This window comes from Psychrobacter sp. T6-6 (assembly GCF_052258185.1).
Classification (GTDB): Bacteria; Pseudomonadota; Gammaproteobacteria; order Pseudomonadales; family Moraxellaceae; genus Psychrobacter.
Map to the genome: position 1 here is coordinate 57,672 of NZ_JBQQEX010000007.1, position 55,397 is coordinate 113,068.

68 protein-coding genes and 1 tRNA gene (2 of these 69 cut by a window edge) are annotated in these 55,397 nt (G+C 42.8%); 50 read left to right on the forward strand and 19 right to left on the reverse strand.

All coding sequences use genetic code 11. The features are described from left to right. From ACTXGL_RS11050 to gatC, 13 genes are all read right to left on the reverse strand, one after another. A protein-coding gene (locus ACTXGL_RS11050; RefSeq protein WP_443526851.1) for a hypothetical protein crosses the window boundary here: on the reverse strand, positions 1-535 show its 5' portion. It extends 275 nt beyond the left edge of the window; only the first 535 of its 810 coding nucleotides appear in the window; it begins with the start codon at positions 533-535; the stop codon falls past the left edge of the window. Next, positions 528-1,226: a helix-turn-helix transcriptional regulator gene (locus tag ACTXGL_RS11055; RefSeq protein ID WP_443526852.1), complete on the reverse strand. Its 699-nt coding sequence runs from the start codon at positions 1,224-1,226 to the stop codon at positions 528-530. The genes ACTXGL_RS11050 and ACTXGL_RS11055 overlap by 8 nt, the downstream gene beginning before the upstream one ends. A gap of 76 nt (positions 1,227-1,302) precedes the next feature. Then, positions 1,303-2,679 carry a replicative DNA helicase gene (locus tag ACTXGL_RS11060; protein WP_443526853.1) on the reverse strand — a complete coding sequence of 459 codons (1,377 nt, stop codon included), beginning with the start codon at positions 2,677-2,679 and terminating at the stop codon, positions 1,303-1,305. Further along, the gene (locus tag ACTXGL_RS11065; protein ID WP_443526854.1) at positions 2,676-3,284 is read right to left on the reverse strand and encodes an ATP-binding protein; all 609 of its coding nucleotides are present in this window, start codon (positions 3,282-3,284) and stop codon (positions 2,676-2,678) included. Before ACTXGL_RS11065 ends, ACTXGL_RS11060 begins: the two co-directional genes overlap by 4 nt. A 239-nt stretch (positions 3,285-3,523) precedes the next feature. Further along, positions 3,524-4,777, reverse strand: a complete 1,254-nt coding sequence (locus ACTXGL_RS11070) for a YdaU family protein (protein WP_443526855.1) — start codon at positions 4,775-4,777, stop codon at positions 3,524-3,526. 2 nt (positions 4,778-4,779) lie between these two features. Continuing rightward, on the reverse strand, positions 4,780-5,238 hold the full coding sequence (locus tag ACTXGL_RS11075; protein WP_443526856.1) for a hypothetical protein: 459 nt from the start codon (positions 5,236-5,238) through the stop codon (positions 4,780-4,782). A 2-nt stretch (positions 5,239-5,240) separates the two neighbouring features. Beyond that, positions 5,241-5,534 carry a helix-turn-helix transcriptional regulator gene (locus ACTXGL_RS11080; protein ID WP_443526857.1) on the reverse strand — a complete coding sequence of 98 codons (294 nt, stop codon included), beginning with the start codon at positions 5,532-5,534 and terminating at the stop codon, positions 5,241-5,243. A 133-nt stretch (positions 5,535-5,667) separates the two neighbouring features. Continuing rightward, positions 5,668-6,738 carry a hypothetical protein gene (locus ACTXGL_RS11085; RefSeq protein ID WP_443526858.1) on the reverse strand — a complete coding sequence of 357 codons (1,071 nt, stop codon included), beginning with the start codon at positions 6,736-6,738 and terminating at the stop codon, positions 5,668-5,670. A gap of 115 nt (positions 6,739-6,853) precedes the next feature. Continuing rightward, positions 6,854-8,092: a tyrosine-type recombinase/integrase gene (locus ACTXGL_RS11090; protein ID WP_443526859.1), complete on the reverse strand. Its 1,239-nt coding sequence runs from the start codon at positions 8,090-8,092 to the stop codon at positions 6,854-6,856. A gap of 161 nt (positions 8,093-8,253) precedes the next feature. After that, positions 8,254-8,330: transfer RNA gene (locus ACTXGL_RS11095), tRNA-Pro, on the reverse strand. A gap of 114 nt (positions 8,331-8,444) precedes the next feature. Further along, positions 8,445-9,971 (reverse strand): Asp-tRNA(Asn)/Glu-tRNA(Gln) amidotransferase subunit GatB, encoded by a 1,527-nt coding sequence (gatB, locus tag ACTXGL_RS11100; RefSeq protein ID WP_443526860.1) that lies wholly within the window; start codon positions 9,969-9,971, stop codon positions 8,445-8,447. Then, positions 9,971-11,467 (reverse strand): Asp-tRNA(Asn)/Glu-tRNA(Gln) amidotransferase subunit GatA, encoded by a 1,497-nt coding sequence (gatA, locus tag ACTXGL_RS11105; protein WP_443526861.1) that lies wholly within the window; start codon positions 11,465-11,467, stop codon positions 9,971-9,973. Before gatA ends, gatB begins: the two co-directional genes overlap by 1 nt. Positions 11,468-11,561: 94 nt before the next feature. Further along, a complete protein-coding gene (gene gatC / locus ACTXGL_RS11110) occupies positions 11,562-11,876 on the reverse strand; it encodes an Asp-tRNA(Asn)/Glu-tRNA(Gln) amidotransferase subunit GatC (protein WP_443526862.1) in 315 nt (104 codons plus the stop codon). Between the two features lie 615 nt (positions 11,877-12,491). Here gatC and ACTXGL_RS11115 point away from each other — a divergent pair. From ACTXGL_RS11115 to rplQ, 33 genes are all read left to right on the forward strand, one after another. Beyond that, a complete protein-coding gene (locus ACTXGL_RS11115; RefSeq protein WP_319052277.1) occupies positions 12,492-13,529 on the forward strand; it encodes a rod shape-determining protein in 1,038 nt (345 codons plus the stop codon). Positions 13,530-13,746: 217 nt separating this feature from the next. Next, entirely contained in the window at positions 13,747-14,604 is an 858-nt protein-coding gene (gene mreC / locus ACTXGL_RS11120) for a rod shape-determining protein MreC (protein ID WP_443526863.1), read from the forward strand. Positions 14,605-14,754: 150 nt separating this feature from the next. Beyond that, the gene (gene mreD, locus ACTXGL_RS11125) at positions 14,755-15,240 is read left to right on the forward strand and encodes a rod shape-determining protein MreD (protein WP_443526864.1); all 486 of its coding nucleotides are present in this window, start codon (positions 14,755-14,757) and stop codon (positions 15,238-15,240) included. 128 nt (positions 15,241-15,368) lie between these two features. After that, the gene (locus ACTXGL_RS11130) at positions 15,369-16,049 is read left to right on the forward strand and encodes a Maf family protein (RefSeq protein WP_443526865.1); all 681 of its coding nucleotides are present in this window, start codon (positions 15,369-15,371) and stop codon (positions 16,047-16,049) included. A 149-nt stretch (positions 16,050-16,198) separates the two neighbouring features. Further along, on the forward strand, positions 16,199-17,803 hold the full coding sequence (locus tag ACTXGL_RS11135) for an Rne/Rng family ribonuclease (RefSeq protein WP_443526866.1): 1,605 nt from the start codon (positions 16,199-16,201) through the stop codon (positions 17,801-17,803). Between the two features lie 419 nt (positions 17,804-18,222). Then, entirely contained in the window at positions 18,223-18,534 is a 312-nt protein-coding gene (gene rpsJ / locus ACTXGL_RS11140; protein WP_010196670.1) for a 30S ribosomal protein S10, read from the forward strand. 42 nt (positions 18,535-18,576) lie between these two features. Next, positions 18,577-19,215 (forward strand): 50S ribosomal protein L3, encoded by a 639-nt coding sequence (rplC, locus tag ACTXGL_RS11145; protein ID WP_319052266.1) that lies wholly within the window; start codon positions 18,577-18,579, stop codon positions 19,213-19,215. Positions 19,216-19,229: 14 nt separating this feature from the next. Further along, complete coding sequence (gene rplD / locus ACTXGL_RS11150; protein WP_319052267.1) at positions 19,230-19,832, forward strand: 50S ribosomal protein L4; 603 nt, start codon at positions 19,230-19,232, stop codon at positions 19,830-19,832. Further along, on the forward strand, positions 19,829-20,179 hold the full coding sequence (rplW, locus tag ACTXGL_RS11155; protein WP_319052268.1) for a 50S ribosomal protein L23: 351 nt from the start codon (positions 19,829-19,831) through the stop codon (positions 20,177-20,179). The genes rplD and rplW overlap by 4 nt, the downstream gene beginning before the upstream one ends. An 11-nt stretch (positions 20,180-20,190) precedes the next feature. Further along, positions 20,191-21,018 carry a 50S ribosomal protein L2 gene (gene rplB / locus ACTXGL_RS11160; protein ID WP_319052269.1) on the forward strand — a complete coding sequence of 276 codons (828 nt, stop codon included), beginning with the start codon at positions 20,191-20,193 and terminating at the stop codon, positions 21,016-21,018. Positions 21,019-21,030: 12 nt separating this feature from the next. Beyond that, on the forward strand, positions 21,031-21,306 hold the full coding sequence (gene rpsS, locus ACTXGL_RS11165; protein WP_010196682.1) for a 30S ribosomal protein S19: 276 nt from the start codon (positions 21,031-21,033) through the stop codon (positions 21,304-21,306). A 10-nt stretch (positions 21,307-21,316) separates the two neighbouring features. Further along, positions 21,317-21,646 (forward strand): 50S ribosomal protein L22, encoded by a 330-nt coding sequence (gene rplV / locus ACTXGL_RS11170; protein WP_021813373.1) that lies wholly within the window; start codon positions 21,317-21,319, stop codon positions 21,644-21,646. 3 nt (positions 21,647-21,649) lie between these two features. Beyond that, positions 21,650-22,372 carry a 30S ribosomal protein S3 gene (gene rpsC, locus ACTXGL_RS11175; RefSeq protein WP_057758704.1) on the forward strand — a complete coding sequence of 241 codons (723 nt, stop codon included), beginning with the start codon at positions 21,650-21,652 and terminating at the stop codon, positions 22,370-22,372. Between the two features lie 3 nt (positions 22,373-22,375). Further along, complete coding sequence (rplP, locus tag ACTXGL_RS11180; protein WP_025644399.1) at positions 22,376-22,789, forward strand: 50S ribosomal protein L16; 414 nt, start codon at positions 22,376-22,378, stop codon at positions 22,787-22,789. Continuing rightward, positions 22,789-22,986, forward strand: a complete 198-nt coding sequence (gene rpmC / locus ACTXGL_RS11185) for a 50S ribosomal protein L29 (RefSeq protein ID WP_102094164.1) — start codon at positions 22,789-22,791, stop codon at positions 22,984-22,986. Before rplP ends, rpmC begins: the two co-directional genes overlap by 1 nt. Continuing rightward, entirely contained in the window at positions 22,983-23,258 is a 276-nt protein-coding gene (rpsQ, locus tag ACTXGL_RS11190) for a 30S ribosomal protein S17 (RefSeq protein ID WP_319052270.1), read from the forward strand. Before rpmC ends, rpsQ begins: the two co-directional genes overlap by 4 nt. A 182-nt stretch (positions 23,259-23,440) precedes the next feature. Next, on the forward strand, positions 23,441-23,809 hold the full coding sequence (rplN, locus tag ACTXGL_RS11195; RefSeq protein ID WP_010196702.1) for a 50S ribosomal protein L14: 369 nt from the start codon (positions 23,441-23,443) through the stop codon (positions 23,807-23,809). Between the two features lie 8 nt (positions 23,810-23,817). Next, positions 23,818-24,135 (forward strand): 50S ribosomal protein L24, encoded by a 318-nt coding sequence (rplX, locus tag ACTXGL_RS11200; RefSeq protein WP_011279796.1) that lies wholly within the window; start codon positions 23,818-23,820, stop codon positions 24,133-24,135. 21 nt (positions 24,136-24,156) lie between these two features. Beyond that, complete coding sequence (gene rplE / locus ACTXGL_RS11205) at positions 24,157-24,693, forward strand: 50S ribosomal protein L5 (RefSeq protein WP_443526867.1); 537 nt, start codon at positions 24,157-24,159, stop codon at positions 24,691-24,693. A gap of 12 nt (positions 24,694-24,705) precedes the next feature. Beyond that, entirely contained in the window at positions 24,706-25,011 is a 306-nt protein-coding gene (gene rpsN / locus ACTXGL_RS11210) for a 30S ribosomal protein S14 (protein ID WP_193006033.1), read from the forward strand. Positions 25,012-25,022: 11 nt separating this feature from the next. Beyond that, entirely contained in the window at positions 25,023-25,421 is a 399-nt protein-coding gene (gene rpsH / locus ACTXGL_RS11215) for a 30S ribosomal protein S8 (RefSeq protein ID WP_319052272.1), read from the forward strand. A 176-nt stretch (positions 25,422-25,597) separates the two neighbouring features. Continuing rightward, the gene (rplF, locus tag ACTXGL_RS11220; protein ID WP_201599217.1) at positions 25,598-26,131 is read left to right on the forward strand and encodes a 50S ribosomal protein L6; all 534 of its coding nucleotides are present in this window, start codon (positions 25,598-25,600) and stop codon (positions 26,129-26,131) included. 11 nt (positions 26,132-26,142) lie between these two features. Then, entirely contained in the window at positions 26,143-26,493 is a 351-nt protein-coding gene (gene rplR / locus ACTXGL_RS11225) for a 50S ribosomal protein L18 (RefSeq protein ID WP_319052273.1), read from the forward strand. 2 nt (positions 26,494-26,495) lie between these two features. Beyond that, positions 26,496-27,011 carry a 30S ribosomal protein S5 gene (gene rpsE, locus ACTXGL_RS11230; protein ID WP_010196711.1) on the forward strand — a complete coding sequence of 172 codons (516 nt, stop codon included), beginning with the start codon at positions 26,496-26,498 and terminating at the stop codon, positions 27,009-27,011. Between the two features lie 20 nt (positions 27,012-27,031). After that, on the forward strand, positions 27,032-27,211 hold the full coding sequence (rpmD, locus tag ACTXGL_RS11235) for a 50S ribosomal protein L30 (protein WP_057758718.1): 180 nt from the start codon (positions 27,032-27,034) through the stop codon (positions 27,209-27,211). Beyond that, entirely contained in the window at positions 27,211-27,651 is a 441-nt protein-coding gene (gene rplO, locus ACTXGL_RS11240; protein WP_443526868.1) for a 50S ribosomal protein L15, read from the forward strand. Before rpmD ends, rplO begins: the two co-directional genes overlap by 1 nt. Positions 27,652-27,670: 19 nt before the next feature. Continuing rightward, the gene (secY, locus tag ACTXGL_RS11245; protein ID WP_443526908.1) at positions 27,671-29,002 is read left to right on the forward strand and encodes a preprotein translocase subunit SecY; all 1,332 of its coding nucleotides are present in this window, start codon (positions 27,671-27,673) and stop codon (positions 29,000-29,002) included. Between the two features lie 30 nt (positions 29,003-29,032). Next, positions 29,033-29,149 carry a 50S ribosomal protein L36 gene (gene rpmJ / locus ACTXGL_RS11250; protein ID WP_010196721.1) on the forward strand — a complete coding sequence of 39 codons (117 nt, stop codon included), beginning with the start codon at positions 29,033-29,035 and terminating at the stop codon, positions 29,147-29,149. Positions 29,150-29,400: 251 nt separating this feature from the next. Next, positions 29,401-29,757: a 30S ribosomal protein S13 gene (rpsM, locus tag ACTXGL_RS11255; protein ID WP_021813384.1), complete on the forward strand. Its 357-nt coding sequence runs from the start codon at positions 29,401-29,403 to the stop codon at positions 29,755-29,757. Positions 29,758-29,777: 20 nt separating this feature from the next. Beyond that, a complete protein-coding gene (gene rpsK, locus ACTXGL_RS11260) occupies positions 29,778-30,167 on the forward strand; it encodes a 30S ribosomal protein S11 (RefSeq protein WP_045454458.1) in 390 nt (129 codons plus the stop codon). A gap of 48 nt (positions 30,168-30,215) precedes the next feature. Then, on the forward strand, positions 30,216-30,857 hold the full coding sequence (gene rpsD / locus ACTXGL_RS11265) for a 30S ribosomal protein S4 (protein WP_443526869.1): 642 nt from the start codon (positions 30,216-30,218) through the stop codon (positions 30,855-30,857). Positions 30,858-30,937: 80 nt separating this feature from the next. Further along, positions 30,938-31,945 carry a DNA-directed RNA polymerase subunit alpha gene (locus tag ACTXGL_RS11270; protein WP_201599219.1) on the forward strand — a complete coding sequence of 336 codons (1,008 nt, stop codon included), beginning with the start codon at positions 30,938-30,940 and terminating at the stop codon, positions 31,943-31,945. 19 nt (positions 31,946-31,964) lie between these two features. Further along, entirely contained in the window at positions 31,965-32,324 is a 360-nt protein-coding gene (gene rplQ / locus ACTXGL_RS11275; protein WP_021813387.1) for a 50S ribosomal protein L17, read from the forward strand. Positions 32,325-32,409: 85 nt separating this feature from the next. On the opposite strand, the gene ACTXGL_RS11280 is transcribed toward rplQ, so the two are convergent. Together ACTXGL_RS11280 and ACTXGL_RS11285 are read right to left on the reverse strand one after the other, a co-directional pair. Then, entirely contained in the window at positions 32,410-33,030 is a 621-nt protein-coding gene (locus ACTXGL_RS11280) for an L-threonylcarbamoyladenylate synthase (RefSeq protein ID WP_319052276.1), read from the reverse strand. A gap of 260 nt (positions 33,031-33,290) precedes the next feature. Beyond that, a complete protein-coding gene (locus tag ACTXGL_RS11285; protein ID WP_443526870.1) occupies positions 33,291-34,019 on the reverse strand; it encodes an elongation factor P hydroxylase in 729 nt (242 codons plus the stop codon). 199 nt (positions 34,020-34,218) lie between these two features. Here ACTXGL_RS11285 and ACTXGL_RS11290 point away from each other — a divergent pair, with 199 nt between their 5' ends. From ACTXGL_RS11290 to lysM, 6 genes are all read left to right on the forward strand, one after another. Then, positions 34,219-34,812, forward strand: coding sequence for a YceD family protein (locus ACTXGL_RS11290; RefSeq protein ID WP_443526871.1), 594 nt, complete (start codon positions 34,219-34,221; stop codon positions 34,810-34,812). 318 nt (positions 34,813-35,130) lie between these two features. Beyond that, complete coding sequence (gene rpmF / locus ACTXGL_RS11295) at positions 35,131-35,313, forward strand: 50S ribosomal protein L32 (RefSeq protein ID WP_057758809.1); 183 nt, start codon at positions 35,131-35,133, stop codon at positions 35,311-35,313. Positions 35,314-35,736: 423 nt separating this feature from the next. Further along, positions 35,737-36,705: an ACP S-malonyltransferase gene (fabD, locus tag ACTXGL_RS11300; RefSeq protein WP_443526872.1), complete on the forward strand. Its 969-nt coding sequence runs from the start codon at positions 35,737-35,739 to the stop codon at positions 36,703-36,705. Beyond that, positions 36,702-37,430 (forward strand): 3-oxoacyl-ACP reductase FabG, encoded by a 729-nt coding sequence (fabG, locus tag ACTXGL_RS11305; protein ID WP_057758813.1) that lies wholly within the window; start codon positions 36,702-36,704, stop codon positions 37,428-37,430. Before fabD ends, fabG begins: the two co-directional genes overlap by 4 nt. A 260-nt stretch (positions 37,431-37,690) precedes the next feature. After that, positions 37,691-37,927 (forward strand): acyl carrier protein, encoded by a 237-nt coding sequence (gene acpP / locus ACTXGL_RS11310; protein ID WP_057758815.1) that lies wholly within the window; start codon positions 37,691-37,693, stop codon positions 37,925-37,927. Positions 37,928-38,233: 306 nt separating this feature from the next. Next, positions 38,234-38,743, forward strand: coding sequence for a peptidoglycan-binding protein LysM (lysM, locus tag ACTXGL_RS11315; RefSeq protein WP_071003170.1), 510 nt, complete (start codon positions 38,234-38,236; stop codon positions 38,741-38,743). Positions 38,744-38,865: 122 nt separating this feature from the next. Here lysM and queG read toward each other — a convergent pair whose 3' ends face one another. Then, entirely contained in the window at positions 38,866-40,038 is a 1,173-nt protein-coding gene (gene queG, locus ACTXGL_RS11320) for a tRNA epoxyqueuosine(34) reductase QueG (RefSeq protein ID WP_443526873.1), read from the reverse strand. 197 nt (positions 40,039-40,235) lie between these two features. Here queG and ACTXGL_RS11325 point away from each other — a divergent pair, with 197 nt between their 5' ends. Beyond that, positions 40,236-42,059, forward strand: coding sequence for an NAD(P)H-hydrate dehydratase (locus ACTXGL_RS11325; RefSeq protein WP_443526874.1), 1,824 nt, complete (start codon positions 40,236-40,238; stop codon positions 42,057-42,059). Positions 42,060-42,074: 15 nt separating this feature from the next. Here the strand turns inward: ACTXGL_RS11325 and ACTXGL_RS11330 are convergent, their stop codons facing one another. Further along, entirely contained in the window at positions 42,075-42,572 is a 498-nt protein-coding gene (locus ACTXGL_RS11330) for a DUF4124 domain-containing protein (protein WP_443526875.1), read from the reverse strand. A 970-nt stretch (positions 42,573-43,542) separates the two neighbouring features. Between ACTXGL_RS11330 and ACTXGL_RS11335 the strand changes: the two genes are divergently transcribed. The 8 genes from ACTXGL_RS11335 to ACTXGL_RS11370 all read left to right on the forward strand — a co-directional run bounded on the left by ACTXGL_RS11335 (position 43,543) and on the right by ACTXGL_RS11370 (position 51,281). Then, positions 43,543-45,255, forward strand: coding sequence for an acetolactate synthase 3 large subunit (locus tag ACTXGL_RS11335; RefSeq protein ID WP_443526909.1), 1,713 nt, complete (start codon positions 43,543-43,545; stop codon positions 45,253-45,255). Further along, positions 45,255-45,752, forward strand: a complete 498-nt coding sequence (gene ilvN / locus ACTXGL_RS11340) for an acetolactate synthase small subunit (RefSeq protein WP_319052058.1) — start codon at positions 45,255-45,257, stop codon at positions 45,750-45,752. The genes ACTXGL_RS11335 and ilvN overlap by 1 nt, the downstream gene beginning before the upstream one ends. Before the next feature lie 149 nt (positions 45,753-45,901). Continuing rightward, positions 45,902-46,918, forward strand: a complete 1,017-nt coding sequence (gene ilvC / locus ACTXGL_RS11345; protein ID WP_238038758.1) for a ketol-acid reductoisomerase — start codon at positions 45,902-45,904, stop codon at positions 46,916-46,918. A 255-nt stretch (positions 46,919-47,173) separates the two neighbouring features. Then, complete coding sequence (locus ACTXGL_RS11350) at positions 47,174-47,599, forward strand: hypothetical protein (RefSeq protein WP_443526876.1); 426 nt, start codon at positions 47,174-47,176, stop codon at positions 47,597-47,599. A gap of 369 nt (positions 47,600-47,968) precedes the next feature. Continuing rightward, a complete protein-coding gene (locus tag ACTXGL_RS11355; protein ID WP_057758834.1) occupies positions 47,969-48,181 on the forward strand; it encodes a cold-shock protein in 213 nt (70 codons plus the stop codon). Positions 48,182-48,433: 252 nt separating this feature from the next. Beyond that, positions 48,434-49,006, forward strand: a complete 573-nt coding sequence (locus ACTXGL_RS11360; RefSeq protein WP_443526877.1) for a DUF421 domain-containing protein — start codon at positions 48,434-48,436, stop codon at positions 49,004-49,006. 445 nt (positions 49,007-49,451) lie between these two features. Further along, on the forward strand, positions 49,452-50,201 hold the full coding sequence (locus ACTXGL_RS11365) for an electron transfer flavoprotein subunit beta/FixA family protein (protein WP_443526878.1): 750 nt from the start codon (positions 49,452-49,454) through the stop codon (positions 50,199-50,201). Positions 50,202-50,348: 147 nt separating this feature from the next. After that, on the forward strand, positions 50,349-51,281 hold the full coding sequence (locus ACTXGL_RS11370; RefSeq protein WP_443526879.1) for an electron transfer flavoprotein subunit alpha/FixB family protein: 933 nt from the start codon (positions 50,349-50,351) through the stop codon (positions 51,279-51,281). Between the two features lie 206 nt (positions 51,282-51,487). Here ACTXGL_RS11370 and ACTXGL_RS11375 read toward each other — a convergent pair whose 3' ends face one another. Together ACTXGL_RS11375 and ACTXGL_RS11380 are read right to left on the reverse strand one after the other, a co-directional pair. Continuing rightward, complete coding sequence (locus tag ACTXGL_RS11375; RefSeq protein ID WP_443526880.1) at positions 51,488-52,282, reverse strand: TrmH family RNA methyltransferase; 795 nt, start codon at positions 52,280-52,282, stop codon at positions 51,488-51,490. A 105-nt stretch (positions 52,283-52,387) separates the two neighbouring features. Then, positions 52,388-53,371, reverse strand: a complete 984-nt coding sequence (locus ACTXGL_RS11380; protein ID WP_443526881.1) for a class 1 fructose-bisphosphatase — start codon at positions 53,369-53,371, stop codon at positions 52,388-52,390. Positions 53,372-53,759: 388 nt separating this feature from the next. Here ACTXGL_RS11380 and ACTXGL_RS11385 point away from each other — a divergent pair, with 388 nt between their 5' ends. Beyond that, positions 53,760-54,833 (forward strand): aspartate carbamoyltransferase catalytic subunit, encoded by a 1,074-nt coding sequence (locus ACTXGL_RS11385; protein ID WP_443526882.1) that lies wholly within the window; start codon positions 53,760-53,762, stop codon positions 54,831-54,833. A 58-nt stretch (positions 54,834-54,891) separates the two neighbouring features. Next, positions 54,892-55,397 carry the 5' portion of a dihydroorotase gene (locus tag ACTXGL_RS11390; RefSeq protein WP_443526883.1) on the forward strand. It continues 706 nt past the right edge of the window, so only the first 506 of its 1,212 coding nucleotides appear in the window; the start codon lies at positions 54,892-54,894; its stop codon lies beyond the right edge, outside the window.

Below are 55,397 nucleotides of genomic sequence, written 5' to 3' on the forward strand. Positions count from 1 at the left end.
ATGCCTTTTGAAATTGTTCGCCAGCTTCAGGATCCTCACTAGCTGCATTCGCATATCCCTGTAAAGATAATGCCGCGGTCAATGCCTGATCAAATAACTGACCTAAGTTATCAAACCTGCTTCTGGTGTTTTTAATAATCTTAGCACGACCTTGAGCATCAATAACGACGCTCTCAACTATTCCTTCAATCTTGCTTCCTGCCGCTTCCAATTCTGTGTCTGATTCCAGGTTTTCTGCTTTATTAGTTTTCGATGGGATTAAATGAGTGTTTTGCGGTTTCTGCTTCCGTTCTGGCTTGCTTCCATCGCTATTCGCCTCTAGGTCCATGTATTTTTTAGAGGTTTGTACCAGACTGTTCTTAATCCAGTTTTCTTTTTTACGCCTTTTACTGATTGTACCGCTCGATTTTGGTGCCGCATTTCCATAACCGGTTTTTAGCTGTTCAATCAGTTCACGGTCGGTAATGTGAGGCGTATTCTCCCAGATAAATCTGGCCGATGCCCACACTCCATTTTTTGAGTAATGACTACTCATCCTCAACTCCTACTCTTTGTATATCGTCTATCGTCTCAGGCTTTGGTAGCGGCACACTATACTGGTAATTTTTGTCTCTATCTCTAAGCAAATAGTGGCGGTCTTCATTGTTAATGCGTTCTTTTATTTGCATCATTTGCATATCAACAGCATTTATCTTCCGTGCTTGGTCAACGTCTATTTTTCTGATAATAGACATGACTCGACGAGTAGCTTGTACGACCGGATCACTGATATTACCGATATATTGGTCAGATTTTATAACGTCACATAGCTCTTTAGAATATGTCAATAGGGCTTCATGGTCGTTTTTACAGATGAACTTCATATGCTCTACAACGACGCTGGCAAGTTCGGAGGTCATCATTTCAATAATGGCATGTGATTGATTGACCACGTGATTCACGGTGCCAGCTAATATATCAATCTCAGGCTCAATCGATAGGCCGCAAATATAATCAAGAGATTGGCCATATAGATCTTGAAATATAAGCAAGTCAATTAGGGTCAGATTCTTTTTACCGTTCTCAATCTCGCTAATACGATTGCGATTGTTTGATACACCCCAGATCGCTTTCATAACTTCTGTTTGTGTCATGCCAGCATTACGGCGCGCTGCTGCTAAATTTAACCCTATCGTGATGTTGATATTCTTAATGTCGTGTTTGGTATATCCCGATCGTTTGGTCACACATTTCTCCTGAGCATTGATATTGTAAAATTAGAAGCGTGACTATCACTCAATTAGTTACGGCCATACTGCTTGATTAATTATAAATGCTCCCATAATTCGGTATTATATCTAGGTCGCTTGCTACTGGCATATGATTGGTAAAGCGTGCGTATTGACCTTCAAAGCCCAGTCTAACTGTTCCGGTTGGTCCGTTTCTGTTCTTGGCCAGTATCACCTCTGCCATACCATCAAGCTTAGCACTGCCGCCTTTCTCTTTTTGCTCGTAGTAATCGTTGCGATAAATCATAACGATGAGGTCCGCATCTTGCTCAATCGTCCCTGAATCACGTAAATCTGACATGATAGGCCGCTTATTAGGACGTTTTTCAACCTCACGGCTTAACTGCGATAGCAAAAAGATAGGGCAGCTGAACTCATGCCCCAATGTTTTTAGCGTGCGTGTAATGGTACTAATATTATCAATCTTGTACTGCCCATGGAGGCCGCCCATTATCTGCAAGTAATCGATACCAACAGCTGATAGTTTGCCGCCCGTTTCACGCTTTATTCTATTTAGCTGGGTGCGTATCTCAGCAATGGTAATCTCCTTTGTTTCAACGACTGTGAGACGCATATCTTCTTCGTCTGAAATAAAACGCTGCATTCGCGCCCATTCATCAGTACTTAGTTGACCTTTCCTAATAGACGTTAGATGGATACTAGCCTTGGCACTTGCCAGCCTATCCATCACCTGATCAGATGGCATTTCTATACTAAAGAAGACCGCTTCACCTTCTTTATATTTAGCGATATGCGACAGATAACTCATAACCAATGCAGTTTTACCCATGGAAGGCCGGGCGGCAACGACAACCAGATTACCAGCATCAATCATCGCCAAGTTATCAAACTCTGGAAATCCAGTACTGGTAAAGCTATTTATGCCATCTTTAGCCGCTGCGATGCGCTCAATCATACTGCCCATCAACGTACCAACTCGCGCATGGTTATTAGTGTCATTACTTATCTCAAGATTAGCAATGGCACTCATGACCTCGTTATTCACATCAATGGTTTGACTATCGCCATCTTCAAGTTTCTGAATGCCAAACTTGAACTGAGCAATCGACTGTCTACGAATTGACCGGCGTTTTACTAATTGAGCATGGCTACGTAAACTGCTGAACGAAATGTTCGGTACTAAGCTCATTACGGCAAAGTAATTGGTTGGGCAATACTTATCGTTAAGTTGGTTACGCTCCTCAAGCAGATCAGCCACCATAACTTCATCATAAGGCTTATTGGCCATTGCCAAATCACTAATAGCTTGATACATAACCTGATGTCTTACGGCTTCGAAGTCATCAGCAACAATAATGTCGCTGACCACATCAAACGCCGTACCTCTACCTAGCAATTGATTAAGAACAGACTGTTCGACTTGGATGTACCTGCTTTGTTCATTATTCATTTGGCAGACCCCACAAGCTGAATAATAGCGTTTTTAGCTCGGTAGCTATCCCAGTCGCATACCATTACTAATAAATTTTCACGTAATCTATCCCATGCTCTATCGCCTAAAAACTCATGCAAGTCAGCGATGTCCATATTGGTTGTAATCACGGTAGGCGCTTTTTCATGTCTTGAAATAATTATCTGGGCAATTCGTTCGCGATCCTTTGCGTGCCGATCACCTGCGCCCAAATCGTCAATGATTAATAGCTCATTGGCCGCCAAGTTTTGCAAGTAATCGTCTTCACTTTTTTGAGAGTTGCCCCAACATGCGCGTGCTTCAGAGCCAATATTAAAAGACGTTATTAGCTCGCAAGTGTGGTTATAAAAATCCTGCTGGTTATAACTGTCAAATTCACTTGGTAAGGATTGCTCCTTTTCTAAGTAGAGATTGACCGCGATTGCATTGGCTAACATTGTCTTGCCTGTACCTGTGCGGCCAAGAATAATTAGATTAGGCGAATCGCTATTAATTAATTCACTGTACTGCTGTAGCTGGGCAATCTTATCGCGCTGCTCAGCGTTTTTAGTTTCATCATACTGCCAATCACTAAAACGCCTCATATTTACGTTTATGCCTTTTGATATCATTTTGGTTATCATTAGCGCTTTCATGCTTTGGTGGTCAATTTTCAGTCGTTTATCTCTAGCTATCTTTATCCTAGCGTCATTACATTTGTAGCACTCGATACTACCGTTAAGATCTAGGTGTTTTGTCCGCCCATGAATATTACAGTCAGTTAGAAGGTTACGCAGAAAACGGCCACCAATCTCTACCTTAGGTAACTCTTTAGTAGTTTCCATTAGACAGATCCTTGTACTGTAAACAGTCCACCCAAAGGATTATGGTTTGGGTCATCATATTTCGCGTTTACATTCATATCGCTATAGGTAGCCGCTTGCTGGTTAATGCGAGGCTCATTGGCAATAATGTCGTCTAGCCAGCACTCATTATTCAAGTAGGTGTACGGATCTTTGCGAAACTTTTTGACTGGTGTTGAAGTAATATAAGCTGGCAAGTGCAGCATAATCTGTTCACGAACCTTATTGCTAAGAGAGCTCCATTTAGACTCACATTTACCCTTAGCTACAGACTTAGCATAGGTTTTCCAAAAAAGATCAAAAGGGATGTTAAGTTGTTTTTGGTTAGCACTATTAGAGTTAGTTTCTAGTTCTTCGTTAATAGTTAATAGTTTATAGTTAGTATTGCGACCATCATGCGTTTTACATGCGTTCGCATTGCGTTCGCTCAATACCTCTTTCCTACTAATCTTAGATTTTTTTTCATCCCATCTTGCCCTAGCTGATGCACGTGCTTTAACCGATTTTTCCTGGTATGCTTTAATGTCTCTCTCAACTCTATCATTAATATAGCCATCATCTGTAAGCTCAAAAAAGTAATGCAATACGACCGCAATGCTATCGCTATGCGTTCGCATACTTATTAGCAAAGCAATCTCAGTAATATCTTTAGGTAGTGGCTGCTCATTAAGGTAGCAATAGTCCAACATACGGCGATACGCTAAATCCTCCATTGGCTCTAAAAAGCTAGTTTTACTCATATAGTCCTTGGGACTAAAAGGGAAGTAATGCATCAGATAGGCCCCTATGATCATGATTTGACGGAACACCTTGCCTAACACATCACTGAAACCTATGTTATGATTGCTTTTGAAGTGCAATACTTGATGTTGAAAAGGTGCTAATTGATTCAAGTTGATATAATCAAACGATTTGGATGAAGCTATATAACTTGCCAGCCCTTGCTCTGGGGCTGGAACTGCGTTGAACGTATTGATGGATTCTATAAAGTCTATGCTGCCCGCATAGACTTTTTTATTGACTGTTTTTCGCTGAAGTAAGCTTATCTGTTCTTCACTGATCAATAGCTGGTATGGTGTACGATCTAATAAACCGGGCTTTCTGTAAGGCTCGTCTTTAAGCCTAAACAGTTTTCTAATATCAGACCAGGGCCATAAATTTTCATCATTTAGTTTTAATAGGGCAAAGGTATTGGTGTTGATAGCTGGAATTAATGAAACAGTGTTATAGGACATGACTAATTAACCTCCATTTGACGATATAGTAAAAGTAAGCAGACTCTATCTAAGCATTCGTGAATATCGAGCACCTGCTTGGCTATATCGTGAAAGTGAATAATAGTCAAAGACTCATCGGCATAAAGGCTGTCATACAGCTTCCTTGCCATTTGAATTAAAGGTTTAGTTAGGACGCCAATACCGGAATCATTTTCTAGGGAGGCTAGAGACATGTGTTCAATTTTGGTATGGAGGTTCGCGGTAAACTGTCCGATTTTACCGCGGTTGAGACAGTTGTCTCTAATTGTGTGTAATAGCTCATCATGAATAACAGATAAGCTATATCTAGCCTTAGCTAGTAACTGTAGAGGCACTGATAGGTTATGTAGATTTAATAGATTAATGCTCATGTAAATATCTTGAGCTTCATTACTTATGGGGCTGTAGATTCGCTGAACTTTTTTATTTTGAATAATCATGGTTATACTCCCTCACTAATAGGAGGGTTTTGATTGCTCAGCCATTCGATAACATCAGCATTGCGCCATGCAGTCATAGTGTTTGAGAGGCGGATCGGGCATGGGAAGCGTCCATCTCGTGACCATGCCCATAAGGTACTGCTACCGAAAGGTAGGAATGGCAGAAGCTGGCTGGCACGACTCATACCTTGCGGTGGCAAATATTGGACGTGTAGTTTATCTGCTATTTGTTCAATGTCGTTTGAGGTGTTGTGAGTGAAACCGATAACGGGGGTTTGTAGGCTGGTGTTTGTCATGTAAAAAACTCCATACTATGCGCTACTACGGTTTGTAATAGCTTGTCTTGTATGGGTCTATGTTAGTGGATACGATTAACTAGGAAAACTCCATCAACCTAGGTTAATCTATATAAACTTAGGTTGATGGAGTTCATATTTTATTTTTTTTAGGAGTTTTTCCTGGTTGGCTAGCATACTCAGGTATATTATTTAACCAATTTTTTAAGGACTGCCTTCTCTCAGGAAGCATAGTCCGGTACTCAGTATTGAGTAAATAAACCCATATGTGATCACACATTTCTCCAATCCGAATTTTCTGATCATGGTCGTTTGTCCATAAACTCTGTGCGTGTACATTAGCTATTAATTTTGCTATTGATAATTTAGGACTTACCCCTTTCTTTTTGAACAATTGCTCTGTTTCTTCTGTTAATGAAACATCTTCGACAATATACTCTTCTAGCTTTTCTAAATCTTTGTGTAAAATTAAAATATCATCAATAGTAATTTCTAAAGTTAATGAAATTGTGTTTTCATTATTAAAATAATGGTTTGAGCCTTCATAAGATGCTATCTGAAAGTCTTCAAGGTGATGATGTTCTACTACCTTTAGGTTGATTTTTTTTAATGCTTCTTGAAGACCTCTATCCTCAATATCTTCTTCGGAAAAAATTGGTTTATATGTACTTTGTGCGACCTTAATTTGGTTAAAATAAAAGTCTTCGCCTTTGTAGTTACTAGGAATTTGACTTGGATTAAGAAACTCCTCAACATTGCTTGGATCAGCATTAAGTCTGCTATGGGGTAAAAGCCCTTCAATATCTGACCATTCATCACTAATATCAGTATGACCTAAAAATAATAATTGGCTAATCATTCTGTTACTTAGTTGGAGGAATAATCCGTATTCTTTACAGGCGTTAGAAGGTCTAATATCACAGTTAAATAGATAATTATCTATTTGTCCTATATAAACGTCGTAGTCTGGACCTGACTTATCTAATTCTTCTAAAAATACTAATTCATTTAGATAGTGAGTACCCATTAAAGAGAAGCCTTTTCCAAAACAATAGACATCTAAATTAAATTGATAGATTTTTTTTAGTAGTTTTTTTTGTGTTATATTTTCAATTTTATTTTTTCTATTTAAGTATTCGCTTGCTTCTTCGAGGTTATAGTACTCTGCCGTATCGAAGCTTAAAGAAATATTTTTATTGCCCATGACTTAGACTCTTACACCCTTAAATCAAAGTAGGTGCGAGGCGTTGACAGCATAAGGATGTAAATAGCTGTCGTTCGGGTAATTAGACCTAGCCTTGCATAAATGGTGCTAAGCCTTAGCTTAACTGCTGAGCTTGCTGTTTGAAGTTGCCGTGTGTAACATTATCAATCTTGCCAGCGTAAGCATCATCGATGAATTTTGCCCATTGGTGCATCATGTCTTTTCGATAAGGCAGGTGCTGCGCTCCGTTATAAGCTTTACTTATTTTGTTTTCTTTCTCATGTGCCAACTGTAGCTCTATTGCTTCGTGCATAAACTCTTGCTCATGTAGGGTTGTGCTGGCAAGCCCTCGAAATCCGTGACCAGTCATGCGTCCTTTATAGCCCATGCGCCATAGGGCAGTAATAAAAGCATTGGTACTGTAAGGTTTGCGCGTTGTCGTATTGAAAAACACATACTTATCTGAAAAGCCCATCGCTTTAATTTCTTGCAATATTTTCATTGTTTGTGGCGCGAGTGGTACTAGATGAGGTCTATCCATTTTCATCTTCTCGGCCGGTATGCGCCATATCTTGGCCTTGTAATCTACTTCCGACCATTCCATAAGACGAAGCTCTTGTGTTCGCACAAACGTGTAGCACATGAACCAAAAACCTAGCTTGACCAGGACGTCGCCGCCATACGCATCGATATCTTGAAGTAATTTAGGTAACTGTTGACTGGTTATGCGGCTATGGTGTTTAACTTTATGCGGTTGCAAAGCTTCCGTTAAGTCATTGGCTGGGTTATGAGTTATCAAGCCCTCGCGTATAGCTTGTTTGAATATCTGCCCTGTTTGGCGTATTGCGCGTCGAGCCATATCAGTAGCGCCCCTTGCTTCGACATCTTTGCCAATAGAAAGAATATCAGGCGCGGTAATCTCATCTATATTCAGATGACCAATAGTAGGCTTAATATCGCGCTGGTACTGTGAATAGTCACGACTATGAGTAGTAGGTGCAATGTGGGGTTTTCGCTCTTTGTGCCAGCGTTGCGCTAGAGCATCAAATGTTTTGGTGCCGTCAGTATCTGCTTGCAAGCGCTTTTTATCCTGCTTAGGATTAATGCCTTGTGCTATCAGGTCTTTAATTTGTTGGTTGCGCTGGCGAGCATTGGCTAAGCTCATCGCGGGATACTTTCCAATCGTCAGGCTTTGACGTTTATCAGCATATTTGTAGTCAGATACCCATACCTTACTGCCAGTGCTACGCACCCACAAGCGTAGGTTGTTACCGTCGCTATATTTGTCAGGTCGGCTTGGTGTGCAAGTGTCAGATGGCTTGAGGCGTTTGATTTGGCTATCAGTTAGGGACATGACGGTATATTTCCATGACGGTATAAAATATACCGTAAAATATACCGCAATTCTACGTGGATTACTACGTTTTATGATGGAGGGCTATAGAAGATGTTTAGCCTACAAGCGTCCAAAATAAAGGGTAGACGGTCAATGACGGTCTACCCTATATCTATGTTTGGTCGGAACGGCAGGATTTGAACCTGCGACCACTACACCCCCAGTGTAGTGCGCTACCAGACTGCGCTACGCCCCGAATGACTGACTATTTTACGCAAAATTATGTATATTGCAAGGGCTATTTATACTAGCCAAAATCTACCACATTATTCTACGCATCACAGTCAGTATCTTTATTGCGCAGGTGACTTTAACCCAATAGCTCTTTTAGAATTTGGTTCACTTGCTGCGGGTTAGCACTACCGCGGCTGGCTTTCATGACCTGACCGACCAGACCATTAAAGGCTTTTTCTTTACCGCCGCGATATTCTTCTACCATCGCTTCATTTTTTGCAATGACGTCTTCGACCATGGCTTTGATAGCCCCAGTGTCAGTTTCTTGCTTGAGGCCTTTGTCTTTGATGATCTTATCTGCTGCGTCATCGTCATTGCCACCTTCGCGCTCATATAGAGCACTAAAGACTTTCTTAGCCAGTTTGCCAGATAGCGTGTCATCTTTGATACGCTTTAGCATGCCAGCCAACTGCTTGGCGCTGATAGGGGAGTCGACGATGTCTTTGTCATCTTTGTTCAGTGCACCTAGCAAGTCGCCCATGACCCAGTTGCCAGCCATTTTGGCATCTGACTGACCGATTTCAGCCACCACATCTTCGAAGTAATCGGCAAGTTGACGGCTACCCGTCAAGATACGCGCATCATACTCTGATAGACCAAGCGCTTCTTCAAAGCGTGCACGGCGAGCCACTGGTAGCTCAGGCATGGCGGCTTTGATCGCATCAACCGTATGCTGCTCGATACGGACAGGTAGAAGGTCAGGATCAGGGAAGTAGCGATAGTCGTTGGCGTCTTCTTTGGTACGCATGGTACGCGTTTCATCACGCTCTGGATCATACAGCATCGTTGCTTGGACGACTTTGCCGCCGTCTTCAATAATATCGATTTGACGCTCGATTTCACGATTGATAGCACGCTCGATAAAGCGGAACGAGTTTAGGTTCTTCAGCTCAGTGCGCGTACCGAGATCATCGCCTGGTTTGCGCACAGAGACGTTACAATCACAGCGGAATGAGCCTTCAGCCATTACAGCGTCTGAGATACCAAGCCAAGTGACCAGCTGATGAATGGCTTTGATGTAGGCCAATGCTTCGTGAGCGGAGCGCATGTCTGGCTCAGATACGATTTCGATCAGCGGCGTACCAGCACGGTTAAGATCGACACCAGTCATACCGTCGACAGCATCATGCACTGATTTACCTGCATCTTCTTCTAGATGCGCGCGGGTGATACCCATACGTTTAGGATATTCGTTCTTATCCCCTTCATTGACCACGACATCGATATAGCCAACGCCGACGATAGGATTGGCCATCTGAGTGATTTGATAGCCTTTAGGTAAGTCAGGGTAAAAGTAGTTCTTACGATCAAACGTATTAAACAGACCCAGCTCAGCATTGACACCAATACCGAATTTTAACGCGCGATCGACCACGCCAGCATTTAGCACTGGCAATACGCCAGGTAGACCCAAATCGACGATACTGGCTTGGCTGTTTGGCTCATGACCGAAGTCAGTCGGCGCACTTGAGAATATTTTACTTTCTGTGTTTAGCTGGCAGTGAATCTCGATACCGATGACCACTTCATAACCATCAACAAATAGCTCTTTACGCACGGCGTGTTCACGGGCGGCATTGTTATCAGTAGTAGCTGTGTTCATTATACCGTCTCCTTTGCGATGGCTGAGTGTTGTAGATGATGATCAGTATGCTGCTGGAATAGATGCGCAGTCGTAAGCAGTTGACTCTCTTGCCAGTGCTTACCGATTAATTGCAAGCCAATAGGTAGACCTTCTTTAGTCAAACCAACTGGCTGACTGAGCGCAGGCAGACCTGCTAAGTTGACCGCGATGGTGTAGACGTCGCCCAAGTACATTGTTGCAGGATCGAGGTCTTCACTCAGCTTATAGGCAGCTGTCGGTGCTGTTGGACTAGCAATCACATCACAGCTAGCAAAGGCTTCATCGAAGTCTTTGACGATTAGGCGGCGAATCTTCTGTGCTTTTGTATAGTAAGCATCGAAGTAGCCAGCCGATAGCGCATAAGTGCCGGTCAAGATACGGCGCTGTACTTCAGGGCCAAAGCCTTCAGAGCGTGAGCGTGTATATAGATCGATCAGATCCGTTGGGTTCTCACAGCGATAGCCAAAGCGTACGCCATCGAAGCGTGATAGGTTTGAGGACGCTTCGGCAGGTGCTAGCATGTAGTAAGTGGCAAGCGTGATCTCAGGATCAGTGATGTTTACTTCTACAATCGTTGCGCCTAGCTCTTCGTATTTCTTTAGAGCGGCACGGGCAGCTTGCTCAACTTCACTATCAAGCCCTGCGCCAAAGTATTCTTTTGCCACACCGATACGAAGACCTTCAAATGGCTTATCACCAGCAGTAGCCTCTGCATCATTGATATCTTGTACGTAGTCAGGCATCTCATGTTTGATAGAGGTGGCATCACGCGGATCATGACCAATCATTGGCTGTAGCAGGTAGGCACAGTCTTTTGCGCTACGTCCCATGCTACCGGCTTGGTCTAGACTTGAGGCATAGGCAATCATACCAAAGCGTGACACACGGCCATAAGTAGGCTTGATACCAGTTAGTCCGCAGAATGAAGCAGGCTGACGAATAGAGCCACCTGTATCACTACCGGTAGCAACTGGCACAAAACCAGCGGCAACCGCGGCAGCACTACCACCTGATGAACCACCAGGGACGCGCTCTAGGTTCCAAGGATTCTGTACAGTACCGTAGTACGAGCTGCTGTTGTCTGAGCCCATTGCAAACTCATCCATGTTGAGCTTGCCCAAGCTAATCATGCCAGCGTTGTCGATATTAGAGACGATGGTCGCGTTATATGGTGAGACAAAGTTATGCAGCATCTTTGAGCCACAAGTCGTCAATACGCCTTGGGTACAAAAGATGTCTTTGTGCGCCATAGGCAGGCCAAGTAGCGGACGCTTATCGCCTTGTGTACGCATCTCGTCTGCTGCTTTTGCTTGTGCACGTGCAGTCTCAGAAGTATGCGTGATAAAGCTATTGATCTTGCTGTCTAGCGCGTCGATGCGCTTGATATAGTGCTCGGTTAATTCTGCGCTGCTAAATTGTTTGTCTTGCAAGCCCATAATGAGCTGATCGGTACTTAATAGATGAAGTTCAGACATAAGGTGTCGTCCGTCAAAATGTTAATAGCATAAAATAAGATGAGATAATGGCAAATACGTGATTAGGCGCGCTAATCACTGTCATGTGACATGACTATTCGATCACCTGTGGTACCAGATACAAGCCATCTTCAACGGCAGGCGCTACCGATTGATTGCGCTCGCGTTCGATATCGTGCTTGGCCACATCGACACGTAGCTCTTGGCAAGCTTCGTGGATATTGGCTAATGGCTTGATGTCTGTGGTATCTACGTTAGATAACGTGTTCATAAGTTTTAATACTTTACTGATATCGTCGGCATAGCTATCGGCCGTGCTTTCATCGACACCCAAGCGGGCAAGGTTGGCCACTTCTAGGATTTCTTCACGGCTGACAGTGTTGTCAGACGTTGCTGATTGCTGAGACATAGTTTCTCCAGTTAAGGACAGTTTTTGTTAGAGTAGGGGCAGGGCGAATATATAAGTGCTCAAATGTAATTGGCTATAAAGTTGGCTTATTATAAAGCATCTGACTCAAGTTTACAGAGTATGAGGCTTGATTGATGCACAATATCAACCAAGATGGACTGATGATATAAGGGTGTATAAACAGAGCGACACAAACATTTGCAAAACTACGCGTATAATTGCCGATTGATTCTCAATTGCTCCCCAATTAGGTTCTAAAATACGTTACAGTATGCATCTGCTGTTAAGTAAAACAATCATCTGCCTGTAGAGCCTTGTTAGTTATCAGAATAAATGATGTTTCATTGAATGGAATGATAGTCACTACTATTTCAAACTTTGTAACAACTTTTGGCGTCTAAGACAAAAATCCTTGCTTACTGATGCAAATATCTATGTTTTTTTTGAGCTAAATCGGTATAATTTAGCTCAGTTTTTCATTTCATCATTATTGCTTAGGTTTGACGGGTTGCGATGACTTAATTTCGCTGCCGTTACTGTCTAACGATGACCTGCTCAACACTGACGAGTAACCCCTCAGTCAATCTCATTCGCCTCATTCGTAAGACGCTGGATATATTAGTCATGAACCTGTTTGGATTTTTATCAAATAATATCGCTATCGACCTCGGTACTGCGAACACCCTAATTTTTATTCCTAATAAAGGCGTCGTGCTTGACGAGCCCACGGTGGTCGCGTTACGAAGCAATCGTACTCAAAACCCGACCGTCGCTGCTGTTGGTATTGATGCCAAGCAGATGTTAGGTCGTACACCTGCGAACATCACAGCGATTCGCCCGTTGAAGGACGGCGTGATTGCTGATTTTGAAGTGACGCAAAAAATGCTAAAGCACTTCATTGCTAAAGTAAAAGCCAAGCGTTTTATGGCGCAGCCTAACGTGGTGGTCTGTGTACCCTGTAAGTCTACATTGGTTGAACGTAAGGCGATTCGCGAAGCGGTATCATCAGCGGGCGCAAGCAAAGTGTTGCTACTAGAAGAGCCTATGGCTGCGGCTATCGGCGCTGGCATGCCTGTTCACGAAGCCAGTGGTTCTATGGTCGTTGATATTGGTGGTGGTACGACTGAGATTGCCGTTATCGCGCTGTCTGGTTGTGTCTATGCTGAATCTATTCGCATCGGTGGCGATATGTTTGACGAAGCGATTATCACACACGTACGCCGTACGCACGGTTGTGTGATCGGTGAGACGACCGCTGAGCGCATCAAAAAAGAAGTCGGCTCTGCATTGAATGAAGACAGCAAGCTAGAGGTAGAAGTGCGTGGTCGTAGTATGGCAGAGGGCGTACCAAAGACCTTTATCGTCAATTCAGAAGAAGTGCAAAAAGCATTAACCGACCCATTGAGCGGTATTATCAGCGCTGTAAAAGTAGCCCTTGAGCAGACACCGCCAGAGTTATCATCAGACATCGCTGAGCGTGGTATTGTATTGACGGGTGGCGGCGCATTGTTACGCGATCTTGATAAGCTTATCTCACAAGAGACAGGCTTGCCAGTGACTGTAGCAGAAGATCCATTAACCTGTGTTAGCCGCGGTGGTGGTATTGCGCTTGATTTCATCAATAACAAAAGCTTGAACATGATTTTTGTTTAAGTAGCGTTTACTCATGAGTGTGAGGTTGTCGTTATAGCGTCTATCATGCTTTATGACAGCTAAATATTCTGTGAGATCGCAGTTTACAATATTAAAGGTAGCCAGTTGTGCTGCCTTTAATTGCATTGAACCATGCTAGAACCCAATATTATCGATAAACACTCACGCTCTAACCCCGTGCTATTGCTCATTTTAGAATTCTTAAATTAGACGACTTATGACCCCAAGTATTTTTGCGCGCCAGGCATTATCACTTCGTAAGACTGCTATCGTATTGATAGTGGCCTCAATACTGATGTGGTTTGATAGCAAAAATTCGGAATGGTTCAATCCAGTGCGTAATACCAGTCATGCCGCTATGCAGCCTATTTATGAGCTGTCTTTATTGCCCAGTTATGCCAAGCATTGGGCGAGTGGTAGCCTACAATCAAAAGAAGCACTGCGCCGCGAAAACATGCAATTAAAATCGCAACTTATTCATGCACACGCAAAGCTGCAGCAGCAAGATTATATCTTGGCACAAAATGCGCGCTTGCAAGGTATTTTGTCGACGACCAAACCCGAGCAGTTTGATCTTAACTTGGCGCAAGTCATCGGTACCGATACCAACCTGCTCAGACAGATTGTTGTGCTCAATAAGGGCGAGCAAGATGGCGTGCAAGTTGGACAGACAGTCATTGATGAAGATGGTATTTTGGGGCAGATTATCAATGTCTATCCTAATACCAGTCGCTTACTACTGATTACTGATGAGCAGCAGTCAGTTGCAGTCACTGTCAAGCGTACTGGTCAGCGAGCTATCGTGACAGGTCAGGGTATCCCATCTGCGTTAAGCCTTAACTATGTCTTTAAGACCTCAGATGTACGCGTCGGTGATGAGTTGGTATCGTCGGGATTGGGTGGACGTATCCCAGCAGGCTACCGTGTTGGCCGTATTGCTCATATCAAAGACGAGCAAGCCGATAATTTCAGAAGTATCGAAATTACGCCCGCTGCCAACTTTATTGATAATGCCTATGTGTTGATACTCCAAGACAAGATGCCCAATAAAAACAATACTATTATGAGTCAGTAAACATTGATCGCATCATGTTTAGCGTAAAGCTATCGAATAGCTTGCTCGTTAGGTAACTCTGTTATCAAATGGTACTCACAGTATTTGCCCTTTTAGTATTCATCCTACAATATAACAGTTGCCACCACACAATCGCTAAGGTAAGTACTCATGTCGTATCCTGATTCTGAGAATTCAACGGCGCTATTGATTGTGGTCATTGCCCTAAGCTTTATCGTTGCCTCCTCACTCAATGTCTATCCATTAAGTCCTAGTATGGCAACCTTGCGCCCTATGGTTATGATTATGGTACTGATCTATTGGCTGCTATTTCAGCCGCGCTATGTCGGTATCTTTACCGCATTTACCATTGGGCTTATTGCAGACTTACTGATGGATACCCATTTGGGGCAGCAAGCGTTTGCAGCGGTTGTGGTTGCCCTTGTGATCAAGATTGTCAGTATTTATGTTAGGCAGTTAAACACAATTAGCGCGTGGTTGATCGCCAGCCTAGGATTGTTCGTTTTTCAGTTGAATCTATGGATACTGCAACTATTTGTCCAAAACATCTTTGTCGCAAAATCTGCACTGTCACTCATCATGAGTATTATCAGTTGGCCACTTATACTGTTGGCGCTACGCAAATTCGCACGTTAATGACAGCACTGTTATTGATGGTTGCATTGTCACAGTCACAGTCACAGTCACAGTCACAGTCGCTTTTGTATTTGCCAACCTATTCAGCAAACCCATATATTATATTTTGATAAATAAAGAGAAAAGTGATGAATATCATTTTAGCGTCTGGTTCGCCGCGTCGTCGAGAGTTACTAGCCAGAGCGCAGTTAGATTTTAGGGTTCTAAGCGTAGACATCGATGAGACCCAGCAAGTTGATGAATTGCCAAAAGACTATATCGAACGTATGGTCGCGACCAAAGCTGCTGCTGCTATAGAGCAATTAAACCAAACACTGAATATAGATGAGGATCATGAGGATAGCTTTGCCGAGTCAGTTGTTATTCTGACCTCCGACACCATTGGTGTACTATCAGATGGTAAGACAGTCCTGGTCAAACCAGTCGATCGCGAGCATGCTTATAGAATGTGGCAGCAGATGTCTGACAATGTTCATGAAGTGTGGACAGCTGTGCAAGCAACTCGAGTACAGTTGCTATCAAAAAAAGAAGGCCATACACCAGACCGTATCAAAGACTTCCAGGTTGTTGATCAGCAGCAATTCACTGAACGTACAGAGGTGACCTTTATACCGTTAACCACGCAGATGATGAGCGATTACTGGGATAGCGGAGAGCCCGCTGATAAAGCAGGCGGCTATGGTATTCAAGGTTTGGGCGCAGCTTGGGTTGACCGTATTAACGGTAGTTATACCAATGTTGTTGGTCTACCATTGGCACAAACATTGGCATTGATCAAAGATATGGCAGAGGGTAGCGAGAGCACATAGCACAGGGTAAACGCAATCAACCTATCATATCGGTTATGCACATAATGACACGGTAGGGTAATGGGCAAGAGTAAGCTGCATTTGTTACACTGTAAAAAGAATAGGCGATGAACGTCTAACAAAAAAGCTGAGAGATAAGAGAAAAAACTATGTCCGAAGAGCTGCTGATTAATATTAGTCCAATGGAATCCCGTGTTGCGGTTTTAGATAACGGCATCTTGGGTGAGATTTATATTGAGCGACATCACAAACTGGGTTTGGTCGGCAATATCTATTTAGGTACGGTTGTGCGTGTCCTTCCTGGTATGCAGGCAGCTTTTGTCGATATCGGACAGTCAAGAACCGCGTTTTTGCATGTCAACGACATGCAACGAGAGCCTCGCCCAGTCGTAGAAAATAAAAATAAAACGGCTACAGAGACTAAAAAAGAAACTAATGATAGTAGGTCCACTATAGAGACCTCTGCAGATAACTTAGAGGTAACCCCACCAGTTATCAGTGCAAAAAGCACTGAAGTCGTGCCCGCTTCAAAGACTTTGATTCAGCACCGTCTGCATGAAAGTCAGCGCATCTTGGTGCAGGTGACCAAAGATCAGTTAGGGAGCAAAGGTGCGCGCTTAACGACTAACATATCGCTACCATCACGTTATTTGGTTTATTTACCGTCAAGCGATCATATTGGTATATCACAGCGTATTGATGGTGACGAAGAACGCACGCGACTGAAAACTGAGCTCAGTAGCTTGATGCAGACAGTCAATCTAAAAGGCGGTCTCATTGCTCGTACTGCCGCTGAGCGTGTCCCTGTTGATAAGCTAGAAGAAGACATCTATTATCTACTACAGCTGTGGCGTACTATCTGCGCTCGTCGTCAAGAGATCAACCATAACCAGAGCTCAGAGCTGATTTATCAAGAGTTATCTTTACCGCTGCGTTCTATCCGCGATCTAGTGCATGCTGATACCGAAAAAGTCATCGTCGATAACACACAAATTTATGAGCAAATCAGATACTTTGCCAAAGAGTTTGTACCCTTCATCTATGACAGAATTGTGCATTATACGGCAGAGCTGTCACTGTTCGATGTACACCGTGTCGAGGATGACTTGCGTGATGCCCTAAAACGCCGTGTTGATCTAAAGTCCGGTGGGTATCTGATTATCGATCAAACAGAAGCCATGACCACTATTGACGTCAATACAGGCTCTTTTGTGGGTGGCCGGTCATTAGAAGACACTGTCTATAAGACTAATCTAGAAGCCACACATGCCATTGCGCGTCAGTTGCGTCTACGTAATCTGGGCGGTATTATTATCCTAGATTTTATCGACATGCTGGAGCAACAGCACAAAGATGATGTACTAGAGAGCCTACAGTCACAGCTTACTCAAGACTATGCCAAAACCAAGATTACACAAGTCAGTGAGCTTGGATTGGTGGAGATGACACGTAAGCGTACACGTGAGTCATTAGGTCAGCAGCTTTGTGAGCCTTGTTCTACCTGTCAGGGTCGCGGGTTCGTAAAAACCGCAGAAACGGTTTGTTTTGAGATATTCCGTGAGATCATGCGATGTGCTCGTACATATAACTCTCCCAAAAAATTCACGGTAGTGGCTCATGCGGCAGTTATTGACTTACTACTCACAACAGAGTCAGACACAGTAGCCGATTTAGAGTATCTACTAGGTAGAGTGATTACTTTTGATGTAGAAAACCTATATACCCAAGAACAGTACGATATTGTTCTGGATTAGCGATATCAATAGTTATTATTAAGCGCAGTTAATAGGTCTAAGTAATAAATAAACTTATATGTGAGAAATTTTCAGAGTTGGTATATGAAACTCTCAAATATATTGCCCTTGCAATGACCAAAATACTGTGTATAATATACACCACTGAATTATATACGCGCAGCTGAACAGAAAAGCTGGCGCTATTACAGCTGGAGCATCGTTTCTAGCACTATTTCATTATGCCTTTGCTGACATCCATTATAGGAGGGTCGGCGGGGCTTTAAACTATTTTGCTTTTGGCACGCTATAAGTTCGGATAAAGAACTCATTCTGGTTAAGAACAGAAGGCCGCTTTAAGTGAATATTTAACCAAACTGCTTTTGATCATGATCTTGCAACGCAAGAATGACGAAAGCACATATTAGGAGCTTGCTGGCATGGCTAACCAGAGAATCCGTATCCGTCTTAAGTCTTTTGATCATCGTCTGATTGATCAATCTGCACAAGAGATTGTTGATACTGCAAAGCGCACCGGTGCGCAAGTTTGTGGTCCTGTACCGTTGCCGACTCGCATTGAGCGCTTCAACGTTCTAACCTCACCACACGTTAACAAAGACGCTCGTGATCAGTACGAAATCCGTACTCATAAGCGTATGGTTGATATCGTTCAACCTACTGACAAAACTGTGGATGCGCTAATGAAATTAGATTTAGCGGCGGGTGTTGACGTTCAAATTGCTTTGGGTTAATGCACACCCAACCCATTAATATAAGATATAAAGAGGTCTAAAATGGCGATCGGTTTAGTCGGTAAAAAGTGCGGCATGACCCGTGTCTTCACTGAAGCAGGCGCATCTATCCCTGTAACAGTAGTTGAGGTCGATGCAAACCGCATTACTCAAGTAAAAAGTACTGATGTAGATGGTTATCAAGCCATCCAAATCACTACAGGTACCCGTCGTGACAGCCGCGTAACTGCAGCACAAAAAGGTCACTTCGCTAAAGCTGGTGTTAAAGCTGGCCGTGGTGTTTGGGAATTCCGTGCCAACGAAAGCGATCTTGAAGGTCGTGAGATTGGTGGCGAGATTCTAGCTGATTTGTTCGAACAAGGTCAGATGGTTGATGTGACAGGACAGAGCAAAGGTAAAGGCTTTCAGGGTCCAGTAAAGCGTCACAACTTTAGTATGCAAGATGCTACTCATGGTAACTCAGTGTCTCATCGTGCGCATGGTTCAACTGGTCAAAACCAGTCACCAGGTAAAGTATTCAAAGGCAAGAAGATGGCGGGCCAGATGGGTAACAAGCGTGTTACTGTTCAAGGCCTAGAAGTGATTTCGGTTGATGCCGAAAAAGGGTTACTTGTCATCAAGGGTGCTATCCCAGGTGCCACCGGTGGCGATGTTATCGTACGTCCGTCAGTCAAAGCCTAAGCAAGGGGATTAACGTGGATTTAAAAACAGTTACAGGTGCGGCGGTTGAGCTTTCTGATACGGCTTTTGGTCGTGAATTCAACGAAGCACTAGTGCATCAGGTCGTCACCGCTTATTTAGCTGGTGCTCGTCAAGGTACACGCGCACAAAAAACCCGTGCCGAAGTTTCTGGCGGTGGTATCAAGCCATGGCGCCAAAAAGGTACTGGTCGCGCTCGTGCGGGCTCTATTCGTAGCCCAATATGGCGTTCAGGTGGTCGTGCATTCGCTGCAAAACCACAAGATTGGTCACAGAAAGTAAACCGTAAAATGTATCGCGGTGCGATGCAGTGCATCCTAGCAGAATTGATTCGTCAAGAGCGTCTGATTTTGGTAGAAGAGTTGAGCGTTTCTGGGCCGAAAACTAAAGAACTGATTGCAAAGCTAAATGAGCTTGGTGCACCTCGTGCATTGATCGTCACTAAAGAAGTTGACGAGAACTTATACTTAGCTGCTCGCAACATTCCACACGTCAACGTACTTGGTACAGGCGAAGTGGATCCAGTGAGCTTGATCGCATTTGATAAAGTGATCATGTCAGTTGAAGCTGCGAAACAATTTGAGGAAGCACTAGCATGAACAACGCAAGACTTTATCAGGTCTTAAGAGGACCTGTATTCTCAGAAAAATCTCAAATGCTTGGCGACTCACTTGGTGTGCAGGTATTTAAAATTGATTCTAATGCTACTAAGCTTGAAGTCAAGAAAGCAGTTGAGTTGATGTTTGAAGGTGTTGAAGTTACTAAAGTAAACACTTTGAATGTTAAAGGTAAGACAAAGCGTTTTGGTAAAAGCATCGGCCGTCGTAACGACTATAAAAAAGCCTATGTTACCTTAAAAGCTGGTCAAGATGTACAAATGGCTGATGCTGGTGAAGACGTAGCGAACACTACTACTTCTACTAGTGAAACAGCGAATAACGAATAAGGATTACACTCATGCCTATCGTAAGAGCAAAGCCAACATCACCAGGCCGTCGTTTTGTTGAAAAAGTGGTGCATCCACACCTTTATAAAGGTCGTCCTTATGCAGCGCTTCTAGAATCAAAAAGTAAGTCAGGTGGTCGTAACAATAATGGTCGTATCACTACTCGTCACATTGGCGGTGGTCATAAGCAACATTATCGCATTATCGACTTCAAACGTACTAAAGACAATATCCCGGCAACGGTAGAGCGTATTGAATACGATCCTAACCGTACTGCACATATTGCACTACTTAAGTATGCTGATGGCGAACGTCGTTACATCATTGCTGCTAAGAAACAAGCAGTTGGTGATACTGTAATGTCAGGTGAGACGTCTCCAATTCGTCCAGGTAACTGCCTACCGCTAAAAAACATCCCATTGGGTACTGTGATTCACAATATCGAGCTTAAAATCGGTAAAGGTGCACAGATGGCTCGTTCTGCGGGTGCTAGCGTTCAGTTATTAGGCCGTGACGGTATCTACGCTATTATACGTCTACGCTCTGGCGAAACACGCCGTGTACACGTAAATTGCCGTGCTGTTATTGGTGAAGTTTCTAACACTGAAAACAACTTGAAATCACTTGGTAAAGCTGGTGCTTCACGTTGGCGTGGTGTTCGTCCTTCAGTTCGTGGTGTCGCTATGAACCCGGTTGATCACCCACATGGTGGTGGTGAAGGTCGTAACAAAGGTCGCCATCCAACTAGCCCTTGGGGTCAGAAGTCTAAAGGACTTAAAACGCGTCACAATAAGCGTACTGACAACATGATCATCCGCCGTCGCGCCAAGAAGAAATAAAGGAAGAATTTCATGCCTCGTTCATTGAAAAAAGGTCCATTCATAGACGCGCACTTATTTGCTAAAGTTGAGAATGCATTAGACACCAACTCACGCAAGCCAATTAAAACTTGGTCGCGCCGCTCGATGATCCTACCACAAATGGTTGGCTTAACTTTATCTGTCCACAACGGCCGTACTCATGTACCGGTTATCGTAAGTGAGCAGATGGTTGGTCATAAACTAGGTGAATTTGCCCCGACTCGTACGTATCGTGGTCATGGCATTGACAAAAAAGCTAAGAGATAAGGTGCTTACCATGGAAGTAACTGCAAAATTACGCGGTGCCGCCATATCGGCACAAAAAGTTAGACTCGTTGCTGATGAAGTTCGTGGCAAATCTATTGAGCGTGCTTTGGATATCCTAACGTATAGCAATAAAAAAGGCGCTGTGTTTGTTAAGAAATGTCTTAACTCAGCCATCGCCAATGCCGAACATAATCACGGCCTAGATATCGACGACCTTAAAGTCGCTACTATCTATGTTGATGAAGGCATTACGCTAAAACGTATCCTACCACGTGCCAAAGGTCGCGCTGATCGTATCAGTAAGCGTACTTGTCACATCACTATAAAGGTAGGAGAATAAGTTATGGGTCAAAAAGTACATCCAATCGGAATTCGTCTTGGTGTTGTAAAAAAGCATAACGCAAACTGGTATGCTAACCCTAAACAATACTCAGAATACCTAATCAACGATATTCAAGTTCGTGAATATCTACGCAAGAAGCTAGATAACGCAATGATCAGCAACATCATGATCGAGCGTCCTACTGGCGCTGCTAAGATCACCATCGCCACTGCGCGTCCTGGTATCGTTATCGGTAAGAAAGGCGAAGATATCGAAAGACTTCAAAAAGAATTGACCAAAATTATGGGCGTACCTGCTCAGGTCAACATTGAAGAAATCACGTCACCTGATCTTGATGCACGTTTGGTAGCAGACGGTATCGGTAGCCAGCTTGAGCGTCGTGTTATGTTCCGCCGTGCGATGAAGCGCGCCGTACAGAACAGCATGCGTTCTGGTGCTAAAGGTATTAAAGTTGAGCTGTCTGGTCGTCTTGGCGGTGCTGAGATTGCTCGTAGCGAATGGTATCGTGAAGGCCGTGTGCCATTGCATACACTTCGTGCTGATATTGACTACTCGTCAATTCGTGCAGAGACAACTTACGGCACCATCGGTGTTAAAGTTTGGATTTTCCGTGGCGAAATCCTTGACGGTATGAATAGCGTTTACAATCCCGTCAAAGAAGAGCAGACTCGTGCGCCAAAACGCCGTGGTCGTGGAAACCGTCGAAACTCAGACAGAGGTTAAACTATGTTACAGCCAAAACGTACCAAGTTTCGTAAAATGCACAAAGGTCGTAACACTGGGCTAGCTCATCGTGGAAGCACCGTTGCATTCGGACAAATTGGTCTAAAATCATTGACGCGTGGTCGTATGACAGCTCGTCAAATTGAAGCAGCACGTCGTACCATCACTCGTAAAATTAAGCGTGGCGGTAAGATTTGGATTCGTGTATTCCCAGACAAGCCAATTACCAACAAACCATTAGAAGTACGTATGGGTAAAGGTAAAGGTCCAGTCGAGTATTGGGTATGCGAAATCAAGCCTGGTAAAGTGCTATATGAAATTGAAGGGGTATCTGAAGAGCTTGCTCGCGATGCTTTAACGCTTGCTGCAGCAAAACTGCCCTTTAAAACTACCATTGTTAAGCGGACGATAATGTAATGAAGATCAGTGAATTACGTGATAAATCATTAGAAGAACTGACCCAGTTACTTGATGAAAAGCAACTTGATGCTTTCCGTATTCGTATGGCTAAAGCAACTGGTCAGTTGGGTAATACCCATGAAGTTAGAGACAATCGTCGTACGATTGCCCAGCTTCAGACTTTGATTAACGAGAAACAACGAGGCGACTCATGAGCGATAACAATCAAACAGCTACCAATGCTAGCGTAGTGACAGGACGAGTTGTCAGCGATAAGATGGACAAGTCCATCACAGTTTTGATTGAGCGTCTGGTTCGTCATCCTTTGTATGGCAAGCAGCTTCGTCGTTCTACTAAAATCAAAGCACATGATGAGAACAACGTTTGCCAACAAGGTGACCTTGTCCGTATCAAAGAAACGCGTCCAATCTCAAAAACTAAGTCTTGGACTTTAGTTGATGTGGTTGAAAAAGTAGAAAAAATCTAAGTAAATTGCATTAAAAGCCAGAAGCTGTTAAAATAGCCGCCTTTTTAAGGATGCTGATTGCGCCGAGCGTATATCACTCACATGAAGAGTAAGTCGCGGCTATTTCTATTAAAATGCCGTCTACTCATTCTGTGCTAGCGGCAGCAACTGGTTTTTATTGCTCATACGTGTGGAGTAACGCTATGATTCAGGTTGAGTCAATGCTGGAAGTTGCAGACAATAGCGGTGCAAGGCGAGTTCAGTGCATTAAAGTACTGGGTGGTTCTCATCGTCGTTATGCATCAGTTGGCGACATTATTAAAGTAACGGTTAAAGAAGCCATTCCTCGCGGTCGTGTTAAAAAAGGCGACGTGATGAATGCAGTAGTTGTACGTACCAAAAAAGGCGTTCGTCGTCCTGATGGTTCTGTGTTACGTTTTGATGACAATGCTGCGGTATTGTTAAACCAAAACAAAGCGCCGATTGCAACTCGTATTTTTGGACCGGTAACTCGTGAACTACGTGGTGATCAGTTTATGAAAATTGTATCACTAGCACCAGAAGTATTGTGAGGTAATCCATGTCAAAATTACGTAAAGGCGATACAGTTATCGTGATTGCTGGGAAAGACAAAGGCAAGCAAGGTACTGTACAAGCTGTAAAAAATGATCGTATTAAAGTTGAAGGCATTAATATTGTTACTAAACATCAGAAGCCAAATCAGGCAACTGGCGTTGAAGGTGGCATTCTTAAGCAAGAAGCTTTTCTGCATATTTCAAATGTCGCAATCTTAAATGCGCAAACCCAAAAAGCAGACCGTATTACTTATCAGTTTGGCGAAGACGGCAAGAAACAACGCGTCTATCGTTCAAACGGTGAAGTAGTGGCGACTGCGTAAGACACTAAGGGTGTAATGGTAATGGCAAGATTAAAATCTTTATATAACGATGAACTAAAGCAACAAATCAAAGAAGAACTTGGTTTGGGTAACGTGATGCAAGTGCCGAAAATCACTAAAATCACACTTAACATGGGTGTGGGTGGCGCGTCTCAAGACAAGAAATTGCTTGAAGGTGCTGTAGCTGATATGACCGCTATTGCTGGTCAAAAGCCTGTTGTCACTAAAGCGCGTAAATCAGTCGCTGGCTTTAAGATTCGTGAAGAATGGCCAATTGGTTGTAAAGTAACGCTACGCGGTGAGCAAATGTACGAATTTTTAGATCGTCTCGTTGCCATTGCAATTCCTCGTATTCGTGATTTCCGCGGTTTTTCACCTAAAGCCTTTGACGGACGTGGTAACTACTCATTGGGTATCAAAGAACAAATCGTATTCCCAGAAGTAGATTTTGACAAGATTGATCGTATCCGTGGTATGGATGTGACTATCACCACGTCAGCTCAATCTGATGAAGAAGGTCGTGCGTTGCTTAAAGCATTCGGCTTCCCATTTAAATAAGGTAAAGACGTTATGGCAAAGAAGAGCATGATTAACCGCGAATTAAAGCGCGAAAAAATGGTTGCTAAGTATGCTGAAAAGCGTATCAAGCTAAAAGAAACTATCAGTGATATGACTGCAAGTGACGAAGCTCGTATGGAAGCGATGTTAGAGCTACAAGCTCTTCCACGTAATTCATCACCAGTACGTCTGCGTAATCGTTGTGCTATCACCGGTCGTCCTCACGGTTACTTCCGCAAGTTTGGCTTATCACGCAATATGCTGCGTGAGCGTGTCATGCAAGGCGATGTGCCTGGTGTTCGTAAAGCAAGCTGGTAAGGAGTAACTATATGAGTATGCAAGATACCGTTGGGGATATGCTAACCCGTATCCGTAACGCACAAATGGCTAACAAAGTATCGGTAGCAATGCCGAGCTCTAAATTACGTAAATCAATTGCTGATTTGCTAGTTAGCGAAGGTTATGTGGCTAGCGCTGTTGTTGCTGAAGAAGAAAACAACAAAGCGACCCTTACTATTGAATTGAAATATTTCGAAGGCCGTGCTGTCATCGAAACTATTCAACGTTATAGCCGTCCTGGTCTACGCCAGTTCCGCGGTAAAGATGAAATCCCTACTGTTAAGCAAGGTATGGGTGTTGCTATCGTATCTACTAGCCAAGGTATCATGAGCGATCGTGCTGCACGCGCTGCTGGTATCGGTGGTGAAATCGTCGCATTTGTAGCGTAAGCTATACGACGATGAAGTCTACTTGATGAGTGTTAGGCTTCTATTGATTGAGTAATGTTAAATTATTTCAAATTGATAGGTGTCTAACATAGTCAACTATGCTAAACTAACACGCTTTTTAGCCTGTTAGTTTTTTCGCTAATATAAAGAAGTTAAATTTTTTAAGGAATATTCCTATGTCTCGTGTGGCTAAAGCCCCAGTGACGCTGCCTAACGGCGTAAGCGTTACTTTGAACGATCGGCAGGTCGAAGTTAAAGGCAAGAACGGTACTATGTCTTTACACCTGCATGAATTGGTCGAGCTGAAACAGGAAGATGATGCTATCATTTTCTCACCTACAGTCGATTCAAAAGAAGCTATGATGCACACTGGCACCATGCGCGCTCTTATTAACAACTATGTTAAAGGCGTCAACGAAGGCTTTGAAAGACGTCTTCAGTTAATTGGTGTTGGTTATCGTGCTCAAGTTGCTGGTAACAAGGTAACTCTAAACGTTGGTTACTCTCATCCAGTAGAGTACACGTTACCTGAAGGTGTGTCAGCTGAAACCCCAACGCAAACTGAAATTGTTTTGAAATCAAACAATAAACAGCAGCTTGGTCAAGCAGCGGCTAATATCCGTGGTTTCCGCCCACCTGAGCCTTATAAAGGTAAAGGTATTCGTTATAGTGACGAGCATGTGATTCGCAAAGAAGCTAAGAAAAAATAAGGTGAGTTGAAATGTTTGATAAAAAAGCAGCTCGTCTGCGTCGAGCTAAGAAAACACGCGCACATATCCGTTTCTTAGGCGTTCATCGCTTAACGGTTAACCGCACGTCAAAACATATTTATGCCCAGATTATCTCTCCAAATGGTGGTGAAGTGATTGCTCAGGCATCTACCTTAGACAACAGCTTGCGTTCAGGCGCGACTGGTAATGCTGATTCAGCAACGTCTGTAGGCCAAATGATCGCAGAACGCGCAAAAGCAGCTGGCATTACTAAAGTTGCCTTTGACCGTAGTGGTTTCAAATATCATGGTCGAGTTAAAGCTTTAGCAGAAGCTGCTCGCGAAAACGGATTGGAGTTTTAATCATGGCTAGAAATGATAAAAATGATAAAAATGAACAGACTGACGGTCTAGTAGAACGCTTAGTTACCGTTGATCGCGTTGCAAAAGTTGTTAAAGGTGGTCGTATTTTCTCTTTCACTGCATTGACTGTAGTGGGTGATGGTAATGGCCGCGTTGGTTTTGGTCGTGGTAAAGCACGTGAAGTGCCAGCTGCTATCCAAAAAGCACTAGAAGCTGCTAAACGCAATATGATAACTGTTGAATTAAATGATGCAACTTTGTATCATCCGATCAAAGCACGTCATGGTGCTAGTAAAGTCTATATGCAACCTGCATCTGAAGGTACTGGCGTAATCGCTGGTGGCGCAATGCGTGCTGTATTAGAAGTTGCTGGTGTCAAAGATGTTTTGACTAAATGTTATGGTTCTACCAATACTGCTAACGTTGTTCGTGCAACGTTTAACGGTTTACGTGATATGTCAACTCCAGAGAAGATGGCAGCTAAACGTGGTAAATCTGTAGACGAAATCTTGGGTTAACTTAGACTAGGTGAGTTACGATGAAAAAAATGAAAGTCACTCAATTTAAATCGGGTGCCCATCGCCTAAAGAGCCACAAAGCGAGCTTGAAAGGATTGGGTTTACGCCGCATTAATCACACTGTTGTAGTAGAAGATACTCCTTCAACACGTGGCATGGTTAATCGCGTTAACTACATGGTAAAAGTGGAGGAAGCGTAATGGGTCTTAGATTAAATGAATTATCACCAGGTGTTGGCGCAAAGAAAACTGCCCAACGTCGTGGTCGTGGTATCGGTTCAGGTCTTGGTAAGACTGGTGGTCGTGGTGTAAAAGGTCAGAAATCTCGTTCAGGTTCTAGCGTTCGCTCAGGATTTGAAGGTGGTCAAATGCCTTTATATCGTCGTCTACCAAAATTTGGTTTTACCAGTAAACTGGCTATGAAGACTGCTGAAGTACGTCTTTCTGAACTGAATAAAATTGATGGTGATGTGGTTAGCCTTGAGACACTTAAAGCTGCTAACCTTGTCCGTCACGACATGAAGCGTGCCCGTGTTATGCTATCAGGCGAAGTCACCAAAGCTTATACCTTTAAAGGTATCAAAGTGACTAAAGGTGCTAAGCAAGCGATCGAAGCTGCTGGTGGTAGCATCGAGGAGTAGTAACGTGTCAAAACAATCAATGTCATCGACTGGTATACCGCTTAATCCATTCGCATTTATACGTAAGTATGATGAGTTATGGTCGCGTTTATTATTCTTAATCGGCGCATTGATTGTTTATCGTTTAGGGTCACATATTCCAGTGCCGGGTATTAACCCGGTCAACTTGGCTGATCTGTTTTCGCGCAACGAAAACACCATTTTGAGCATGTTTAATATGTTCTCAGGTGGTGCGCTAGAGCGTATGTCTATCATGGCACTTGGCATTATGCCATATATCTCAGCATCGATTATTGTACAGATGATGTCTGCAGTATTGCCATCGCTTGAGGCTCTCAAAAAAGAGGGTGAAGCAGGACGACGTAAGCTAAACAAGTACACCCGTCAGGGAACGCTTGCTTTAGCACTAGTACAGTCATTAGGAATGTGTGCTGGTTTGATCAGCCAAAACCTTACTTTATCATCTGGTTTGACCTTTTATATTCCAGCTGTTACTTCATTAGTAGCGGGCGCAATGTTCTTGATGTGGCTCGGTGAGCAGATTACAGAACGTGGCGTTGGTAACGGTATTTCAATGCTCATTTTTGCGAGTATTGTGGCTGGTACACCAGGTATGATTTCGCAATCTATCGAACAGGTCAATCAAGGTCAGATGAACTTGATTGTACTATTTATTTTTGTATTACTGGGAATTGCGGTAACTGCAGGTATTGTTTATATTGAACGTGCTCAGCGCCGTGTCCCTGTTAACTATGCTCAGAAACAACAGCAAGGCCGCAAAATTTACGCTCAGCAGCAGTCACATTTACCGTTGAAGCTTAATATGGCAGGGGTTATCCCAGCTATTTTTGCAAGTTCTTTATTGTTGTTTCCTGCAAGTTTAGGGCAGTGGGTAGGTCAATCAACTGACCCTACCTTTGTACAAAAAATATTGCAAAATATGGCATTGGTGTTGTCTCCAGGACAGCCGTTGTATTTAGTATTGTTCGGTGCAATGATTATTTTCTTCTGTTATTTTTATACGGCATTAGTATTTAGCCCTCGTGAAGTAGCAGAAAACCTTAAACGTAGTGGTGCTTATATCCCAGGTATTCGCCCAGGACAACAAACTCAGCGTTACCTCGATCATGTATTAAACCGACTGACCTTTATTGGCGCGATGTATATGACGGTTATTTGTTTAATGCCAATGGTCGTCCAGTCATCGTTTGGTGTACCGTTTCAACTTGGTGGTACGTCGCTACTGATTATGGTGGTTGTGGTAATGGACTTCATCTCGCAGATTCAAGCGCATTTGATGACCCATCAATATCATGATCAGACGTTAATTCAATCGCCCACTCAACCTTAATGAGCGGTACGATATTTCAAGGAGCATGCTATGAAAGTTCAAGCATCAGTTAAGAAGATTTGTGGTAGCTGTAAAGTTGTGCGCCGTAAAGGCCGTGTACATATCATTTGTACGGCAGAACCGCGCCACAAGCAACGTCAAGGTTAATATCTAGTATCATAAAGTTTTAAACTTTTATTACTATATAAATTAATACTTGAAAAATAACGGCGGATGGGATATCATCCGCCACTTGCCGTGTTTATACAGAATGTTTTATAATGGTTTTTAAGTACAGGATTTTACTAAATCCTAGTATCAAAAGTTATTATAGAGTGTGTAGTATCAACAGCAACAATTCTGAAAAATAATGCCTTATTGATAAATAACGCTTATTTTTCTTTAATGGAGAGAAATCAATGGCTCGTATTGCCGGCGTAAACATTCCGGATAATAAGCATGCTGTTATTTCACTAACTTACATCTTTGGTGTAGGTCGTACCACTGCTCAGAAAATCTTAGAAGCAGTTGGCATTGCCCCTACTACTAAAGTTAGCCAGTTAGATGATACACAGTTAGATGCTATCCGTGCACAAGTTGCAAACTACATGACTGAAGGTGACCTTCGTCGTGAAGTTTCAATGAATATCAAGCGTTTAGTTGATCTTGGTTGTTACCGTGGCATCCGCCATCGTCGTAACCTACCAGTTAGAGGTCAGAATACCAAGAACAACGCTCGTACTCGTAAGGGTCCGACACGCCCTCTCAAAAGATAATTAACTTAGGAAGCTAAAAGATGGCAAAAGACACTCGCAGTCGCAAAAAGGTGACTCGTCGTTCAGTATCGGAGGGCATTGCCCATATCCATGCGTCTTTTAATAACACCATTGTTACGATTACCGATCGTCAAGGTAATGCATTGGCTTGGGCCACTTCAGGTGGACAAGGCTTCCGTGGTTCACGTAAATCTACACCATTTGCAGCTCAGGTTGCAGCTGAAGTCGCTGGTAAAGCGGCTCAAGAATACGGTGTTAAGAATATCGACGTTTTGGTCAAAGGACCAGGACCGGGTCGTGAGTCTGCGGTAAGAGCACTAGGTGCATTGGGTTATAAAGTTAACAGCATCTCTGATGTAACCCCAATCCCACACAATGGTTGCCGTGCGCCGAAAAAGCGCCGCGTCTAATATTAAAGACGAAGCTTTTTATTCCAAAAGCTTATAGGAGACATAACAATGGCCCGCTATATTGGACCAAAACTGAAATTATCACGTCGTGAAGGTACAGACTTAGGTCTTAAGTCTGGCGTTAAACCATATGACGTAAAAACGAAAAAAGCTGGTCGTCCACCAGGTCAGCACGGTGTAAGCCGTAACAAGACCTCAGAATACGCTCTACAGCTGCGCGAAAAGCAGAAAGTTAAGCGTATTTATGGTGTATTAGAGCGTCAGTTCGCTAACTACTACAAAGAAGCTGCTCGTAAGCGCGGTGCTACTGGTGAAAACCTTTTAGCTATGCTTGAGAGCCGTCTAGATAACGTTGTATATCGCATGGGCTTTGGCTCAACTCGCGCTGAAGCACGTCAACTAGTTAGCCATCGTACCGTAATGGTAAAGAAAGCTGGCCGTGATGAGTTTGTTCGTGTGAACATTCCATCAATTCAGCTTCAAGATGGTGATGTCATCGCTATCCAAGAGAAGTCTCGCGAACAGCTACGTATTAAAAACGCTATTGAACTAGCGTTACAACGTGGCATTCCAGAATGGCTTGATGTTGATCACAGCAAATTACAGGGCACGTTCAAAAAAGCGCCTGATCGTATTGATCTACCTGCTGAAATCAACGAAAGCTTGATCGTTGAGCTATACTCTAAGTAATAACGTAATGCTCAATGTTATGAAAATAACATTGAGCACTCAACGTTAATTAAACCAGTTTAATAAATCGAGGTGACATCATGATGCTAAATGCAACTGAGTTTCTAACGCCGAATGCCATTAATGTGGATACGGTTAATGAAACGATTGCGAAAGTCACGCTCGAACCGTTAGAACGCGGCTTTGGGCATACCCTAGGTAATGCTCTGCGTCGCATCTTGTTATCTTCATTACCTGGTGCTGCAGTCATTGAAGCTGAGATTGATGGTGTTGACCATGAATACTCTACGCTTGAAGGGCTACAAGAAGATGTACTTGACTTGCTTTTGAACTTAAAAGGTTTGGCAATTACGCTTCATGACCAAAATGAAGTATTTTTGACCTTGGATAAACAAGGTCCAGGCACTATTACTGCTGCAGACATCGCGTTACCGCACAATGTTGATATTATCAATCCAGAATTGGTTTTGGGTACATTGAGCGACCGTGGTCATCTTAAGATGCGTTTGCGCGTAGTGATGGGTCGTGGATATGAGCCAGCAAACCAGCGCCGTGAAGATGGTGATACTAGAGCAATTGGACGCTTAAAGCTTGATGCAAGTTTTAGTCCTGTGCTACGTGTTGCTTATCAGGTTGAGAACGCTCGCGTTGAGCAGCGTACTGATCTTGATCGTCTTATCGTTGAGCTTGAAACTAATGGCACTATAGATCCAGAAGAAGCAATTCGTAAAGCAGCAACTATTTTACAGCAACAGATTTCTATCTTTGTTGACCTAGAAGCTGAAGAAGCGCCTGAGCCTGTGAAAGAAAAAGAAGAGGTTGATCCGGTGCTATTACGCCCTGTGGACGATCTTGAACTAACGGTTCGCTCAGCCAACTGCTTGAAAGCTGAAAACATTTACTATATCGGTGATTTGGTACAGCGTTCAGAGACTGAACTTCTAAAAACCCCAAATCTTGGTAAGAAATCATTAACAGAAATCAAGGACGTATTAGCGTCTAAAGATTTAGAGCTCGGTATGCGCCTAGATAACTGGCCACCAGCTGATTTACGTGTTGATGATCGCTTTTCTTATCGTAGCCGTTAAACTTTAAGGATTTTTGACTATGCGCCATCGTAAGAGTGGAGTCAAGCTGGGTCGTACCGGCAGTCATCGTAAGGCAATGTTTCAGAACATGACTAACTCATTATTTGAGCATGAACTGATCAAAACAACTTTACCAAAAGCTAAAGAACTACGTCGCGTTGCCGAGCCATTGATCACTATGGCTAAAGAAGACAGCGTTGCTAACCGTCGTTTGGCATTCAGCCGTATGCGTAGCAAAGCTATGGTAGGCAAATTATTTGGCACGTTAGGTCCTCGTTACCAGACGCGTCCAGGTGGTTATTTGCGTATCGTAAAGTGTGGTTACCGTGATGGTGACAATGCGCCAATGGCTTATGTAGAATTGGTTGATCGCGACTAGTTTTGCACCATAGATATATTTCATAAAAAAGCTCCAATTCAATTGGAGCTTTTTTTTATCTAGAATTTGGTTAATTGTTATCTGTTTAAAGCAACAATGAATCAACGTCAGCAGCACCCTGTCTAATCACTTCAGGCTGACTATTGGTCATGTCTACAATGGTGGTAAGTTTGGTTGTCTTTATGCCTGCATTGATAAGACCGTCTATTTGATTACCTAACAAGTCTTCAATTTCAAACGGATCATCTAAAATATCGTCTCTATCAGGAAGAATCAAAGAACTGGTCAAAATAGGTTCATCCATCGCTTCCAATAGCGCTTGGGCAATAGGATTGCTAGGCACACGAATACCAATCGTTTTCTTTTTTGCGTGGGCGAGTTTCTTAGGCACATCTTTTGTAGCATTGAGAATAAAAGTAATTGGCGCTGGCGTATGCGCTTTAAGCTGTTTAAATTGTACATTGTCGACTGTAGCGTAGTTTGCAATCTCACTAAGATCACGGCATAACAAAGTAAATTGATGCTTGTCATCAAGCTCGCGAATTTGCTTTAGCTTAGTCAAGGCGTCCTTTGCGCCCAACCGACAACCAAAAGCATAACTGGTATCTGTTGGATAAATGATCAGTTGATCCTTGCGTAGCATATTGGCAGCTTGTTCGATGAGACGTGGCTGCGGATTTTCTGGATGAATATAGAGTACTTCCATAATAATTCCTTATTTTATAGTTATTGGTTTTTTTATTAATACAAATAATTTGTCAGCTGGTTAAAGCTAATTTAATCAGAAGTAGTGTCGCTGAACACTACTTCGTATGTTGCTAATGCAATCTACTCAAAAATGCTATTTCAATTATCAGTATAGCTCAAAGCCAATAGAGCTTTAGTGGTAAGGCGTTACCAATCGTAGAAAATCGTTAACACCAAAAAAATGAGTAGCTCAAATAAAAGCCTTATTGGCGTTTGATATTATTTATCTTTGCAAGCACGGAGTAGGGTGCTGAGTAATGTCTTAGCATCACGTGGTAAAATTTTTGGATTTTCAAGATAGGTTTCTACTTGTTGATAGACGTCATTAGCAAATGCACTCTCGCTAGTGTCAAAGTCAGCAAACAAGTTATCTTGTGAGACTTGAAAATGTCGCCCACATGCTAGAGTAAATAGACACTCTAGTGCTTGCGGCTTGATTTCTACACGCTCAAATGCCTGCTGCTGAGCTGCTGTTCGACCGTCTGGGGCATACCAGTAGCCAAAATCAGGTAGTCGCCTACGAGCCTCACCAGCCACACACCAATGACTGATTTCATGCAAAGCACTTGCAAAAAAACCATGGGCGAATTCGATTCTGGCAGGTTGATTACCTTGAATAGGAAAGTATTCAGGCTCACTATTACTACGGACCAATACGACCTGCTGCTCACTGAACAATGTATTGAACAGACTTATCAGCCAATCAGTAGCTGCACGCTCGCTATCAGTCGCTTCTACTGCTTGACGACCGTACTCAAGATTGATGCTAGACAGTTTTTGCCACTGACGTTTCCATTCTTTTAAGCATTTATTACTGTCAGAACATTCTGACTTAGTAGATGTTTTTGCTAGGTCGCTGTTTTGCTGAGTAATGCGCTCGACAAGTACATTAACGTCAATAGAAGAAAGTAAGTTAGAAAAATCAGTTTTGTTGTTAGACAGATCCATAAATAAAATATTGACTCAATAAACATTAAAAAATAGGCACCAAGAACAGAAAGATTATCTGAATGAAAAAGGAGCAAGTATAGAGGTTTAGATAGTTTTTCTGTCAAAAAATATTAACATACTACCGCTAGCGTAGCCTGATACTTTCCGTTAGTATGGCAGGCAATATTATACACCGTTTTTATGAATGAGGCCTCGCATGTCAAGCACTTCAGAAACCAAGCCGTCAGCACCTTATGCTGATAATAAAAAAGCGTCCGTATCTACTAGCATGCCTGAGCACATTTCATTAGATAAATGGGCTGATACGGGTTATGAATGGTCGGGAGAAATTGATCCAAAACTATTTGATCGTCTTGCTACTACACTAAGTACAGAGCATGAACAATCACATATCCAGTTGAATGCGACGCTTTATCGCCGCAATAATGTTTTGCATCTGGCATTCACTTTGGCAGGTGATGTCTGGTTGACGTGTCAACGTTGTTTACAGCCAATTGCGATAGACTTGTCTGATGACTACGATATTGCGCTACTTGAAAACGATAGCCAAGTACGCTTGGTCAATGATGAGCAAGATTACTTGTTGCTCGATGAAATCGTCACTGAGCAATCTCCTGAGCGTTTATTGCCATTCAAAAAACTGGTAGAAGATGAGATTTTGCTCAAAACACCAATGGCGCCAAAACATGACGACTGTGAAATGTCAGTTGAGCAGTTCGGCGAGCTCCCAGAAGAAGAAGAAACCGAAAACCCTTTTGCAGCTTTAGCTTCATTAAAAGGCAAATTATAAATACAGAATTGACTTGCTAGATGTATTTATTGAGCCTTTTGTCTGCTTTGCACAGAAGAGTGCAAGGCAGGGCTTTATTAATTCAATAAACATGCGTATAATGTCCGGTTTATTGCATTCGAGCAACCTGTTGCGTGCTGATAGAAGCTGACTAGGTAAATTTTTCATAAATTTCAGACATAGTTAGCGCTTTATGTAAGTGACAATTTATTTAACTAATGATGCTTAAGACTTAGGTTGTTATGATTATATAGCCTCTGTCAGTATCGACTAAAGCTGAATTTTAAGCTTATCCCTTTTAAGTATAGGAGCTATATCATGGCTGTTCAAAAAAGTCGTAAAAGCCGTTCTCGTCGTGACATGCGCCGTTCACATCACCGTATGGAAATTGCTGAACTAAGCGTAGACGCTACTACTGGTGAAAAACATCGTCGTCATCACATGACTAAAGATGGTTTCTATCGAGGCCGTCAGCTATTTAAAGTAAGTCAAGACGCCTAAGACATTGACTCTATGATAATTTGAGCAAAGCAGTGATAGTACTGGTGACTGTCATTGTTTTGCCTGATTATTATTAGTCAATAAGCTTCGAGCTAAAAAAGCCAAGTTATTTCGCTATCATATATTATGTGGCTGGATAACTTGGCTTTTTGTTATTTATGACTCTACTCATTACCTAAACGAGCTTCTGTTCCCTAGTAGATAATAGAGCATGATAACGTCATTAGTCTTTTGGTTCGCACAGCGCTTCACTATCATCGTTTGATACGCATCCGCTATGATAATGGCTTGCGTCAGTGTATAGTTTACTGACAATCCGTTGTCGTAGACAGGTAGTCGAAGTAGCAGCTTTGTATAACATCTAATAATATAATAAACCCCATTGTTTTTAGGGATATTCTAATCAGATAAGGAATATTGGTTATGACTTCTGTACCCGATATGGTAAAAAAGCAACCCGCTCGTATCGCGGTTATTTTTCCTGGTCAAGGATCTCAAGCCGTCGCAATGACAAGTGAGCTTGCTGAAACTTACCCAGAGATACGTGATACGTTTACCGAAGCGAGTGAAGCGCTTGGTGAGGATTTGTGGGCAATCTGTCAAGATGAAGATAAACTCAATCAAACTCAATACACTCAGCCAGCGCTATTGACAGCTAGTATTGCTATTTGGCGTGTCTTACAACAACAACTTAAAGAAACGCCTTGTTATTTAGCGGGTCATTCTCTTGGCGAATATAGCGCGTTATGTGCTGCCAATGTGATATCGCTTGGTCATGCCGTGACCTTGGTACATAAGCGTGGTCAGTTGATGCAAGAGGCTGTTGTAGGGGTTGATACTGCTATGGCTGCCGTATTAGGACTTGAAGACAATAGAGTCGAAAACCTATGTGAACAAGCAACAGAACATGTTGAAGCTGCTGTAGTTGGTGCTGCTAATTTTAATAGTCCAGGGCAAGTGGTTATTTCGGGTAATGCTGCGGGCGTCAACGCTGTTATCGACAAAGTAAAAAATACTGGCAAAAAATCTGTGCCCCTAAAGGTAAGTGTGCCATCTCATTGCGCACTGATGGAACCTGCAAGTAATGCCTTAGCTGAGATATTAGCAGAGATCAAATTTGATCAGGCTACTATCCCTGTAATTCAAAATCGCCATGCGCGTGTTGAGACCAGTGCAGCGGGCATCAAGCAAGCCTTAACTGAACAGCTAAGTGAACCTGTATTGTGGTCAAAGACTATGCAAGAGTTGGCTGACAAGCAAATTAATATATTAATCGAGTGTGGCAGTGGTAATGTCCTCAGCAATTTGGCGAAGCGTCAAGCACAGCCGATCGCAAGCTATCCGACTGACAAGCCTGCCCGTCTAGAAAAATTATTAGAGGTGTTATTATGAGCCGTACGATTACATTAGTGACTGGTGCTAGCCGCGGTATTGGAAAGGCAGTTGCTAAACGCTTTGCGAAAGAAGGACATTTCGTCATTGGCACAGCCACTACAGAGAAAGGTGCTGAGCTGATTGATGATTATCTTCACGATACTGGCGGTATTGGCCGTGTTTTAGATGTACGTGATACTGCCCAAATTGATAAACTGTTCGAAGAAATCGAAAGTGTCTATGGTGCGGTACAGGTACTCGTCAACAACGCAGGTATCACCCAAGATGGTCTACTGATGCGTATGAAAGATGAAGACTGGGAAAACGTCATCGATACCAATTTGACATCAGTATACCGTATGAGTAAGCGTGCAGTACGTGGCATGATGAAAGCACGTCGTGGTCGCATTATCAATATAACCTCCGTCGTCGCTCAAATGGGTAACGCAGGTCAATCTAACTATGCTGCGACCAAAGCCGGTGTAGAAGGGTTCAGCCGTACGCTTGCACGTGAAATCGGTTCACGCCAAGTGACTATCAATTGCGTCGCACCAGGTTTGATCGAAACGGATATGACAGATGAGCTTGATGAGCGCCTATTGAACTCTATGCTAGATGCTGTTCCTATCAGCCGTCTTGGCCAGCCAGAAGACATTGCAGCAGCCGTACATTTCTTAGCCAGCGATGAGGCCAGCTATATCACAGGTGCTGTTATTCCTGTCAATGGTGGCATGTATATGTAGGCGTTACACAGTTATAATAAAAAACTGTGTGAACGAGTGTAAACTATAATAAAGGGTGCTATAATGACGGATACTTTTGAGTCAAAGCCCTGTATGATAGCAGGTCTTTATTAGACATCAGACAGATTGTACACTATGTCATAGAGTACTCAGACAGCAATGCTGATCTGGCAAATACATTTTATATACCATGCTATAAAGCTTAGATTAAGCGCTATAGCAGTTTATCAAAAATAATAGATGATAACGGAGTGATCTATATGAGTAATGATATCGAACTAAGAGTAAAAGCAGCAGTAGCTGAGCAATTAGGTATGAATGTTGAAGACATCAACAATGATGCTTCATTCATGGAAGACTTAGGTGCAGATTCATTGGACCTAGTTGAACTGGTTATGTCTTTTGAAAGTGATTTTGGTATCACTATTCCTGATGAAGATTCTGCAGAATTGACTACTGTTCAAAAAGCAATCGATTACGTACAAGCTCAGCTATAATTTGCTACACAGTTGATAGTTTTGTGATGCCGCTTATCTTGTAGATAGGCGGTTTTTTTATGCGTCTGTTCTTCTTTATATGCTGACTATGCTAGATATACTGGTTTTCATATGTATGAACTTTGGACTATTGAGTTGTATTAACATAAGCTACGTCAATCCAACATTACTCAACATACTCTTACTATTTACTTTATTCTCCTTTGTCTATACTCATCATGGTAATTAGAAATAGAGCAAGACAATGCTTTATTACACATCATCAAAAAAACAACGATGAATAATAAAAATTTAAGGAGTAGTTATATGGGTATGTTCAGTTTCGCAAAGGATATCGGTGACAAGATTTTTAACCGTGATGACGAAAAGCATGACGCAAAATCTGAAACCAAAGCAGATGCTAATACACCAGTACAAAGCAGTGAGCCTTCAGCACAGTCAGTTGCTAACATCTTGCTACGTCGTATTCAGCAGCAAAACCTAAATATCAGCAATCTAAAAATCAAATATAATGGTTCTACAGATACCGCAGAGATTAGTGGTAATGCTAAGACTCAAGCTGATCGCGAAAAAGCCATCATCGCTATTGGTAATGTGCAGAACGTCGCAAAAGTTATTGACAATATCGACATCGAAGAAGATGCGCCTGAATCAACTATGTATACCGTAAAGTCTGGCGATAGTTTATCTAAAATTGCCAAAGACGTTTATGGCGAATCTGGTGATTATATGAAAATATTCGAAGCCAACAAGCCAATGCTATCTGATCCAGACAAAATTTATCCAGGTCAAGTACTACGCATTCCTAAGCCATAATTCTCAAAAGTGCTTAGAGATTGAGTAGAGTCGACTAAATATAAAAAAGCCTCTTATGTTTAAGAGGCTTTTTTTGTGGGTTTCTATCAGATCAAATAATGAGTTCACATATTTATTCGTATCTATGAAGTGGTTAGCTCGCTATTAGGATTTAATTTTTTATACTGCTCATCCAATGCCCATTCGATATGTTCGTCGAGCATAGCATTATGTATAGTCAACTTAGATTTCAGTTGCTCAACCACTTCCAAACTGGCATTGGCGTTGCCCAAACCAATCGTGATATTACGCAAAAAATTGATATAGCCTGTGCGTCTAAGGGGACTACCTTGTGTATTTTTTAAAAAGTCCGCTTCCTGCCATTGCCATAATTCAAGCAAACTGCTGTTATCAAGACCATGTCTTGGCGCGAAGTCCTCGACGGTAGTAAGGTTGGCGTATCGATTCCATGGACATATCAGCTGACAATCATCACAGCCGAACACCCGATTGCCAATCGCGCGTCGGTACTTGATATCAATAACACCATCGTGCTCAATTGTTAAATAAGAGATACAGGCAGATGCATTAAGCTCATAAGGCGCTACAATCGCTTGAGTAGGACATATGTCAATACAAGCGCTGCAACTACCACAGTGTTCCTTAACAGGCTCATCATCGGGTAATTCAAGGCTCAAAAACAACTCACCCAGCACAAAGAATGAGCCCGCTTGTTTGTTGATCAATAACGTATGCTTGCCTGTCCAGCCAAGACCTGCAGCATCTGCGATAGGCCGCTCAAATATAGGCGCAGAATCGCTGAAAGGTCTGAAGATAAATTCTTTTTCTGCACCGATACCTAGATGTTGCCATTCAGGAAGCATGGCTTCGATATTCAAGGCCAATTGCTTCAAGCGGCTACGCATCGTCTTATGATAGTCACGTCCTCTGGCGTAACGCGCGATGATGCCTTGATTGGGATGATCGTTGTCCGTGACAGCACGCGGCGTCGGTGCCTGAGTGAGATAATCCATTCGTACACTGATAATGGTCTTTGCACCATCTACTAACTCCTCGGGATGAGCACGCAGATGGTGGTTGTTATGCATGAACTGTAATTGACCCTCGTAGCCTTTACTCAGCCACTGCTGTAACTGTTCAACTTGCTGGGTAAACAAAGGATGGTGGACAGATAGAAATCCACAGTCAGCAAACCCTAGTGCTTGTGCTTGCGCTTTTATCCATTGCTTAACCTCTGCTGTGGTTGAAAATACATAGGCGTCGCTAATGGCAATCTTTTTTTTATCAGTATGCATAAATATAGATGCTTATTTGGTTCGATTGGAGGTTTTGTGTTTGATCATAAGTGATGGGTGTACCGATATGATAAGCCAGTGAGTGACGAGCGCAAGTATAAAAGAAAATAAACCTACAGTCATATCGATACATAAGTCGATATTAGCTTTTGCTAAGCTAGTACGAAATATAAGAAAAGACCAGTAGAGGACATAAAATGAAAAATCAAACCATTATATTACCCATAAAAAACACAAAACCTGTGGCATTGTATAGTAGCAAGCAAGTATATGCGATGGAGCAAGCATGGTTTGTAGAAGGGTACGATAGCTTTTGGCTAATGAAACAAGCCGCTTGGCAGATGACGCAACGGATAGAACAGCTTTACGAGCAAAAATACTTTGAAAACAGTCATCCCAATATTCATGTTTATCATCATGATACTTGTCCGCATCGGGCATGCATCTGGGTAGGAAAGGGTAATAATGGCGGGGACGGCTGGCTCATTGCTCATTATTTGCAGCAAGCAGGCTGGCAAGTCGAAGTAATCACTGTCGGTTTTGATAAAAGTGATCTTGCCATAAACAGTCAGACAGTAATTGCTAATCATAAAAATAGTGATAGCAGTAACATGACTGATGCTACCAAAGCGCTACAGATAGCCTTATCTGCCAATTGCAACTATCGACGTTTTGAAGAGATCCATAATCGTCAAGATAGTTCAAACGAAAGTATCTTATCTGCGGATATGCATATCGATGCTCTCTTTGGTATTGGACTTGATCGTGCGCCAGAAGGTATCTACAAAGAAGCGATTAATACTTTCAATGATAGTACGCAACGATATAAAGCATTAGCAGTGGCAGTCGATATTCCAAGTGGGTTGGTGGCCTCTACTGGTGAAGTGTTCGACCGCGTTGCGATACAGGCTGATGTGACTTTGTGTCTGATAGCACGCAAGTTCGGTCTGCATACCAAAGATGGTACAGATTATAGCGGAGAAGTCACTGATATACCGCTCATACCTTATGAGTTGACGCAACCACAAAAAGCTAGCAACCATACGATAGCCAATGAAAGCACGAGCCCAGCATCTGAACCCATTGCTATGCTGCTGAAGGCTGCACATAGTATGCAGGCACGCCGTCAAAACAGTTATAAAGGCAGCTATGGTCACGCACTCGTTATCGGCGGAAATCGTATTGATGGCTCACAAGGTATGGGCGGAGCCGCGATACTCGCTGCGTCTAGTACGATGGCTACTGGTGCTGGAAAGATAACGGTTGCCTGCCATGAGGCTTTTCATTGTGCATTGTTAACCTCGTTGCCAGATGCCATGACCATTAATCTGCACGATACAGATAGCGTGAAGACCTTAATAAAACAAGCCAGCGTTGTTGCTATCGGTATGGGATTAGGCCGTGACGAAAAAGCAAAAGCACTATTCATCGATTATATAAAGGCAGCTATAGAGTATGAAAAATCAATAGTGATTGATGCTGATGGGCTTTATCATTTAGCATCGCTGCATATGGACAGTCATGAACTGGTAAAAGAGCTACAAGAATACAGCTTGTATCATCAAGTTTGTATGACACCGCATAGTGGGGAAGCGGCTAGGTTACTTGATCAAAAAATCAGCGAGGTAGAGCGTGATAGACTGCAAGCTATAACACAATGCGCTAAGGTTTATGGTGGTGACTGGGTACTAAAGGGAGCAGGGTCATTAGTGTTGGAGCAAAAATCAGGGCGAAAGCAGGTATACGTCTGCAATGCCGGAAACGCTGGTATGGCAACGGCTGGCATGGGTGATGTATTATCTGGTGTGACTGCTGGATTGTTGGCGCAGCAGGACTTAGTATCAGCGTCGCGCAGCTTGCATCAAGCAGTACTTATACATGGGTTTGCAGGGGATGTGTTGGTCAACCAAACGGGCGATTGTTATAGTAACAATATGCTATTGGTCGGACAGCGAGGGCTACAAGCTCAAGATATGCCAGCAGCCATTCGCCATGTTATGCAGCTAATGATTGTTGAGTAATCATCGCTACAAAAACTAGGTCGTAGCGCTACCACAGTACTGATTGATTGCTTGTTGTACGCGCTCACGTTTTAGCTCAATTTCACGTCCATCTAAGTATTGACGTTTGCCATCTGCATCCATCTCATAGATACGTCCGCCAACATTTAGGTTGGTTAGGTTATTGCGCAGCGATTGACAGCGCTGGGCATTGGCCTGTGCTTCTTGTTCTTTAATACGTGCTTCAAGAGCGGCTACACGCTGCTCTTCTGCCGTTTGGGTATTATTGCTTTGGCTGGCATCTGTTTTGCCTGCCATTTCTCCAGCGTTGTTTTGTCTGCCGTCACTACGAAACTCAATCAATTCGATGTTTTTGCCATTCTGCGGAGCATGTTGACTGTACTTGACTTCACCATGTGCACCAATGGATTTATATACCTGAATAGCCTGACTGGCATTCATAGACAGCATTAGCATACACGCAGTGCTCGTTAGCAGTTTGGCAGCAGTAGTGATTATAGATGCATATGCCATAGTGGCAATCCTCTTGTTTGGTAGAAGCAGATAGGTATAAGGTTAAATATAACATTTAAGCCTGTTATTGATAGTAATAACCTGCCGACTTTTGATTTTAGCAAAAAATACTTATCAATGTATATTACTTAATAACTAATAGTTAGGTATAGGGTTTAGAAGTTTTTCTTGACAATAGGGTCTAAACCATCGAATATAAGAGCAGTTGATTGGTCAGTGAGCGGCTTTTATGATATTGCCGTGGCACTTGTGAATGCAAACTACGGGTTACTTATCGGTAGCTTACGCAGTTTTATTTCCTTTGTGATCATGATTAGCAGACGTAGTGGTCAAGCGACTACTAACCGCTAATCATCGTCTCCGGACTTATCTGTCTACAATGACTAAGATAAACTTATTATTTAAAATGTACTACATGTGATTCTATCAGTTGTGTTAAACATAAGGTAAGTATAAGGTTTTTTAAAAATCTATCGTAAGGGTCAATACGCTTGCGAGACAGCCAAATTATTGGCTATAGAATTTATCTTATTTGTTTATATCTATACGGCTGTACCAATGAATTTGTCATCAGTGCTTGCTTGTATTCACTTGCAATAATAAGCCTCTTTTTTAGATGCACTCGTATCTTGTCACTGTATATCGATAAATGTCCATCACAAAGCTGACCTTAAATACATTGCTGTGTTTGAGTGATTTGTTGTCTTCAAAAACAACGTAACTCAATACATTAGGCAAATATTCTTGATATGGACAAGAATTGGCAGTCATTTTACGAACTTAGAAGTAATGCCTACATGGATTCTCTCTCCTCATAAAATACTGCAAATTCTCGCCGCAAAAAAAGGTGATGACAGTGACGCAAACCACGCAAAGTCCGAATATGACGGGACATACCCAAACGGGTAATGCCGCCAAAAATTTTGAAGAAAAGCAACAACGTCTCGCAGAGGGCAGTGCAGAGCCTGTAATGCTATCGGGCGCTGAAATGCTGGTACAAGCGCTGACTGACGAAGGTGTCGAATACATCTTTGGTTACCCAGGTGGTGCTGTTCTACACATTTATGATGCGCTGTTTCAGCAAGAAGCCGTTGAACACATTCTAGTACGCCACGAGCAGGCTGCGGGTCACATGGCAGATGCTTATTCACGAGTGACTGGCAATACTGGTGTGGTGCTCGCAACCTCAGGTCCTGGTGCAACCAATACCGTTACTGCAATTGCTACTGCCTTTATGGACTCAGTACCGATGGTAGTGATTTCAGGTCAGGTACCAAGTAGCCTAATCGGCGAAGATGCTTTCCAAGAAACAGATATGGTTGGGGTGTCACGCCCTATCGTTAAGCATAGCTTCCAAGTACGCCATGCTAGCGAAATTCCTATGATTGTCAAAAAGGCATTCCATATCGCGCAGTCTGGACGTCCAGGTCCTGTGGTTATTGATGTGCCAAAAGACATGACCGCCCCTAGCGAAAAACATGCCTATGAGTACCCAGAAGAGGTATTTATACGTTCGTACCAGCCTTCGCTCAAAGGCCATAGTGGTCAGATTAAAAAGGCGGTTGAGACGTTACTCGCGGCGCAGCGTCCAGTAGTGTATGCAGGCGGCGGTGTGATCTGGAGTAAGGCGCACGAAGAGTTGACTGACCTTGCGCATCGTCTAAATCTGCCAGTGACCAATACATTGATGGGTCTGGGTACTTTCCCGGGCTCAGATGAGCAGTTCTTAGGCATGCTCGGTATGCACGGTACCTATGAAGCCAACATGAGTATGCATCATGCTGATGTTATTTTGGCAGTCGGTGCGCGTTTTGATGATCGTGTGACCAATAACGTCAAAAAATTCTGTCCTAATGCGACTATTATTCATATCGATATCGATCCCGCTTCGATTTCAAAAACCATTCTGGCGCATATTCCTATCGTAGGCGATGTGAAGTCGGTCTTAACGGACATGCTAGAGATTGTTGGTCAAGACAAGCAGCTAGAGCAGCATGCCCTACTAGATTGGTGGTCACAGATCAATGAGTGGCGTAAGCGCCATGGTCTGCGTTATGACACCAGTACAGACAATGGTATCAAGCCACAAAGCGCAGTACAGGCTCTAGATAAAGTGACTAATAGTAACGCTATTATCACCAGTGACGTCGGTCAGCATCAGATGTTTGCAGCACTTTACTACACGTACAATGAGCCTCGTCAGTGGTTGAACTCAGGTGGTCTAGGTACCATGGGTGTGGGCTTACCATATGCGATGGCAGCAAAGCTTGCTAACCCTGAGCGTGACGTCGTTTGTATCACAGGTGAAGGCTCTATTCAGATGAATATCCAAGAGCTATCAACTTGCCTACAGTACAACTTGCCAGTAAAAATCCTAAACCTAAATAACGCCCAGTTAGGTATGGTGAAGCAGTGGCAGGACATGTTGTATGAAGGTCGCCACGCCCAGTCTTACATGAATTCATTACCAGACTTTGTCAAATTGGCTGAAAGTTATGGTCACGTTGGTATCAAGATCACTGACCCTGCGACCATGGAAGCGCAATTGGCAGAAGCCATGGCAATGAAAGACAAACTGGTATTTATCGATGTTTATGTCGATCGTAACGAGCATGTATATCCAATGCAAATCGCTGGGCAAGCTATGCGTGATATGTGGTTAACAAAAGGGGAGCGTACCTAATGCAACAACAACATCTGATTTCGGTATTGATGGAAAACGAAGCGGGTTCGTTGTCGCGTCTAGTCGGCTTGTTCTCACAGCGTGGCTACAATATCGAAACGCTAAACGTCGCACCTACTGATGACCCAAGCATCTCTCGCCTAACATTGACAACTATTACGTCACCAGAGAGAATCGAGCAGATCACCAAACAATTGCATAAATTGATTGAAGTGGTTAAAGTGCACAATCTAACAGAGAATGTACACGTCGAGCGTGAATTGATGCTGATCAAAGTACGAGCGACTGGTAGTGTGCGCGAAGAGATCAAACGTAGTGCAGATATTTTCCGTGCGCAGATCGTCGACGTCAATGCCAATTTATATACGATTCAAATCGTTGGCGACAAGGCAAAGCTTGACGGCTTTATCGATGTGCTCGGACGTGAGCGCATTATGGAAGTGGTTCGCTCGGGTGTGATTGGTATTGCTCGCGGTGAAAAGACGCTGAGTATTTAATACTCATTACGACCTATTTTAATCAAGCTCTACTTTAATCAAAAACTATTTATCTAAATCAACAAGACGCTTATGCCAGTGACTATATTAATTACAGCATAAGCGTTTACTATCCATGGCAAGCCATGATTGAGACAAGGACTCTATTTATGAACGTTTTTTATGACAAAGATTGTGATTTATCAATTATCCAAGGTAAAAAAGTTGCCATTATCGGTTACGGTTCACAAGGCCATGCGCACGCGCTTAACCTACAAGATTCTGACGTTGATGTGACGGTTGGTCTACGTGCCAACTCAGGCTCATGGAAAAAAGCTGAAAATGCCGGTCTAAAAGTTGCTGAAGTAGAAGAAGCGGTAAAAGCTGCTGACGTTATCATGATTTTGACACCTGATGAGTTTCAAAAAGAGCTCTATAACGACGTCATCGAGCCAAACATCAAAGAAGGCGCGACATTAGCTTTCGCTCATGGTTTTGCTATTCATTACAATCAAGTGGTACCGCGCGGTGATCTAGATGTCATCATGGTTGCGCCAAAAGCACCAGGTCATACCGTACGTTCAGAATTTACTAAAGGCGGCGGTATCCCAGATCTTATCGCCATCTATCAAGATGCTTCTGGTCAAGCCAAACAACTAGCACTATCGTATGCTGCTGGTGTCGGTGGCGGTCGTTCAGGTATCATCGAAACTACGTTCAAAGATGAGACAGAAACGGATCTATTTGGCGAGCAAGCAGTGCTTTGTGGCGGTGCAGTAGAGCTAGTAAAAATGGGCTTTGAGACACTAACAGAAGCAGGCTACGCACCAGAAATGGCTTACTTTGAGTGTCTACATGAGCTAAAGCTAATTGTTGATTTGATGTATGAAGGCGGTATCGCTGACATGAACTATTCAATCAGTAATAACGCTGAGTATGGTGAATACGTTACGGGTCCTGAAGTTATCAATGAGCAGTCACGTGAAGCTATGCGTAATGCGCTAAAACGCATCCAATCGGGCGAATACGCGAAGATGTTCATCTCTGAAGGTGCAACCAACTATCCATCAATGACAGCACGTCGTCGCAACAACGCTGAGCATCAAATCGAGACAACTGGTGCCAAGCTACGCGGTATGATGCCTTGGATCGGTGGTAACAAAATTATCGATAAAGACAAAAACTAAATCGATATCACTCTAAAGTATACTGCTAGATAGTCCTACAACCCGTGTTATCACTCGATAGCACGGGTTTTTTAAGTCATGCTTGGTAGAGACACAAGTTATTATATGTGCTGGTTGAAAAGTAGTAATAACTGCCCAATATAAGCAGTCATCTCTGCACTGTCCAAAGTGCTTTTACTACGCTTATTTGTCTTTGAATAACAGATGCAGATGGGTGTCTCATTCTTATTTTCTACAGATTACAGGTTGTATGTTGTGCAAATATATTATCCAGACTGGCTAACGCCGCAATTCGTGTATGTGACTCTCAGCGCTGTGGTAGCAGTTTTAATTTGGATAGAAGGGGAGATGCTCAAAAAAACAGATGGCAAATTGCCCAAATCTAAATTTTTTCAATTCAGCTCGCTTTTAGATACGATATGGTTCTTCATCTCTGTAGTCGCTCTATATGTGATTGATTTGGCACCGTTAGCGATTGCGGTTCCTGCTGCTTATGGTATCTATACTACCTTCGGTTGGATATATGGCACACGGTTACTAAAGCGCAAAGGAATTCCAGACTCTCCGAAAGACCTTGTGATACCAGCCAAATATATTGCCTATAGCCAATCGTTCTCATTAATCTTTTTTGCGTTATGCTTGTTAGTATTAAGTGCACCATGGCTACCTATATCGCAATAAGTAATGATTAGTATAAAGTCCTAGAATGGTTTGATTGTTTGAGTTGTTGATAGATCCACTAACACGTCAGTTAGTATAATAAAGATTAAAAATCATTTAATATCAGCATGATATGTTTATAAATATGTTTTATCCTAAGTCGAAATAATAGCTAAAATTTATTTACAAAAATTATTAATTTAGACTGTTACCCACATCGAAAACTGTTATAATCAGGCTGTACCCGAAATATTTTAGGTAAAAATTTTGAATTTTCTTTTAGATTATTTAAGGTTTTTATGATTGCATCAAGCAAAAAATACGAAGGTATATATCAATTAATCGGTGATGACACAAGTCTCGCCAACAGTTAAAGAGTCAGGAAAATTTATGTCAGATAAAGTTGAAGGCACTGTAAAGTGGTTTAATGAAGCTAAAGGTTTTGGTTTTATCGCTCAAGACAACGGCGGACAAGACGTATTTGCTCACTACAGCGCTATCCAAGGTAACGGTTTCAAAACTCTAGCCGAAGGCCAAAAAGTGTCTTTCATCTTAGGTGATGGCAAAAAAGGCCCACAAGCTGAGCAAATCGAAGCTATCTAATTTTATTTATTATTAAGTTGGCTTCTTAAGCAGACTTGATAACAGTAATATGACTAATATGCATTGATTACTTTGTTTGTTAAAACAATAAAAATACTGTATCGACTTTAAAGAAAAGCAACCTCTTATCAGGTTGCTTTTTTTGTATCATCATATTTATAGCAGAAAGATTTGTAAGAAATATCGTTGATATTTTCACAAGTATCATCAGTTCGTAATAGATACTGACTAAACTAAAAATAGGGTTCTATGATGAAATGGGAAACTTGGCTTTCAATTGACTGGCAACAGATACTAGGTATTTCTATATCCGCAGTAGGTTTTTATTTGGGTCTGATGCTGTTTACACGCCTCATGGGTTTACGTAGCTTTTCTAAGCTATCAAGTCATGATTTTGCTATGACTGTCGGTATTGGTAGTATATTGGCCTCTACCGTATTGTCTGATGAGCCCTCTCTACTACAAGGGTTGTGCGCTGTTGCGGTGCTGTTCGTGATTCAAGGCGTGGTCTCAGTGGTAAGGCGTAAAATAAAGCCACTCAAAGCGCTAATAGACAATCAAGCTATCATATTGATGGCACATGGTGAGTATTTTCCAGATAATTTGCAAGAAGCTAACCTAAGTACGAGCGATGTCCAAGAAGTGCTGCGTAAAAACGGTATCAAATCTAAAACTGAGGTATTTGCTGTCATAATGGAAACGACAGGGGATATGAGTGTTATTAAAAATAATGAAGTAACTCCTGATCGGTCATTATTTGATGATATACGTGATAGTGAATTGCTGATTGGTTCTAATGTCAGCTCTAACGAAAATAACCAGTAACAAGTGCTGAGTCCCTATCTATTAACGCTAAAGAGATAAATAATAACAAAATGTTAAGTAAGGCTAGGGCTGAGAATGCTATAAAGGTATCAGTAATTACGACTGTCAATTAAAAAAATCGTGGAATAACGTGCTTATAGACCAATTATTTTAGAATGGTGACAAATTTATGACGCATTATTCACGGCGTTGTCTTGACCTTATCTGCATGCTGACGCAAGATACATAGGTCTGATAATAACGGTTGGCTTAGCTTTAGCAGATTTATCGATAAAGTACACATTGCTAATATGATTGTTGATATTGGCTTGTATTTCTTGAGTAATCATATTCTGTTGATGTAGTAATAACCTTGAGTAGTATTTTGAACGACAATTTGAACCACAACGAAAATTTGGTTCTTAACTGATATTTTTAATTCATAACATTAATAAACGAGGAACGTATGAAAGCATTAGTAGCGGTCAAGCGTGTCATTGATTATAACGTAAAAGTTCGTGTAAAAGCCGACAACTCTGGCGTTGACTTATCAAACACTAAAATGTCAATCAACCCTTTTGATGAAATCGCAGTAGAAGAAGCGGTTCGCCTAAAAGAAGCTGGCGTCATTGATGAGATCATTGTTGCTTCAATCGGTCCAAAAGAATCACAAGAGCAGATTCGTGCAGCTTTAGCACTAGGTGCTGACCGTGGTGTATTAGTAGTAAGTGACAAAAAACCATATCCATTACAAGTTGCTAAGATCTTAAAGAACATCGCTGAAACTGAAAGCACTGATATTATCTTGCTAGGTAAACAGGCGATTGATGATGACAACAACCAAACTGGTCAAATGCTAGCGGCATTGATGGGCATCGGTCAGGGTACGTTTGCATCAGAAGTGAAGGTTGAAGGCGATAAAGTAAATGTAACACGTGAAATCGATGGTGGCCTGCAAACAGTCGCACTTGATTTACCAGCGGTCATCACGACTGATTTACGTTTGAATGAGCCACGTTATGCTAAATTGCCTAACATCATGAAAGCTAAGAAAAAGCCACTTGATGAAAAAACGCCAGCGGATTTCGGTGTTGATATGGCATCTAAGCAAGAAATTATTAAAGTCGTGCCACCTGCTGAACGTAAAGCTGGTATTACAGTAGGGTCAGTTGATGAGTTGGTCGATAAGCTGAAAAACGAAGCAAAAGTTATTTAATATTTTAATGACTGAATGATTTGTTACGGCATATCTTGTACAAGGCTATGGATTGAGCCGTTCTATATGAACTAATAGCCTCTCAAATAGCATTGTACACAAACAACCGCATGAATAGATAACACGAATAAATAAAGGATTAAAACCATGGCAATTTTGGTATATGCAGAACACGACAATGCCAGTCTAAAAAAGGCAACTTTGAATACTATTGCTGCTGCTAAGCAAATGGGTGATGATATCCATGTGTTGGTTGCAGGTAGTGGCGCTCAAGCGGTGGCTGATGAAGCGGCTAAAGCAGAAGGCGTGACCAAAGTACTATTGGCTGACAACGCGGCTTATGAGCATCAACTAGCAGGCAACGTTGCGTTACTGGTTGCAGATATTGCTAGTAACTATAGCCATGTCTTGGCTGCTGCAACGACTACTGGCAAAAACTTTATGCCACGTGCTGCAGCATTACTTGATGTCAGCATGCTGTCAGAGATCTCTGGTGTGGTAGACGCACAAACGTTTGAACGTCCTATCTATGCAGGTAATGCAACAGCGACAGTAAAAACGACAGAAGAAAAAGTCGTACTAACCGTACGTACCACTGCGTTTGATCCAGTAGCAAGCGAAGGTGGTTCAGCGACTGTCGAAACTATCGATAACGTACAAGAAACTGGCAAAGCAAGCTTTGTGAACGAAGAGATGGCTAAGTCTGACCGTCCAGAGTTAACGTCAGCTGGTATCGTAGTTTCTGGTGGTCGTGCACTAGCGAACGGTGAAAACTTCACTAAGTATATCGAGCCACTAGCAGACAAGCTAGGTGCTGCTGTTGGTGCATCACGTGCTGCTGTTGATGCAGGTTATGTACCAAATGATATGCAGGTCGGTCAAACGGGTAAAATCGTTGCACCGCAGCTGTATATCGCAGCTGGTATCTCAGGCGCGATTCAGCATTTGGCTGGTATGAAAGACTCTAAAGTGATTGTCGCTATCAACAATGACCCAGAAGCTCCTATCGCTAGCGTTGCTGATTACTTCCTAGAAGCAGATCTATTTGAAGCATTACCTGAGCTAACCAGCAAGGTATAGTATATAGTCACAGAACTACTAAATGGCTACGGCGTTACCCTCCTTAGATATATTACTTGTACAATCTGCAGTCGGCTGCCTTGTATCCGTTTTAGACTTCTATAACTATATCAGTAGTAGACAGATAACAAAAAACCCACTATCAATTGATAGTGGGTTTTTTCATGCTTGATAGACTGGGTTTTAATAGTAGTTATAAATAGACGCTAAGAGTATTGTCTTTGACGTAAGGTCTCATATAGACATAAAGACCCTGCAATGGCTACGTTTAAACTCTCTTGACCATTTGGCTGCGGTAGCGCTATAGGCGTCGCACATTGCATTAGATCGTCACTAACGCCTTGACCTTCATGACCCATAATCCAAGCCACAGGTGCAGATAAGTCGTGATCGTAAATGATAGTATCTGTATGTGAGCTAGTCGCCAATAGCGGTACCTGTACTTGATCCAGGATATCTTGCGTACTTAAGCCCTCAAAAATAGTCAGTGCAAACTGTGCACCCATACCGGCTCGTAACGTCTTAGGAGACCAAGCTTGAGCTGTAGCACTGGTACATAGGATATTGCGAATACCAACGGCAGCCGCTGTGCGCAGTAGAGTACCGACATTTCCGCTATCTTGTACATCGTTTAAGATCAGGCAATCCTCATCGATCATCGGCAAGCTAGGCGTTGGTACCTTGATGATCGCCATAATATCGATGCCAGTACCTAAGCTACGTATGCTCTCATAAAGCGCGTCTGACAAAACAAGAATAGGCGTATAAGTGGGCAGACGAGTGAGCACTTGCTGAACCTCGGGATGACTACGCGCTGATTCAGATAGTAAGATTTGAACAAAGGGATAGTCACTACGCAGTGCCGCATCTATTAAATGGACGCCTTCTATAACGGTCTGACCGTTCTTTTTGCGTTGGCGCGCTTGTGCTAATAGCGCTTTTACAAGCTTTACGGTTGTGTTCTTATCTGAGGTAATCAGCTCGGTGGGATTGTGTACCATAGTGGATCGCTTAGAGAAGAGTAAAGGAGTCGTTTGGACAACCAGCAAAAGGTCTATTTTTGATTTAGCAATCTGCTGGCTGTTTCTAACATGGGCGCAAACTAATTATTTTTCAGAGTAGTTTAGGTGCAAGTCTTTCACATAATTGACTTCGTTTTTGCTGCCGAGTACCACAGGGACACGCTGATGAATATCGGTCGGTTCAATGTCCAGGATACGATTGACAGCGTCTGTCGCACCGCCACCTGCGCGCTCTATTAATAGGCTCATTGGATTGGCTTCATACATCAAACGCAGCTTACCTGCTTTATGAGCGTATTTGGTATCAAACGGATAAGTGAAGAGACCACCGCGACATAAGATACGATGAACGTCACCAACCATAGCAGCGACCCAGCGCGTGTTAAAATCGCGCCCGCGTACGCCGGTCTCACCTGCGATTAGCTCATCAATGTACTGTTGCATCGGCGCGCGCCAATAGCGATAGTTAGAGCTGTTGATGGCATATTCGCTCGTGTCAGCATCGATTTGGACATTGTCTTCTATCAGCACGTAGTCAGACGTTTCTGGATCTAGGCTGAACATAACGACTTTGTCTGCGATGGTCAGCGCTAGTACGGTAGAGGTACCATATAGTAAGTACCCTGCGGCTAGCTGCTTATTACCTGCTTGTAGATAGTCGCTGTTTTCGCTGGTTTGACCTTGACGCTCATAGGGCAGAACAGAAAAAATCGTACCCACTGCCATATTGATATCGATATTTGATGAACCATCTAATGGGTCAAAGAGTACCAATAGGCTGCCATCGTTGTTGGCAGGGGTAGCGTCATCTAGTTCTTCTGATGCAACGCCTGCACAATGTGAATTACTTGCTAACGCCTCTAGTAATAAGTCATTGGCCAGTACATCGAGTTTTTTCTGGTCTTCACCTTGAACGTTTTGGTTGCCAGCTTCGCCTAAAATATCTGCTAGCGCCCCTTTTCTGAGTAGCTGCGAAATTGTCTTACCGACATCAGTGACGGTGGTAATAACATCATTGAGCGCAGTGTTGGTAGCATTTTCGTTGAGATAGTCTGCTAGGGTCGTCATGAGGCTTCCTAATAAATGGTATAAAACGTAAAAAAAAGTGGATGGTATCGGAGGAAAGAAGAAGGTGCTATTTGGCACACTCTAACGGGTTAAATTTTTAATTAGCCTGTATGGCATCTTTGTCGCAACTACAAAATCGGCTACACTATATATATTGTTATTCATTTATAGTTTTGTCAGACTTGTTCTCTATGAGAATGCAGTATGTCTGCTTATGCTTTCTGATTGTCTGCTGATGCCGTTTTGGTCACATTCGATTACGGTAAATTGTAGCAAATAAGCATCAAAATGTCCTTTGTATCTATGCTTATCAGTGATAAATGATCGAACAAAGATAAATAAGTGATTGCTATAGACTCATATAAACCCACAATAAAGACTTGTCATTATGTCAAATTCTATCGATAGTAGCGCTACACAAGCAGTTTCGCCAACTGATTATGCAAAATTTGATCCTAATATCATTCACCATAGACTCAATACCTCACTGAGCCGTCCGCAGCTCAATACTGATGGCAGTATCCGGCATTTCTTAGGTGTGGAAGGTCTCAATAAATCGCAGCTCAAAGCAATCATCGCAAAAGCAGAGACTTTCTTTGATGATAATGGTCAATTAATCAACCGTCCTGAGTTGGATGGCTATACCGTAATGAATTTGTTCTTTGAGCCATCGACTCGTACGCGAACGACGTTTGAAGTGGCAGAAAAGCGATTGGGCGCCAATGTACTTAATATCGATATCGAACGTTCAAGTACGAAGAAAGGCGAGAGTCTACGCGATACGCTGTGGAATCTACAGGCAATGACCGCAGATATCTTTGTGGTGCGACATTCAGCATCGGGTGCCGCACATTTTATGGCAACAGAAGTCACCCCTGATATCGCGATCATCAATGGCGGTGATGGCTGGCATGCGCATCCTACCCAAGGGATGCTTGATATGTTGACCATCCACCGTGAGGCGCCGCGTCCATTTGAAGAACTGTCTATTGCAATCGTTGGTGATATCAAGCATTCACGCGTGGCACGCTCTGATATTAGTGCACTGCAAACGTTAGGCGTGACAGACATCCGTGTTTGTGCGCCGCGTACGTTACTGCCCAAAGGTATCGAGCGTTTTGGTGTAACCGTGTATGAAAGTATGGATGAGTGCGTCACGGACTGTGATGTCATTATGGGATTAAGAATACAAAATGAGCGCATTGGCTCGCCGCTTTTGGCATCATCCAATGAGTACTATAAGCATTATGGGATCACACCAGAGCGAGTCGCTCTCGCCAAGCCTGATGCATTAGTCATGCATCCGGGGCCAATGAACCGAGGCGTTGAGATTGCTTCTAGCGTGGCAGATGGCGCACAATCTGTCATCTTAAAGCAGGTAAACAATGGTATAGCCATACGTATGGCAGTCTTATCGCTTGCGATGGAAGGCCAGCGCGCTCACCAAGAGGCTGGTAAGTAACAGCCGGCCGCGCGACTTATTCTCATTTATTTTATTTTATTGATACGGTAATAACGTTATGTCTACCATGCTTGATACTGATGCACCTATCCTTGACCATTTACCAGTAGCATTCAGAGATGCGCTACCGCCTACTGTGATAGAGAAGCTATCTACTCTCGAGGCTGGGCGAGAAAAATGGCTGCTACCGCCTTTGGTAGATTTATGTGCTCGTTTACGTGAGCCAGGTCAGCAGCAACACGGCACGCTAAAATCAGAAGGCAGCGCTGCTCGTGGTAATGGGTTCTTGCATGTCGTTATCCCACCAGATACCAATCCTATTTTAGAAAACGGTTCACTCTTAAAGGGTTTGCGTGAGCGTGCGCTTGGTGATGGTGGTATTCATTTACACATTTTGGGTGCGCTGACTGCAGGGCTAGAGGGCGAGCGTCCCTCTAATATAGCAGGGCTAAAAAAAGGCGGCTGTATAGCTGTGTCTAATGCTCGCAGACCGTTTCGCAATGATTTGGTGCTATTACGTACCCTAGAATATGCAGCGACCTTTGGTATGAAGGTGTTCTTTTA

What these genes read in the sequence shown, in the direction of transcription:
- rpsE (WP_010196711.1), top strand. Translation starts at nt 26,496, where the DNA reads ATGGCTAGAAATGATAAAAATGATAAAAATGAACAGACTGACGGTCTA.
- ACTXGL_RS11335 (WP_443526909.1), top strand. Translation starts at nt 43,543, where the DNA reads ATGCTATCGGGCGCTGAAATGCTGGTACAAGCGCTGACTGACGAAGGT.
- ACTXGL_RS11090 (WP_443526859.1), bottom strand. Translation starts at nt 8,092, where the DNA reads ATGTCCCTAACTGATAGCCAAATCAAACGCCTCAAGCCATCTGACACT.
- rplN (WP_010196702.1), top strand. Translation starts at nt 23,441, where the DNA reads ATGATTCAGGTTGAGTCAATGCTGGAAGTTGCAGACAATAGCGGTGCA.
- rpsQ (WP_319052270.1), top strand. Translation starts at nt 22,983, where the DNA reads ATGAGCGATAACAATCAAACAGCTACCAATGCTAGCGTAGTGACAGGA.
- rplQ (WP_021813387.1), top strand. Translation starts at nt 31,965, where the DNA reads ATGCGCCATCGTAAGAGTGGAGTCAAGCTGGGTCGTACCGGCAGTCAT.
- rplR (WP_319052273.1), top strand. Translation starts at nt 26,143, where the DNA reads ATGTTTGATAAAAAAGCAGCTCGTCTGCGTCGAGCTAAGAAAACACGC.
- ACTXGL_RS11135 (WP_443526866.1), top strand. Translation starts at nt 16,199, where the DNA reads ATGTCCGAAGAGCTGCTGATTAATATTAGTCCAATGGAATCCCGTGTT.
- rplF (WP_201599217.1), top strand. Translation starts at nt 25,598, where the DNA reads ATGTCTCGTGTGGCTAAAGCCCCAGTGACGCTGCCTAACGGCGTAAGC.
- lysM (WP_071003170.1), top strand. Translation starts at nt 38,234, where the DNA reads ATGGGTATGTTCAGTTTCGCAAAGGATATCGGTGACAAGATTTTTAAC.
- ACTXGL_RS11075 (WP_443526856.1), bottom strand. Translation starts at nt 5,238, where the DNA reads ATGATTATTCAAAATAAAAAAGTTCAGCGAATCTACAGCCCCATAAGT.
- ACTXGL_RS11085 (WP_443526858.1), bottom strand. Translation starts at nt 6,738, where the DNA reads ATGGGCAATAAAAATATTTCTTTAAGCTTCGATACGGCAGAGTACTAT.
- ACTXGL_RS11370 (WP_443526879.1), top strand. Translation starts at nt 50,349, where the DNA reads ATGGCAATTTTGGTATATGCAGAACACGACAATGCCAGTCTAAAAAAG.
- rpmC (WP_102094164.1), top strand. Translation starts at nt 22,789, where the DNA reads ATGAAGATCAGTGAATTACGTGATAAATCATTAGAAGAACTGACCCAG.
- ACTXGL_RS11380 (WP_443526881.1), bottom strand. Translation starts at nt 53,371, where the DNA reads ATGACGACCCTAGCAGACTATCTCAACGAAAATGCTACCAACACTGCG.
- queG (WP_443526873.1), bottom strand. Translation starts at nt 40,038, where the DNA reads ATGCATACTGATAAAAAAAAGATTGCCATTAGCGACGCCTATGTATTT.
- rpmF (WP_057758809.1), top strand. Translation starts at nt 35,131, where the DNA reads ATGGCTGTTCAAAAAAGTCGTAAAAGCCGTTCTCGTCGTGACATGCGC.
- rpsN (WP_193006033.1), top strand. Translation starts at nt 24,706, where the DNA reads ATGGCAAAGAAGAGCATGATTAACCGCGAATTAAAGCGCGAAAAAATG.
- rplO (WP_443526868.1), top strand. Translation starts at nt 27,211, where the DNA reads ATGGGTCTTAGATTAAATGAATTATCACCAGGTGTTGGCGCAAAGAAA.
- rpsD (WP_443526869.1), top strand. Translation starts at nt 30,216, where the DNA reads ATGGCCCGCTATATTGGACCAAAACTGAAATTATCACGTCGTGAAGGT.
- ACTXGL_RS11365 (WP_443526878.1), top strand. Translation starts at nt 49,452, where the DNA reads ATGAAAGCATTAGTAGCGGTCAAGCGTGTCATTGATTATAACGTAAAA.
- ACTXGL_RS11355 (WP_057758834.1), top strand. Translation starts at nt 47,969, where the DNA reads ATGTCAGATAAAGTTGAAGGCACTGTAAAGTGGTTTAATGAAGCTAAA.
- ACTXGL_RS11270 (WP_201599219.1), top strand. Translation starts at nt 30,938, where the DNA reads ATGATGCTAAATGCAACTGAGTTTCTAACGCCGAATGCCATTAATGTG.
- ACTXGL_RS11325 (WP_443526874.1), top strand. Translation starts at nt 40,236, where the DNA reads ATGAAAAATCAAACCATTATATTACCCATAAAAAACACAAAACCTGTG.
- rpsM (WP_021813384.1), top strand. Translation starts at nt 29,401, where the DNA reads ATGGCTCGTATTGCCGGCGTAAACATTCCGGATAATAAGCATGCTGTT.
- ilvN (WP_319052058.1), top strand. Translation starts at nt 45,255, where the DNA reads ATGCAACAACAACATCTGATTTCGGTATTGATGGAAAACGAAGCGGGT.
- ACTXGL_RS11130 (WP_443526865.1), top strand. Translation starts at nt 15,369, where the DNA reads ATGAATATCATTTTAGCGTCTGGTTCGCCGCGTCGTCGAGAGTTACTA.
- rplW (WP_319052268.1), top strand. Translation starts at nt 19,829, where the DNA reads ATGAACAACGCAAGACTTTATCAGGTCTTAAGAGGACCTGTATTCTCA.
- fabD (WP_443526872.1), top strand. Translation starts at nt 35,737, where the DNA reads ATGACTTCTGTACCCGATATGGTAAAAAAGCAACCCGCTCGTATCGCG.
- gatC (WP_443526862.1), bottom strand. Translation starts at nt 11,876, where the DNA reads ATGTCTCAGCAATCAGCAACGTCTGACAACACTGTCAGCCGTGAAGAA.
- rpsS (WP_010196682.1), top strand. Translation starts at nt 21,031, where the DNA reads ATGCCTCGTTCATTGAAAAAAGGTCCATTCATAGACGCGCACTTATTT.
- ACTXGL_RS11385 (WP_443526882.1), top strand. Translation starts at nt 53,760, where the DNA reads ATGTCAAATTCTATCGATAGTAGCGCTACACAAGCAGTTTCGCCAACT.
- ACTXGL_RS11070 (WP_443526855.1), bottom strand. Translation starts at nt 4,777, where the DNA reads ATGTCCTATAACACTGTTTCATTAATTCCAGCTATCAACACCAATACC.
- mreD (WP_443526864.1), top strand. Translation starts at nt 14,755, where the DNA reads ATGTCGTATCCTGATTCTGAGAATTCAACGGCGCTATTGATTGTGGTC.
- ACTXGL_RS11285 (WP_443526870.1), bottom strand. Translation starts at nt 34,019, where the DNA reads ATGGATCTGTCTAACAACAAAACTGATTTTTCTAACTTACTTTCTTCT.
- rpsK (WP_045454458.1), top strand. Translation starts at nt 29,778, where the DNA reads ATGGCAAAAGACACTCGCAGTCGCAAAAAGGTGACTCGTCGTTCAGTA.
- ACTXGL_RS11290 (WP_443526871.1), top strand. Translation starts at nt 34,219, where the DNA reads ATGTCAAGCACTTCAGAAACCAAGCCGTCAGCACCTTATGCTGATAAT.
- secY (WP_443526908.1), top strand. Translation starts at nt 27,671, where the DNA reads ATGTCATCGACTGGTATACCGCTTAATCCATTCGCATTTATACGTAAG.
- ACTXGL_RS11060 (WP_443526853.1), bottom strand. Translation starts at nt 2,679, where the DNA reads ATGAATAATGAACAAAGCAGGTACATCCAAGTCGAACAGTCTGTTCTT.
- rplB (WP_319052269.1), top strand. Translation starts at nt 20,191, where the DNA reads ATGCCTATCGTAAGAGCAAAGCCAACATCACCAGGCCGTCGTTTTGTT.
- ilvC (WP_238038758.1), top strand. Translation starts at nt 45,902, where the DNA reads ATGAACGTTTTTTATGACAAAGATTGTGATTTATCAATTATCCAAGGT.
- rpsJ (WP_010196670.1), top strand. Translation starts at nt 18,223, where the DNA reads ATGGCTAACCAGAGAATCCGTATCCGTCTTAAGTCTTTTGATCATCGT.
- fabG (WP_057758813.1), top strand. Translation starts at nt 36,702, where the DNA reads ATGAGCCGTACGATTACATTAGTGACTGGTGCTAGCCGCGGTATTGGA.
- rplE (WP_443526867.1), top strand. Translation starts at nt 24,157, where the DNA reads ATGGCAAGATTAAAATCTTTATATAACGATGAACTAAAGCAACAAATC.
- ACTXGL_RS11065 (WP_443526854.1), bottom strand. Translation starts at nt 3,284, where the DNA reads ATGAGGCGTTTTAGTGATTGGCAGTATGATGAAACTAAAAACGCTGAG.
- rpsC (WP_057758704.1), top strand. Translation starts at nt 21,650, where the DNA reads ATGGGTCAAAAAGTACATCCAATCGGAATTCGTCTTGGTGTTGTAAAA.
- mreC (WP_443526863.1), top strand. Translation starts at nt 13,747, where the DNA reads ATGACCCCAAGTATTTTTGCGCGCCAGGCATTATCACTTCGTAAGACT.
- rplV (WP_021813373.1), top strand. Translation starts at nt 21,317, where the DNA reads ATGGAAGTAACTGCAAAATTACGCGGTGCCGCCATATCGGCACAAAAA.
- rpmJ (WP_010196721.1), top strand. Translation starts at nt 29,033, where the DNA reads ATGAAAGTTCAAGCATCAGTTAAGAAGATTTGTGGTAGCTGTAAAGTT.
- gatA (WP_443526861.1), bottom strand. Translation starts at nt 11,467, where the DNA reads ATGTCTGAACTTCATCTATTAAGTACCGATCAGCTCATTATGGGCTTG.
- rpsH (WP_319052272.1), top strand. Translation starts at nt 25,023, where the DNA reads ATGAGTATGCAAGATACCGTTGGGGATATGCTAACCCGTATCCGTAAC.
- rpmD (WP_057758718.1), top strand. Translation starts at nt 27,032, where the DNA reads ATGAAAAAAATGAAAGTCACTCAATTTAAATCGGGTGCCCATCGCCTA.
- acpP (WP_057758815.1), top strand. Translation starts at nt 37,691, where the DNA reads ATGAGTAATGATATCGAACTAAGAGTAAAAGCAGCAGTAGCTGAGCAA.
- ACTXGL_RS11080 (WP_443526857.1), bottom strand. Translation starts at nt 5,534, where the DNA reads ATGACAAACACCAGCCTACAAACCCCCGTTATCGGTTTCACTCACAAC.
- ACTXGL_RS11375 (WP_443526880.1), bottom strand. Translation starts at nt 52,282, where the DNA reads ATGGTACACAATCCCACCGAGCTGATTACCTCAGATAAGAACACAACC.
- gatB (WP_443526860.1), bottom strand. Translation starts at nt 9,971, where the DNA reads ATGAACACAGCTACTACTGATAACAATGCCGCCCGTGAACACGCCGTG.
- rplC (WP_319052266.1), top strand. Translation starts at nt 18,577, where the DNA reads ATGGCGATCGGTTTAGTCGGTAAAAAGTGCGGCATGACCCGTGTCTTC.
- rplP (WP_025644399.1), top strand. Translation starts at nt 22,376, where the DNA reads ATGTTACAGCCAAAACGTACCAAGTTTCGTAAAATGCACAAAGGTCGT.
- ACTXGL_RS11360 (WP_443526877.1), top strand. Translation starts at nt 48,434, where the DNA reads ATGAAATGGGAAACTTGGCTTTCAATTGACTGGCAACAGATACTAGGT.
- ACTXGL_RS11280 (WP_319052276.1), bottom strand. Translation starts at nt 33,030, where the DNA reads ATGGAAGTACTCTATATTCATCCAGAAAATCCGCAGCCACGTCTCATC.
- rplX (WP_011279796.1), top strand. Translation starts at nt 23,818, where the DNA reads ATGTCAAAATTACGTAAAGGCGATACAGTTATCGTGATTGCTGGGAAA.
- ACTXGL_RS11330 (WP_443526875.1), bottom strand. Translation starts at nt 42,572, where the DNA reads ATGGCATATGCATCTATAATCACTACTGCTGCCAAACTGCTAACGAGC.